The following is a 53,052-nucleotide window of genomic DNA, read 5'->3' as shown; positions in this document are numbered from 1 at the left end:
CGACGAGCGGCAGCTGTCCGCCCTGATTCTGTGGATCGGCGTGACCAACCTCTTCAACCGCCTCAACGCGACCACGCGCCAGGTCGCGGGGGAAGTGACCTGGTAGCGGACCTGGTGGCGGACCTGGTGGCGACCCCGGTGATGGACCCGGTGACGGGGGCCCGGCGGCGGGCCCGGTCGCGGAATTCCGGTTGCCCCCTCTCGTTCCGATGCGCTTGCATTGAAACGCCCGCCGCGACGCGCGCGGCGGGCCGGAACGAGCGAAAGGGCGGGGCGCCATGACGGAGACCGACGACGGACTCGCGCGCGCCAACCGGGCGTTGGAGCACTACGGGCTGTCCGAGGCCGGCTGGCGTCGCACCCCCGGTGAGAACCTCCAGGAACTGCTGGCGGATCTCCTGCGGTGGTGCGACGCCACCCAGCACGGCTTCGACCGGGCGTTGCGGGCCGCTCGGGCGTCGCATGCCGCACGGGAGCGGGGGGCCGGCGGGAGCGGTCAGGTCCCCGCCGGGTGACGCTGGGGGAAGGTGGCCTCCAGATGCGTCATGTGGGCGCGGCCCCAGGCGCCGAGCGGGGCCAACGCCTCGTTGAGGGAGGCGCCCAGGTCGGTGAGGGTGTACTCGACCTTCGGCGGGACCTGGTCGTAGACCTCGCGGTGCACGATGCCGTCGGCCTCGAGTTCGCGGAGCTGCTGGGCCAGCACCTTCTCGCTGATCTTCGGCAGCTCCCGGCGCAGTTCACCGAACCGCCGCGGGCGCTCGGCCAGGGCCCACAGCAGCAGCACCTTCCACTTGCCGCCGATCACATCCACGGCGGCGTCCAGACCGCATTCGTACGGACCCTTGCGTGCGCTCATGCGCCATGCCCCCTGCCATCGTTCCGGTCGAGGGGAAATTATCCGCCGGGCAGTTGTCCGTCGGGCGGGGGGCGGGCGTCACAGCCCCTGTGCCGCCATCCATTCCGGATCCGGGTCGATGTCCTGGAGCACCTCGATCAGGGTGCCCTCGGGGCCCCAGACGTTGAAGCGGCGCTGCCCCCAGGGCTCGTCGCGAAGCGGTTCGGCTATGGGGACGCCCTTCTCGCGCAGGGCGGCCTCCTCCGCCGCCGCGTCCTCCACCAGGAAGCCGAGGAGTACGCCGCCGGTCTCCTGGGCGCGGAACCCTTCGGGCATCGCCTCGTGGCCGCGCTGCACGAAGTCGAGGGCGTAGTCGGGGTGTTGGGGGTGCTGGAGGCTGGCGTACCAGCCGAGCTCGGCGAGCGGCCGGAAGCCGAAGTGGTCGGCGTAGAAGCGGGTGCTGGCGGCGACGTCGTCGGTGAGCAGGGCGGTGCCGATCTTGGTGAATCGCATACGGGTCTCCTCGCGTTGGTGCCGTGACGAGCGGTCGCGCGGCGCGGGGTGAGCGCGCAGAACCCACGGCCATCAACCACTCCAGTTGTAGTGATGCAGTTATAGTACTCTGACCGTAGTGGTTGCAAGAGGTTTCGAGATCCAGTTCTTTCGGGATCCAGAGGGTCCGGGGTCCGGTGGATTCCGGACCGCACGGTTTCCGGGTGCGGGCTCGAGGAGGGAGAAAGTGCAATGGTGCGTAATCCGGAGCGGCGTACGGCCCTGGTGGACGCCGCGATCGAGGTGCTGGCGCGGGACGGCGCCCGCGGGCTGACCTTCCGGGCCGTTGACGCGGCCGCGGCGGTGCCGAACGGGACCGCGTCCAACTACTTCTCCAGCCGCGACGATCTGCTGGCCCAGGTCACCGGCCAGATCCACCAGCGCATCGCCCCCGACCCGGACGAGGTCGCCAAGGTGATGGCGGCGCCGCCGAGCCGGGCGCTGGTGGCCGAGCTGATGCGCTGGATCAACCGCCGGGTGACGGAGAACCGTACGGGCTATCTGGCGATGCTGGAGCTGCGCCTGGAGGCCACCCGGCGGCCCGAGCTGCGGGCGGAGCTGACCCGGGTCATCCGCGAGACGCTGGACGAGGACATCCGCTTCCATCTGGAGGGCGGGCTGCCGGGTGACCGTACGGCCGTGACGCTGATCTATCTGGCGATGACCGGGCTGATGCTGGAGCAGCTCACGCTGCCGGGCGTGGTGCCGGCCGAGGAGACGGACGGGCTGATCTCCGAGCTCGTCGACCGGACGGTCGGCCCGGAAGGCGAGTAGGGGAGAGGCTAGGCGCCGTACGGCCGCGCCAGCCGGGCCTCCCGGAGGGCCACTGCCCACCAGGTCAGCTGCCCGAGCAGGGCGTCGGCGGCCCTCGCCACCGGGGCGGGATCGCGCAGCTCGCCCTCGTCGTCGAAGGGCTTGCCGGCGAGCGGGAAGCTGACCGTCTCGCGCACCGTGGTGGCGTGCAACTCGGCGAAGACCAGCCGGAGTTGCTCAACGGCGCGCAGGCCGCCCGAGACCCCGCCGTACGAGACGAAGCCCACCGGCTTGGCCTGCCACTGCGGGTGCAGCAGGTCGATGGCGTGCTTGAGCGGGGCCGGGAAGGAGTGGTTGTACTCCGGGGTGATCACGACGAACGCGTCCGCCTGGTCGACCCGCTTGGCGAACGACGCAAACGCCTCGGTGCCGCCGCGGAGTTCGTACGGACGGATGACGTCCAGATCGATGACGTCGATGTCGATGTGGGGGTGGGTCTCGGCGTGCCGGGTGAACCAGTTCGCGACGACGGGCGCGAACCGGCCCTCCCGGGTGCTGCCGACGATCACGGCGAGGGTGTAGCGGTGCTCGGACGGGGAGTGCTGCGCGGACATGCGGGGCCCTTCGTGGCGGGAGCGCGCGGCTGGGAGAGCGCGCGCACGGCGGTGTTGCCGTCAGGGCCCCGACGCTAAGACCTCAAGCAATGTTGAGGTCAAGGCGTTCCGTCGTACCGCTCCGTCACTCCTCGCCGAAGAGCTTCAGCAGCTCCGTCTTCTCGAACATGCGCGCGGTGTCGATCGCCGACGGCGTGCCCGCGGCCGGGTCCGCGCCGTGTGCGACCAGGATTTTGATGACCTCGTCCTCGCCCTTGAAGACCGCCCCGGCGAGCGGCGTCTGGCCCCGGTCGTTGGCGCGGTCGGCGTCGCCGCCGCGCCGCAGCAGGGCCTCCACGGTGTCCGCGTGGCCGTGGTAGGCGGCGAGCATCACGAGGGAATCGCCCTTGTCGTTCGTCAGGTTGGCGGGCACACCCGCGTCCACGTACGCGGCGACGGTGTCGGTGTCACCGTGCCGCGCCAGGTCGAACACCTTGGCCGCGAGCTGCAGCACCTCGGGGTCGTGCGCGTGCTCGATCGCCTCGGGCCCTTGCGGCTCGGAATTCGCGTCGCTCATGGTCGCCGGCCTCCTGCTGTGGTGGGTGGTGCCCCGGTGCATCGGAGGTGCACCGGGGCGCGCGTGGACTGTGGTCTGTCCTCGCCACCTTATGCAGGCCGGGGGTGCGGGGCAGCGGTCGCGGCCGCCGTTTCGGCGGGGATCGCGCGGCGCCGTCGGGCCGGCCGGAAACTCCCGGTCAGAATATGTCCGGACACCACGGCCGACGCGGCGTGTGCAGCAGCGTGTCGGCGGTGGCGAGCGCGCCGGGCCGTTCCTCCCGGACCCGGCCCAGGGCCGCCAGCCGGGCGGCCGCCGCGTCGCCCAGACAGAGCGCGCCCAACTCGCCCACGTCCAAGGTGAGTTCGGCGGAGCGGGTGGTCGGTGTGCAGCGGGCGCCCTCCGGGGCCGCGTCTAGGAGGAAGCGGCCGCCGGCCAGCCCGGCGCGGTCCTCGACCTCCAGGACGAGGCTGCCGGCCACCGGGTACGTACGGGCCTCCAGGAGGCGGGGCACGTCCAGGGGGCGCAGCCACAGGTAGTCGGAGTGCTCGTCGACGGCCGCCGCCCGCGGGTCGCCCAGGAAGTCCGGCAGCAGATCGTCGGGCGCGCGGAGGCCGGTGTGGACGTGCTGCACCCAGTCGATCGAGCACAGGAAGTGCCACAGGGCCCGCTCGGCGGCGGGCGAGGTCGCGATCAGACGGTGCACCTGCGCGGCGTTGTCCGGCCGCTTGGCCTCCCAGCGCGCCGCGTAGGCGTATTCGGCCAGGCCCTCGATCTCGCCGGCGGGGGAACGGTAGACGGCGAAGTGCCGCTCCTCCGCGGTGTCGCCGGTCAGCCGTACGGCCCCGGTGGCGCGCTGCCACCACTGCTCACTGCGGGAGACCGTGCCCGGCACGTGGACGCGGAAGCGGTCATGGAGGCCGGGCCCGAACTCGCGGACCTCCTCCGGGGTGACGAAGTCGATCCGGCCGCCGCTCTCCGGGGCGGCGTGCCGCGGGTCGAGCGCGGCGCGGGCCGTATCGATGCGCCAGCTGGTGGTCCACGTCGCCGGGCCGAAACCGAACCGCCCGTAGATCGGGTACTCGGCGGCGATCAGGCTGGCCACGACGTCGCCGCGTTCCTTGGCGGCCCGCAGGTCGTTCGCCATGATCCGGCTCAGCAGGCCGCGGCGGCGGTGGGTGGGCAGGACGGTCACGGCGGAGACGGCATCGGCGGGGACGACGGCGCCGCCCACCACCGTCAGCTCCTGCGGGAAACTGCGGAAGGTGGCCACGCAGCGACCGCCGTCATACGCGCCCCAGGTCCGCTCGGGGTCGTAGTCCGCCTTCCGGAAGGCGACGTCCTCGTCGGTGGCCGTCGGCGGGCGCAGAAAGCCCGTTGCTGCGGCCACGATCCAGCCGTGGAGGTCGTCGTCGCCGACCGTACGGATTTCTAGACTCATGGCGGCACGCTAGTCACGGGTGGGCGGGTGCGTCGCACGTTTTTTCGCTTTCGGCCCCGGCATCGGCCCGGAGGCGGACGCCGAGGCCGCGAGCGCCGCCCGCGAGGAGGCCCCGGGACCTCGGACCGGCGTCAGAACGCCGCGCGGATCTCGCCCACACGGGTCCCGCCACCCAGCAGCGGTACGTCCTCGATCTGTGCCAGCACCGGGTCGTCGATGCCCATCTGGCGCAGGACGCGGGCCAGCACGGGGCCCAGGGTCCGGGTCGCACCATCGTCGATCTTGAAGGCCAGGGCCCGGCCGTCGGGCAGGGCCAGCGCCTGGACCGCCTCGGCGCCCATCTTGGACAGGGTGCCGGGCAGGGCCCGCATCAGCCAGGTGTCAGGGCGACGGGTGCCGGCGACGTATTCGGGGTGGGCGCGCATCGCGTCCGCGACCCGGCGCTCCGGGGTGCCGGGCTCGGCCAGGACGAAGTGGCGGAAGGAGCGGGCCAGGCCGGTCAGCGACAGGGACATCAGGGGGGCGCCGCAGCCGTCCGTGCCGATGTGGGCGACGTCCTCGCCGCTGGCCTCCCGTACGCCCGCCAGGACCAGCTGCTGGAGCGGGTGGTCCTGGTCCAGGTAGGAATCGAGCGGCCAGCCGTTGAGGGCGCTGGCGGCCAGCATGGCGGTGTGCTTGCCGGAGCAGTTCATGGCGAGCGGGTCGCGGACGTTGCCCGCGGCCAGGTAGGCCTCCGCCTCCGCCGGGTCCAGGGGCAGGTCGGGCGGCGTCTGCAGCTGCGCGGCGGTCAGGCCGTGCTCGGCGAGCATGGTGCGGACGAGGTCGAGGTGGAAGGGCTCACCGGAATGGCTCGCGGCGCTCAGCGCCAGCCGCTCGTCCGAGAGCTCCAGGCCGGCCCGCAGCACGGCGGCGGCCTGCATCGGCTTGTTGGACGAGCGGGGGAAGACGGGGGCGGCGATATCGCCGAGCGACCACTCCACGGCGCCGTCGGCGGCCAGGACCACCAGGGAACCGCGGTGGCGGCCCTCGACGAAGCCGGAGCGGACCACCTCGGCGAGGACGGGGGAGACGGCGGCGTCCGAGGACTGCGCAGATACCGGTGCGGATATCGGGGTGGATATCGGTGCGGACATCGGGCTGGGCGAGGTCATCGGCGGCCTTCCGGAGGGATCGGGTGGACCCGCGCCTGGAGGCTTGTGGCCTGGTCAGGACAGCAGGTCGTCGACTTGTGCTTCTCCTTCACGGTACCTGCGGGCAATCTCCCCGCTGCAATCGTCGGCCGTCCGTTGCAGCGACTGGCGGCGCCGCGAGATCTGGCGCTCGTAGCGGATCAGCCGCGCCATCGCCGCATGCAGCTCCTCGTCCGTCCGCGCGCCCAGGTCCGACAGCTCCACCTCGCCGAGCATCTCCTCGGCCAGCTGCCGGTACTCCTCGCTGTGCGGCGTGCCCAGCGTCACATGCCGGGCCGAGGAGCGGTGCCGCGACGGGACGTCCGTGAGGATCTCGGGAAGGCGGTCCAGCAACGGCGAATGCGGCGTGGTGCGGTGGGCGATCTCCGCCCGCAGGATGTCGATCCGGCCCTGCAGCAGCCGCCGCAGATAGCTCAGGTCGGCCTCCTCCTGCTGCGAGTCCCGCCGCACCACCCGCAGCTCGGGCAGGCCCAGGCCGGACAGGTCGGGCGTGGCGACGGGGCGGAAGCGGTCTCGCTGCTGCGGCGGGCGGGGGTGCTGCGCCTGGCCTGCCTGGGGCATGGGGCCATCCTCGGTGCGGGCGGGCTCGATGCGAGCCGTTGCCGTGGTCGTCAGGGCGGTGGGGGGCGTCGGAGGGAGAGGCGTCTCCGGGGCGGTCGGTCTCGTACGGGCGGTCGACGGCACGGGCGCGGTCGGTGTCGTACGGGCGGCTGGTACGGGACCGGGTGTCTGCCCGGAGCCGGCAGTGGTCATGGATCGTTCCGTCCCCTTGTCCGGTGCGGCATCCTGGGCATGTTGTCCATGAAACGCACCACGTGCACGCATCGTGCCACTCTGGGCGGTCCGTGTGCAGGGCGAGGGCACCCGAACGGCCCCTGTAGGGGTACGGCCGTCCGAACGCCGAGAACCTCGGGGCATGATGGCGCGTATGCGAGCAGTGGTACAGAGGGTGGACGGCGCACGCGTCGAGGTGGCGGGCGAGACGGTCGGGGAGATCGTCGGGGAAGGGCTCTGCGTGCTGGTGGGAGTCACCCACGAGGACACCCGCGAGAAGGCGGCACAGCTCGCCCGCAAGCTGTGGTCGGTACGGATCCTTCAGGGCGAGAAGTCCTGTTCGGACAACGGGGCGCCGCTCCTGGTGATCAGCCAGTTCACTCTCTACGGTGACGCCCGCAAGGGTCGCCGCCCCACCTGGAACGCCGCCGCCCCCGGCCCGGTCGCCGAGCCCCTCGTCGACGAGGTCGTCGCCCAACTCCGCGCCCTGGGCGCCCGGGTGGAGACCGGCCGCTTCGGCGCGGACATGAAGGTGTCCCTGACGAACGACGGGCCGTTCACGGTGCTGGTCGAGGTCTGACCCCGGCCGCGCACCGCTACGGCTCGACCACGACCTCCTGAGCCGCCGCCGTCCCCCCGGCCATCAGCTCCGCGTCCACCGGGACGTTGCGCTTGACCAGGGCGAGGGCGATCGGGCCGAGCTCGTGGTGACGGGCCGAGGTGGTGACGAAGCCGAGCTGGCGGCCCTCCTCGCCGTCGGCGGCCAGGCGTACGGGGGCGCCGTGCGGGGGGAGGTGGACCTCGCTGCCGTCCAGGTGGAGGAAGACCAGGCGGCGCGGCGGCTTGCCCAGGTTGTGGACGCGGGCGACGGTCTCCTGGCCGCGGTAGCAGCCCTTCTGGAGGTGCACGGCGGTGCCGATCCAGCCCAGCTCGTGCGGGATGGTGCGGTGGTCGGTCTCCAGGCCCAGGCGCGGCCGGTGCGCCTCGACGCGCAGCGCTTCGAGGGCGAGGATGCCGACGGCCGGGCCGTGCGACGCCGCGAAGGACTCCAGCTCGGCGCGGGGCAGGAAGAGATCGCGGCCGTGCGGGGTCTCGCGTACGACGGCGCTCTCGGGCACCTCCGAGATGGAACCGGCCGGCAGGTGGACCACGGCGATCTCCGCCGTGCGGTCGGCGACCTCGACCCGGTAGAAGAACTTCATGCTTTCCAGGTAGGCGATCAGCGCTTCCTGGTTGCCGGGCTCGGTGTGCAGCCAGGTCGTCCCGCCGTCGTCGACGAGATACAGGGCGTGCTCGATGTGGCCGTGCGCGGACAGGACCAGCGCCTCGGTGGCCCGGCCGGGCGGCAGCTCGCTGACGTGCTGGGTGAGCAGCAGATGCAGCCAGCTCAGCCGCTCGGGGCCGGTGACGGTGATCACGCCGCGGTGGGAGAGATCCACGAAGCCGGAGCCGTCGGCGAGGGCGCGTTGCTCCCGGAAGAGATCGCCGTAGTGCGCGGCGACGCCTTCGTCGGGGGCCTCGGCGGGGACGGCACCGGGCAGCGACAGCAGAGGGCTCTTCATGGAAGCCAGCCTACGGCGCGCTCACCCGTCGCTCCGAGCGGCCTTCTCCGTGCACGCCGCACACCGCCCGAAGATCGCGAAGTGCTTCATATCGGTCTCGAAGCCGAACTGCCCCCGCAGTTGGGTCGTGAGGGGCTCGGCCACCGACAGGTCCGCCTCGATGACGTCCGTGCAGTCCCGGCACACCAGGTGGATGTGGTGGTGCCGGTCGGCCAGGTGGTACGTCGGCGAGCCGTGTCCGAGGTGCGCGTGGCTGACCAGCCCGAGTTCCTCCAGCAGCTCCAGGGTCCGGTAGACCGTGGAGATGTTCACGCTGCCCGCCGTCTTGCGCACCTCGGTGAGGATGTCGTCGGGGGTGGCGTGCTCCAGCCTGTCCACGGCCTCCAGGACGAGCTGGCGCTGTGGGGTCAGGCGGTACCCGCGCCTGCGGAGGTCGCTCTGCCAGTCGGTGGTCACCACATGCCCAGTGTAGGAGGGCGGACGGCGGGGCGTACGTGCCGAGTCAGCCGCCTGCCCGCACGCCGCGCAGATAACGGGCCAGATTGCTGATCGCGCCGGGGTTGCGGGGGCTTTCGACGAGGTCGGCGTAGTCCATCACGTAGATCCGGTCGTGCTTGACGGCGGAGACGTTGGCGAGCGGCCCGTACGACTTCAGGAAGGCCTTCTTCCGGGCGGCGGAGGTGTCGCCGTAGTTGTTGATCACGATGACGTCGGGGTTGCGGGCGACGACGGTTTCCCAGCCGACGGTCGTCCAGGAGTCCTTGAGGTCCTTCATGATGTGGTCGCCGCCGGCCTTGGTGATGATGTCGTGCGGGCCGGCGTATTTGCCCGAGGTCAGCGGCTTGTCGCGGCCGTCGTCGTAGAGGAAGACGGAGGGGCGGCGGGAGGGGGCGGGCGCCTTGGCGGCGGCCTCGGCGACCTGCTTCTTGTACCGCTCGACCAAGGCGTCGGCGCGGTCCTCCACGTCGAAGAGCTTTCCGAGGTTCCTCAGGTCCGTGTACAGCGCCTCCAGGGGCGGCATCACGCCGCGGGCGGCACCGTCCCTGCCGTGGTGGCAGGACTCGGTCAGGACGTAGCTGCCGATGCCGAGTTTCTTGAGGGAGGCGGGGGTGAGGCCGTTGTCCTCGCCGAAGCCGTAGTTCCAGCCCGCGAAGACCAGGTCGGCCTTGGCGTCGAGGGCCATTTCCCTGGTGAGGGCCTTCTTGGAGAGCCAGGGGACCTTGTCGTACGCGGCTTTCCAGGGGACGGCGTCGATGTTGTCCTTGTCATCGGGCATGACGTAACCGGCCATCCGGTCCTCCAGGCCGAGCGCGAACATGATCTCGGTGATGCCGACGTCGTTGGTGACGACGCGTCGGGGCGGGCGGGAATAGGTGGTGGGGGTACCGCAGTTGTCGATCGTGACGGGGTAGTGGGCCGAGGGGCGGTGAGCGGTGTTCTTGGTGTCGGGGGCCACGTGCGCGCCGCAGCCGGTGAGCGCGAGGGCGAGGACGGCGAGCAGGGCGGGGGCGGGGCGGCGGGGGATGGCCATGGTGGTCCTCAGGCGGGGTCGGTCAGTCGGTCGAACAGCAGCTGCGGGGCGCCCGTTTCGGGATGGCGTACGCGATGCGCGCGCACACCGAATACGTCGGCGAGCAGCTCGGCAGTGAGGACGTCGTGCGGCGGGCCGGAGGCGACGATCCGGCCGTGGGCGATGACGTAGAGCTCATCGCAGTGCACGGCGGCCAGATTGAGGTCGTGCAGGGCGGTGAGGACCGTCAGGCGGCTGTCGCGGACGAGGGCCAGCACCTCCAACTGCTGGGCGATGTCCAGGTGGTTGGTGGGCTCGTCGAGGACGAGCACCTGCGGCTCCTGGGCCAGCGCGCGGGCGATCAGTACCCGCTGCTTCTCGCCGCCGGAGAGGCTGAGGAAGCCGCGGCCGGCCAGATGGTCCGCCCGGACGCGCGCCAGCGCCCGCTCGCACACCGCGGTGTCGGTGGCGCTCGCCCGGCCCGAGCCGCGCTGGTGCGGCAGCCGGCCCATCGCGACGACCTCGGCCACGGTGAAGTCGAACTCCGTGCTCGCCTCCTGTGGCAGCGCGGCCAGCAGCCGGGCGCCCTCGCGCGCGTCCATGGCGTGCAGGTCCGCGCCGTCCAGCCGTACGGTCCCGGCGGCCGGCCGCAGCGCGCGGTAGACGCAGCGCAACAGGGTCGACTTGCCGCTGCCGTTGGGGCCGACCAGCCCGACCAGCCGCCCGCTGCCGGCCTCCAGGGCGATGTCGTGGACCAGTCGCCGCCCGGCCACGTCCACGGAAAGCTCTGCGATGTCGATCCGCATCAGGCACCGCCTCCGAAGCTGTAGCCGCGCCGCCGCAGCAGCAGCACGAAGCAGGGCACGCCGATGACGGCGGTGAGCACGCCGACCGGCAGTTCCACGGGCGCCAGCAGCACCCGGGAGAGCAGATCCACCCAGACCAGCAGCACGGCGCCCAGCAGCGGCGCGACGGCCAGCACCCGGCGGTGGTCGGCGCCGACCAGCATCCGCGTCACATGCGGCACCATCAGCCCGACGAACCCGATCGCGCCGCTGACCGCGACCACCGCCCCGGTGACCGCGGCGGCGACCACGAACAGCTCGCGGCGCAGCCGCCCCGCGTCCACTCCGAGGGCGGCGGCGGTCTCGTCGCCCATGGCCAGCGCGTTCAGCCGGCCCGCCGAGAGCAGCAGATGGGCCAGCGCGGCGGCCACCGCGGCCGCGGCGATCGGCACCGAGCCCCAGCCGGCCCCGCTCAGGCTGCCCAGCAGCCACATCATCGCCGAGCGGGCCGCCTCGCCCCGGTCGGCGGTGAACACCATCAGGGTGGTGATCGCGGAGAAGCCGTAGTACATCGCGGTGCCGGTCAGGACGAGCCGCAGCGGGGTGAGGCCGTGGGCCGTACGGGCGGCCGCGTACACCAGGGCCATGGCGATCAGCGCGGAGACGAACGCCGACACCGACAGCGCCCAGATGCCGAGCGCGCCGAGCGCCCCGAAGAGCAGGACGGCGTTGGCGCCGACGGCGGCGCCGGAGGAGATGCCGAGGACGAAGGGGTCGGCGAGCGCGTTGCGGACCAGCGCCTGGACGGCGACACCGATGGCGGAGAGCCCGCCGCCGACGACCGCCGCCAGCACGGCCCGGGGGAAGCGCAGCTCCCAGACGATGGTGTACGCGGAGACCTCGTCGGGCGCGAGGGTGCCGCCGGTGAATCCGGCGCCCAGATAGCGCAGCACCTGCGGCCAGCTCACCCCGGCGGCGCCGAGCCCGACCCCGCAGAGCAGGGAGCCGGCGAGGGCGACGGAGAGCACCGCCACCAGGGGGGCGGTACGGGCGGGGCTGGCCAAGGGGCGAACGCCTTCGGCTCGGGCCGGGTCCGTACGGGGAAGGAGCGGCGGCCCGGAGCGCGAGGCGGGGCGACGTCCCCTCGCAGTCCACGGCGAGTTGTCAGGATCGGGCGCCGCCGCGGGCGATCGGGCTTGCGGAAGGGATTCCGCACACCGTTGCGGGTCAGCGCCGGACTCTCACCGGACTTCCCCCGCGGGGCGCGTCAAGCTGGGTGGTGCTGGGTGGTGCGTTGTGGTGCGTGTGGTGGCCGGCGGTAGCCGTGCGGGGCCGGTCAGCCCTCGTAGGGCGTGCCGTCCGGGCGGAAGAAGGAGACGCCGTCGGGCATGTCGTCGGGCAGGCTCTCCGCCCATGCCTTCAGGTCGGCGACCTTCTTCAGATGCGCCGACATGTAGGGCCGCAGCGGGACGTCGGGGGTGGCCTTCTCGCCGACCCACATCAGGTCGCCGTTGACGTAGCCGTAGAGCCGCTTGCCGCCGCTGTACGGGCCGGACGAGGCGGTGCGGGCGACGGCGTCGGTGGCCAGGTCGATCTGCGGCTTCTGGTCGGCCAGCTCGCCGTACCAGACCTCCGCCACGCCCTGGTCGCGGACCATCACGATCTCGACCTTGCGGGCGGCGTCGATGCGCCAGTAGCCGCTCTCGGTCTCCAGGGGGCGGACCTTCTTGCCCTCGCCGTCGAGCACCCAGCTGTGTGAGGTGTATTCGAGGAAGTCACGGCCGTCGTGGCTGAAGGTGACCTCCTGCCCGAAGTTGCACTTTTCGGCGCCCGGGAAGTCGGCCACGCCCGCGCCCTCCCAGGTACCGAGGAGGAAAACGAGCGGCACGAGGGCCGGGTTCAGGTCGGACGGGATCTCGATCATGAGAGCTCAGGCGATCTATAGAGAGGGGAGGGGTTTGCTCGGCGGGACCGTCAGCGCTGGCCCTGGTACAGCTTCTTCCAGGTCAGGCCGGCGAACGCGATGACGCCGACGGCGACCAGGACGAGCAGGGTGGTGAAGACTGCCTCAAGCACGAGCGCGCTCCTTGGGCGGAGTGTGGTGTAACGGACCGCCTGTGAGTCTAGTCGGCGCCGGTGACCGCGGCGCTGTGAGGTCCGTCCCGGCGTTCGGGGCGGCCCATCCCCGGCCACCGGCCTACCCTGGCGGTATGGCCAAGAAGCTCGTGATCAAGGTGACGGCGGGTGCGGACGCGCCCGAACGGTGCTCACAGGCCTTCACGGTGGCGGCGGTGGCGGTGGCCGACGGCGTCGAGGTGTCGCTGTGGCTGACCGGGGAATCGGTGTGGTTCGCGCTGCCGGGGCGGGCGGCCGGGTTCGAGCTGCCGCACGCGGCGCCGCTGCCGGAGCTGATCGACGGGATCCTCGCGGGCGGCGGGGCGATCACGGTGTGCACCCAGTGCGCGGCGCGGCGCGGCATCGAGCAGAAGGATCTGATCGGCAAGGCGGGGATGGCCGGCACCCAGGTCTTCGTCAGCGAGATCATGCCGGAGGGCGTGCAGGCGCTGGTGTACTGAGCGGCCCGCACCGCCCGGCCGGCCCCGCACCGCCCTACTGGGGGTGCTGCTCGTCGTCCCGGTCGTCCAGCTCGCGCCACCAGCGGTCGGACTCCGGGTCGCCGGACTCGTCCCACCAGCGCTCGCCGGGCTCCCGGCGGTTGCCGACGATCGCCGCGACGGGCGGGATGACCATGGCGACCACGCACATCGCCACCGCGGCCGGTACGGACCACAGCCGCACCACGCTCCACGCCAGCACGAACAGCACCAGGCACACGCCCATCAGGACGAAGTACCTGCGATGGCGGCGCTGCGCTGCCGACAGCCGACGGTGCGCGTACATAAGTCCACGGTAAGTCCGCAGATGACCGGAGAGAAGCCGGTCGGCAGCGCGGAGGGCCGCACCCCGGCAAAGGCGTCCAAACCCCTGGGGTGCGGCCCTCCGGCCGTACGGAGTGCCGTGTGTCAGACGGCGATGGCGACCTCCGCCAGGCCGCCCTTCTGGGCGACGACGGTGCGGTCGGCGGTGCCGCCCGGAACGAGCGCACGCAGCGTCCAGGTGCCTTCGGCCGCGTAGAACCGGAACTGCCCGGTCGCCGAGGTGGGGACCTCGGCGGTGAACTCGCCGGTGCTGTCCAGGAGGCGGACGTAGCCGGTGACGGGCTGGCCGTCACGGGTCACGCTGCCCTGGATCGTGGTCTCACCGGGCTTGATGGTCGAGGCGTCGGGGCCGCCTGCCTGTGCTCCACACATGGGGGTACTTCCTTGAGGGGTAAGGGAGAAGCTCTGGGGATTACTTGTTGGCGCCGAGCTCGATCGGCACGCCGACCAGCGAGCCGTACTCCGTCCAGGAGCCGTCGTAGTTCTTGACGTTGGTCTGGCCGAGCAGCTCGTGCAGCACGAACCAGGTCAGCGCGGAGCGCTCACCGATCCGGCAGTAGGCGATGGTGTCCTTCGCCAGGTCGACGGACTCCTCCTCGTAGAGGGCCTTGAGCTCGTCGTCCGACTTGAAGGTGCCGTCGTCGTTGGCGTTCTTCGACCACGGGATGTTGCGGGCGCTGGGCACGTGGCCGGGGCGCTGCGACTGCTCCTGGGGGAGGTGAGCGGGCGCGAGCAGCTTGCCGCTGAACTCGTCGGGGGAGCGCACGTCGACGAGGTTGAGGTTGTCGATCGCGGCGACGACGTCGTCACGGAAGGCGCGGATGGAGGTGTCCTGGGCCTTCGCCTTGTACGCGGTGGCCGGGCGCTCGGGCACCTGCGCGCCGTCGACCAGGTCGCGCGAGTCCAGCTCCCACTTCTTGCGGCCGCCGTCGAGCAGCTTGACGCCGTCGTGGCCGTAGAGCTTGAAGTACCAGTACGCGTAGGAGGCGAACCAGTTGTTGTTGCCGCCGTAGAGGACGACGGTGTCGTCGTTGGCGATGCCCTTCGCCGAGAGGAGCTTCTCGAAGCCCTCCTGGTCGACGAAGTCGCGGCGCACCGGGTCCTGGAGGTCCTGCTTCCAGTCGATGCGGACCGCGTTCTTGATGTGGTTCTTGTCGTAGGCCGAGGTGTCCTCGTCGACCTCGACGATCACGACCTTCGGGTCCTCGAGGTGGGCCTCGACCCAGTCGGCGTCTACGAGGACGTCGCTACGGCTCATGTTCTTCTCCTCCGGGGCAGTTGCGGGGGGCAGTGGCAGGTTTGCACGCGAATACGCCATTTGTGCGCTGCGGCACCCCATGTCGGACGGGGGTCCGTACGAGGGGCTGTGCGCGGCGTTGCGCGGGGGACATGCAGGGACGGCTCGAGGGGCCGCGCCGGGTGAAGACGGGGAGCGGAAGGCCCGTCAGGCAGGGCGACAGAGCATGGCGGCGACGCGGCACAGGTCGACTGCCCGCCGCTTCGTCAGTACCGCCTGTCTCCGTGGACGGAGACCGCTCAATGCGCTCTGCATGGCACCGATCGTAGGGACGGACGACCGGGCGTGTCACCGGTGCCTCAAATGCTGAGACGTGATTGTCCGCGATATGGGATGCGCCGCCCCGGAGGAGGGGTGCGGGCGGGTCCGCGGCGGGCGGTGAGCGGGTGGGGGGTCTGGCGTACGGACGGTGGCGTCTCAGGAAGTGGACGCGGTGCGCGGGCGGGCCGGTGGGGCGGCCCGCCGCGGGAGCCCGTCCGGGTCAGCTGGGCAGCTTGACGTCCGTCCCGGAGGCGGTGAGGGAGATGCCGTCCGCCTTCGTCACGACCTTGTCCAGCTTCAGGTTGCCGGGCAGTTGGGTCAGCTGCCACTTGTGGTCCGTCTGCGAGCGCACGCTCTGCTGGCAGCGCGGGAGGGCCTGGCACATCGCCGGGATCTCGTCCGCGCGCAATGTGACGGTGTTGCCCGAGACGGTGAGGGAGCCGGTCACCTCGAGGGTGTTGAGGACCGGGACGTTCGGCGAGATCTTGACCTGGCTGCGGCCGTTCTTCTCACCGGCGTAGCTGATCTTGACCTGGCCGCCGGCGGCCTTGGTCAGATCCGCGTAGGAGATGTGGGCGTTGCCGGTGGCCGAGGCGGCGCTCTCGATGGAGGTGTAGTCGCTGCCCAGCGTCACGTCGTGGAACTGGGCGCTCAGCCTGTCCACCCGCAGGGTGTGCCCGTCGGCGTTGGCCGACATGCCGCCGAGCTCCGCGTCGACCTCCGTCAGGTTGCGGCCGACGATCTGGGTCAGGAACGGGAAGCCCTTGATCGAGACCTCCGGGGTCTTCTCCAGGCCCTGACTGCTGCGTATCTTGTCCGCGGCCATGCCCTCGGCGTAATTCACCGCGACGCGGTCGCCGATGACGAACAGCGCGCCAAGTATGACGACGATGACCAGCAGCACTCGTAGTGCACGCATCGAACCACTACCCCCACACAAGGGCCGGACCCCCGGCCATGTCTTCGGTGCAAACGGCACAGGCCCCCTGCCCGTGCACCGGGGAGCCTAGACGAGGACTCCCGGCGGGCGCGCCCGGCGGCCACCGGGAGGCACGATCTCTCCCGGTGGCGGAGCCCGTCAGCCCAGGGCGCGGCCCAGGACGTACACGGCGGGCGCGGCGAGCGCCAGCGGCAGTGCCACGCCCGCCGTCATGTGCACGAACCGCGAGGGGTAGTCGTAGCTGGCCACCCGCAGGCCGATCAGGGCGCAGCCGCCGGCCGCCAGGCCGAGCACCGCGCCGGACGTGCCGAAGCCGGTCAGCTGCCCGGCCCCGATACCGGCGCCCGCCGCCGCGATCAGGGCGACGGCCACCGAGGCGAACGAGGGCAGCCGCAGTGCGCGGGCGAGCGTCGCCACGGCGACCGCGGCGGCGCCGACCGTGACCGCGCGGGGGGCGGCGGCCAGGTGGCCGGAGGCGAGCACCGCCAGCGCGGTCGAGGTGAGACCGGCGGTCAGCGCGTACATCCGCTCGTCGGCGCTGGAGCGGTTGCGCAGCTGGAGGACGAGGACGAACAGACACCACACACCGAGCGTGCCGATGGCCACCACGGGCGCGTCCGCGCGGTCGGTGGCCAGCAGCGCGACATCGGTGGTGACTCCGGCCAGGAAGGCGAGCGCGATGCCCTGACGGGCGGGCCACATGCCGTTCAGCCGGAACCAGCCGGCCGCCGTGACCGCCTGGAGCAGCACCACCGGCACGCAGAGCGCCGGACGGGCCAGCGGCGCGGCCAGCGCGAGCAGCGCGGCGAGGACGGCCGTCAGCACGGCCGGCTGCATCCCGGGCGCGATGATCGGCGACCGGCCCTCGGCGCGGGCGCGCTGGTTGGGCGCAAGGTGCGCGGTGGACGCGGGCGCGGCGGCGGGCCGGGCCGGCTGCGGGTGCTGCCGGGCGTCCGGCTCCTGCGGCGCCAGGGTGGCCTGGTGGTGCTGGGCGGGGAAGGCGGCGGGGTCCGCGGGGGGCGGCGTGCCGTAGCCGTCCTGGCCGTACTGCTCGTAGCCGTGCCCGTACTGCTGCTGCGCATACGGGTCGTACGGCTGCTGCGGCGCCGGCTGCCGGCCGTACGGGGCCCCGTAGGGATCCTGCGGCTGGTACCCGGGGTACTGCTGCGGCTGGTTGTCGCTCATGATCGTGTGCTCACCCTCCGGCGAACGGGGGCAGGACCTCGACGGTGCCGCCCTGGGACAGTTCGACCGTCGCGTGGTCCTGGGAGCCGACGGTGGTGCCGTTCACCAGGAAGGAGCAGCGCATGAGGACGCGTGCGAACTCCGGGTTGGCGGCGTGCGCGGCGCGCGCCGCGTCCAGTGCCTCGGCGAGCGTGCTCGCTGCGTACGGCTCCTCGGCCGTACCGGCCGCGGCCTTGGCCGCCGCCCAGTAACGCACGGTGCCTGTTGTTGTCACGACGGCCCCTTCTCCTTCGTTGCCGCCACCATGATGGCGTACGCGGCGACCGGCCCGGCTCCCGGCTGGAGCCGGGCGACGGTGGGTGCCGCGCCCCCGCAAGCCCGGATATTCGATTGCCGAGGGCAATTTTTCCCTTAAGCTCGGTCCGTGTTGGTCCGACTCGCGCGGGCGCATCTGCGGCCCTACAGGCGCTCCATATCCCTGATCGTGCTGCTCCAGCTGATCCAGACGCTGGCCAACCTCTACCTCCCGACCCTCAACGCCGACATCATTGACAACGGTGTCGTCAAGGGAGACACGGGCTACATCCTGGGCCTGGGCGGCTTCATGATCGCCGTCACGGTCCTGCAGATCGTCTGCGCCATCGGTGCGGTCTACTTCGGCGCCCGTACGGCCATGGCCCTGGGCCGGGACGTCCGCGCCGCCGTCTTCGACCGCGTGCAGTCGTTCTCCGCCCGCGAAATGGGCACCTTCGGCGCGCCGTCGCTGATCACCCGGACCACCAATGACGTCCAGCAGGTCCAGATGCTGGTGCTGATGGCGTTCACGATGATGGTCTCGGCGCCGATCATGTGCATCGGCGGCGTGGTCATGGCGCTGAACCAGGACGTGACGCTGTCGGGCACGCTCCTGGTCATCGTCCCGGTCCTCGGGATCTTCCTCTCGCTGATCGTGCGCCGGATGCACCCGCTCTTCCGCGGGGTGCAGACCCGTATCGACACGGTCAACCGCGTGCTGCGCGAGCAGATCACGGGCATCCGTGTCATCCGCGCCTTCGTCCGCGACCGGCACGAGCGCGAGCGGTTCGCCGCCGCCAACACCGATCTCTTCGACATCTCGCTGCGCGCCGGCCGGCTGATGTCGATGATGTTCCCGCTGGTCATGCTGATCGTGAACCTCTCCAGCGTGGCCGTCGTCTGGTTCGGCGGGCTGCGCATCGACAGCGGCGACATGCAGATCGGCGCGCTGACGGCGTTCCTCAGCTACCTCATGTACATCCTGATGTCGATCATGATGGCGACGTTCATGGTGATGATGCTGCCGCGCGCCGAGGTCTGCGCCGAGCGCATCCAGGAGGTGCTGGGCACGGACACCAGCGTCGTCCCGCCCCGGAACCCCGTCACCGAGCTGCGCCGCCGCGGCGAACTGGAACTGCGTCACGTCGAGTTCCGCTTCCCGGGCGCCGAGGAGCCGGTCCTCAAGGACATCTCGCTGACCGTCCGCCCCGGCGAGACCACCGCCGTCATCGGCTCGACCGGCTCCGGCAAGTCGACCCTGCTCGGGCTCGTACCGCGGCTGTTCGACGCCACCGGCGGCACGGTCCTGGTGGACGGCGAGGACGTCCGCACCCTCGACCAGGAGACGCTGGCGAAGGCCATCGGCCTGGTCCCCCAGAAGCCGTACCTCTTCTCCGGCACGGTCGCCACCAACCTCCGCTACGGCAATCCGGACGCCACCGACGACGAGCTGTGGCGCGCCCTGGACACCGCCCAGGCGCGCGAGTTCGTCGAGCGGATGGACGGCGGCCTGGACGCCGCCATCGCCCAGGGCGGCTCCAACGTCTCCGGCGGCCAGCGCCAGCGGCTCGCCATCGCCCGCGCCCTGGTCCGCGGGCCCGAGATCTACCTCTTCGACGACTCCTTCTCCGCGCTCGACTACGCCACCGACGCGGCGCTGCGGGCCGCGCTGTCGCGGGAGACGGACCGGGCGACGGTGGTGATCGTCGCGCAGCGGGTGTCGACCATCCGCGGCGCCGACCGGATCGTCGTCCTCGACGGGGGCAGGGTCGTCGGCACCGGTACCCACACCGAGCTGATGGCCGGCAACGACACGTACCGGGAGATCGTGCTCTCCCAGCTCACCGAGCAGGAGGCGGCGTGACCACCGCGGACAAGAAGGCGGCCGCCCCCGAGCCCACGGCGGCGCCCAGACGCGGGCCCGCCCCGATCCACGGGCCCGGCCGGATGATGAGCGGGCCCACCGAGAAGTCGATGGACTTCAAGGGCTCCGGCAAACGGCTGCTGTCCCAGATGCGACCCGAGCGCGCCGTCATCGCCGTCGGACTGCTGCTCGGCGTGCTGGGCGTCGCGCTGACCGTGACGGCGCCCAAGATCCTCGGGCACGCCACCGACCTGATCGTGGCCGGCATCGTCGGCCGTCCGCTGTCCGAGGGACTCACCAAGGCGCAGGCCGCGGCGGAGCTGCGCGCGCACGGCCAGGGCGGGCTCGCCGACATGGTCAATGCGCTGCCGGTCGTCCCCGGCCACGGCATCGACTTCGGCGCGGTGGGCGTCGTCCTCCTGTGGACGACGCTGATCTACGCCGGAGGCTCCCTCTTCGGCTTCGTCCAGGCGCGGATCGCCACCCGCGTCGTCCAGCGGACCGTCTTCCGGATGCGCGAGCAGGTCGAGGAGAAGCTGGCCCGGCTGCCGCTGAGCTACTTCGACAAGCAGCAGCGCGGCGAGGTGCTCTCCCGTGCGACGAACGACATCGACAACATCCAGCAGACGCTGCAGCAGACCCTCAGCCAGATAGTGACGTCGCTGCTGACCATCTTCGGCGTCCTCGCCATGATGTTCTGGATCTCGCCGCTGCTGGCGCTGGTCGCCCTGCTGACCGTCCCGCTCTCGGTCCTGGTGGCCACCAAGGTCGGCAAGCGCGCCCAGCCGCAGTTCGTCCAGCAGTGGAAGACGACCGGCAAGCTCAACGCGCACATCGAGGAGATGTACACCGGGCACTCCCTGGTCAAGGTCTTCGGCCGCCAGCGGGAGTCCGCCGAGCTCTTCCGCGAGCAGAACGACGCGCTCTTCGCCGCCGGGTTCAAGGCCCAGTTCATATCCGGGATGATCCAGCCCGCGATGATGTTCATCGGGAATCTCAACTACGTCCTGGTGGCCGTCGTCGGCGGGCTCCGGGTGGCCTCCGGCGCCCTGTCCATCGGCGACGTCCAGGCCTTCATCCAGTACTCCCGCCAGTTCAGTCAGCCGCTCACCCAGGTCGCCTCGATGGCCAACCTCGTCCAGTCCGGCGTCGCCTCCGCCGAGCGGGTCTTCGAACTCCTCGACGCCAAGGAGCAGGACCCCGATGCCGAGCGCCCGACCCGCCCCGATCACGTCACCGGCCGGGTCGCCTTCGAGGACGTCTCCTTCCGCTACGACGACGACAAGCCCCTCATCGACGGCCTCTCGCTGAGCGTCCACCCCGGCCAGACCGTCGCCATCGTCGGCCCGACCGGCGCCGGCAAGACCACCCTGGTCAACCTCCTGATGCGGTTCTACGAGGTCCGCGGCGGCCGGATCACCCTCGACGGCGTCGACATCGCCGCCATGTCCCGCGAGGAACTGCGCGGCCACATCGGCATGGTCCTCCAGGACACCTGGCTCTTCGGCGGCACCATCGCCGAGAACATCTCCTACGGCGCCCCCGAGGGCACCTCCCTCGACAAGGTCATCGAGGCCGCCAGGGCCACCCACGTCGATCGCTTCGTCCGCACCCTCCCCGAGGGCTACGACACGGTCATCGACGAGGAAGGCGGCAATGTCTCGGTCGGCGAGAAGCAGCTGATCACCATCGCCCGCGCCTTCCTCGCCGAGCCCGCCATCCTGGTACTGGACGAGGCCACCAGCTCGGTCGACACCCGCACCGAAGTCCTCATCCAGCACGCCATGGCCCAGCTCCGCACCGGCCGCACCAGCTTCGTCATCGCCCACCGGCTGTCCACGATCCGCGACGCGGACCTCATCCTCGTCATGGAATCCGGCGCCATCGTCGAGCAGGGCAGCCACGACGAGCTGTTGGCGGCCGGTGGCGCCTACGCCCGGCTGTACGCGGCGCAGTTCGCGGAGGCGGTGGCGGAGCCGGAGTGAGGCACCGAGGCGGCCCGGGGCGCCGGTCGGGACGACGGTGTCGGAGCGCGCACCCGTGCGCCCCTCATGCTCCCCCTGGCCGTATGGGGCGGCGTGGCGCGGCACGGCCGGGCCGCCCGGGGAGAAGCGGGGGCCGGGGACGCTTCGAAGCCCCCTGATCCGGGCCCTGCGCGAGGTGTCCGCGGCCTCGATCCGGACGCCTTCTTCCGTCAACGGTGTCGCCCGATGACCACTCGAAGTGATCGACGGAACACAAGAACGTGCAAAATCGGCCGTGGGTCCAGAACCCGGGTGAGCTATTCTGCTGGGCAAGAAGGATCCGGGCAGCGTAGCCCCCGGGTCCTTTTGTGCTTTCACACCCGCGGAGCGGGCAAGCGCAACGTGTACGCGAGGCGTGACCGAGAGCACCCGTACGAAGCAGTGCCGCAGACTGCCCCCGGCCCCGGCCGGGTGGTGCCCCCGTCGCAGGGACCGAGGAGGAACCAGACGTCATGGGCAAACGAAGCGAGCAGGACCGTGAGCAGCCGCACAGGATGAAGAACGCCGAAAACCGGGTAGGTGGTAGGAAGTGAGTTCGCTTCTGCTGCTGACCAACGCACTCCAGCCGTCGACGGAGGTGCTCCCGGCGCTCGGCCTGCTGCTGCACAGCGTGCGGGTGGCCCCCGCCGAGGGACCGGCCCTCATCGACACCCCCGGGGCCGACGTCATACTGATCGACGGCCGTCGTGATCTTCCGCATGTCCGGTCCCTGTGCCAGCTGCTGCGGTCCACCGGACCCGGCTGCCCGCTGGTGCTGGTGGTGACGGAGGGCGGGCTGGCCGCCGTCACCGCCGACTGGGGCATCGACGACGTTCTGCTCGACACGGCGGGGCCCGCCGAGGTGGAGGCGCGGCTGCGGCTGGCGATGGGCCGCCAGCAGATCACCACCGACGACGTCCCTACCGAGATCCGCAACGGTGATCTCTCGGTGGACGAGGCGACCTACAGCGCGAAGCTCAAGGGCCGGATACTGGATCTGACCTTCAAGGAGTTCGAGCTGCTGAAGTACCTGGCGCAGCACCCGGGCCGGGTCTTCACCCGCGCCCAGCTCCTCCAGGAGGTATGGGGCTACGACTACTTCGGCGGTACGCGGACGGTCGATGTGCACGTGCGGCGGCTGCGCGCCAAGCTCGGCCCCGAGCACGAGTCGCTGATCGGCACGGTCCGTAACGTCGGCTACCGCTTCGTGACGCCGGAGAAGCCCGAGCGGACGGCCGAGGCCCAGGCGAAGCCGCAGGCCACGGTCGACGGGGATGCCGTGAAGGGGAACTCCCGGGACGGTGACGGCGGCGGGAAGGCCGTTGGGACCCGTGCCGAATCGGGTGCCGGACGCCCTGCCCCCCGGTAGAACCACCCGCGTAGACTGCCGCGCGTGGCCAAGGTGACGCGGGATGATGTGGCAAGGCTGGCGGGTACCTCCACCGCCGTCGTCAGTTACGTCATCAACAACGGACCAAGGCCGGTCGCCCCGGCCACGCGCGAGCGGGTACTCGCCGCGATCAAGGAGCTCGGCTACCGGCCGGACCGGGTCGCGCAGGCGATGGCGTCCCGCCGCACCGACCTCATAGGCCTGATCGTGCCGGACACCCGGCAGCCGTTCTTCGCGGAGATGGCACACGCCGTGGAGCAGGCCGCCGCCGAGCGCGGGAAGATGGTGCTGGTCGGGAACGCCAACTATCTCGATGAGCGCGAGGTGCACTACCTGCGCGCCTTTCTCGGGATGCGGGTGTCCGGGCTGATCCTGATCAGCCAGGGGCCCAGTGAGCATGCCGCCGCCGAGATCGATGCGTGGGACGCGCGCGTGGTGCTGCTGCACCGGCGGCCGGACGCCATAGACGACGTCGCCGTGATGACGGACGACGTCTGGGGCGCCCAGCTGGCGACCCGGCATCTGCTCGAACACGGCCATCCGTACGTCGCCTTCCTCGGCGGTACGGAGGAGACCCCGAAGTCCGGCGACCCGGTCACCGACCACGTCGAGGGCTGGCGGCGGGCCATGCTGGAGTCCGGCAAGACGCCGGAGGGGCGCTATTTCCAGGCGCCGTACAACCGCTACGACGCCTACCAGGCCGCGCTGACGCTGCTGGCGGGCCCGGACCGGCCGCCGGCCATCATGTGCGCCACCGACGACCAGGCGATCGGGGTGCTGCGGGCCGCCCGTGAGCTGCGGATCGATGTGCCGGGCGAGCTGGCCGTCGCGGGCTTCGACGATGTGAAGGAAGCGGGGCTGACGGATCCGCCGCTGACGACCGTGGCCTCGGACCGCCAGGCGATGGCGCGGGCCGCGGTGGACCTCGTCCTGGACGACGGGCTGCGGGTGGTCGGATCGCGCCGGGAGCGGCTGCGGCAGTTCCCGTCGCGGCTGGTGGTACGGCGCTCGTGCGGCTGCGGGGGCTGACGGCCGCAGCGGAAACGCGGCCGTTCCGGGGTCGTGCCGGGGGGCCGTCCTTATACCGGGCATACCCACTTCTGTCGGGTCTCTCAGGGCGTTCTCAGACCGTTCTCATGGACGCACAGCACAGTCGATGCCATGACCGACAGCTACCGCCGAAGCGGCGATGAGATGCCACAGGACCGGCCGTACGCATACGGCGACGACCACGGGCAGGCGATTCCGCCGCAGCCCGCGTACACACCGGGCATGCCGGGTCCCGCGCCCCGCGAGCCGCGGCGCAAGGTACGGGGGCCGGTCGCGCTGATCGCGGCGGTGGCGCTCGCCTCCGGTCTCATCGGCGGAGGCAGCGCGGCGCTGCTGGCCGGCGCCACCGGGCACGCGCAGCAGGACAACGTCGGCACGCCGCTCGTCAACGCGGGCAAGAGCAGCGGCAGCGGCGTATCGGGGGTGGCCAGGGCGGTCAGCCCGGCGATAGTGGAGATCAAGGCCCGGACAGCGAGCGGGGAGTCCACCGGATCCGGCGTGGTGATCACCAGTGGCGGCGAGATCGTCACCAACAACCATGTGGTGGCCGGGGCGCGCACGGTCGATGTCACCTTCAGCGACGGCAGCAGGAAGACCGCCCGGGTCGTCGGGACCGACCCCGACAAGGACCTGGCGCTGATCAAGATCCGCGGCGCCAAGGGGCTGACGCGCGCCACCCTCGGCGACTCCGACAAGATCGCGGTCGGCGACGGAGTGGTGGCGATCGGCTCGCCCGAGGGCCTCACCGGGTCCGTGACCAGCGGCATCGTCTCCGCCCTGAACCGGGACGTCACCGTTCCCAAGGACGAGGAGCAGGGGCAGCAGCGAAACCCGGGCGACGGCGGCGGCTGGCCGTTCGAGTTCGGCGGCAACCAGTACAACGGCGACACCGGGTCCTCGAAGACCTCCTACAAGGCCATCCAGACCGACGCCTCGCTCAACCCGGGCAACTCCGGCGGCGCGCTGATCAATATGCAGGGCCAGATCGTCGGCATCAACTCCGCGATGTACTCGCCGAGTTCGGCATCGAGCAGCACCGCGGGCAGCGTCGGCCTCGGCTTCGCCATCCCGATCAACACCGTCAAGGCGGACCTCGACTCGCTGCGGAACGGCGGGAGCGGGGGCAGCAACGGCCGGGTCTGACGCCCACGCCCTTCAGGGCGCGGGGATACCCCCACCCCGGTCCGCCGCCGTGCAAGGCTGAGGACCGGCCGTTCGTTCCTCCCCCGTGCCGTAAGGGCAGGGGAGGTACCCCCATCCACCCGAGGTAACCACGCACATGAGCCCCGCCGAGCACGGTGATCAGCCCGCCCGCATCCTGATCGTCGACGACGAGCCGGCCGTCCGCGAGGCGCTGCAACGCTCGCTCGCCTTTGAAGGCTATGGGACGGAGCAGGCGGTCGACGGTCTGGACGCGGTCGAGAAGGTCGCGTCGTACGACCCCGAGCTGATCGTGCTGGACGTCCTGATGCCCCGGATGGACGGGCTGACCGCCGCCCGGCGGCTGCGGGCGAGCGGGGTGACCGTACCGATCCTGATGCTGACCGCACGGGACACGGTCGGCGACCGGGTCACCGGGCTGGACGCCGGTGCCGACGACTACCTGGTCAAGCCGTTCGAGCTGGATGAGCTGCTGGCCCGGATCCGCGCACTGCTGCGCCGCAGCTCGTACGCGGCGGCGGCCGGCGCACCGCCCGAGGACGGCGAGACGCTGTCGTTCGCCGATCTGCGGATGGACCTGACGACCCGCGAGGTGACCCGCGGCGGCCGGCCGGTCGAGCTGACCCGTACCGAATTCACGCTGCTGGAGATGTTCCTGGCGCACCCGCGGCAGGTCCTGACCCGCGAGCAGATCCTCAAGGCCGTCTGGGGCTTCGACTTCGAGCCCACCTCCAACTCCCTCGATGTGTATGTGATGTATCTGCGCCGCAAGACGGAGGCGGGCGGCGAGCCGCGGATGGTGCACACGGTGCGCGGGGTGGGCTATGTCCTGCGGTCGGAGGGCGGCGCGGAATGACGCGCTGGTACGGCAGGCTGCCGCTGCGCTCCCGGTTGGCGATGCTGGTGGGGCTGGCGGTGGCGGTGGCGGTCGCCGTGTCGGCCGCGGCGTGCTGGCTGATCACCCGCGACCGGCTCACCCATCAGCTGGACGAGACGCTGAGCTCGGTCAAGCTGGACGACAAATCCGTAGCGGACCTGTACGCGGCCTGCACCGGCCGGCCCCAGCCCGGTCTGAGCTCCCAGGCCACTCCGTACACCATCCGTCTGATCTGGGCGAGCGGCGAGGTCTGCACCTTCCCGGGCAAGTCCAAGATCCCGGTGCAGCAAGCGGATCTGCAGGTGGCCCAGCGGCAGCTGGCCAGTGACCTGCGCACCACGAAGGACCGGAGCGGCGCCGAGATGCGGGTCTACGACCGGGCGGCCGTCGACCCCTCCTCGGGCAACCAGCTGGCCGTTTCCGTCGCCGCCCCCCTGGACCAGGTCACCCGGCCCCTCAACCAGCTCGCCCTGGTGCTGCTGTTCGTCGCCGGAGCCGGGGTGCTCGGCGCCGCGACCGCCGGGCTCGCGGTCGCCCGGGCCGGTCTCAAACCCGTCGACCGGCTCACCGACGCCGTCGAACACGTCGCCCGCACCGAAGACCTCGCCGTGCGGATCCCGGTGGAGGGCGAGGACGAGATCGCCCGTCTCTCCCGCTCCTTCAACTCCATGACCTCCGCGCTGGCCGCCTCCCGCGACCTCCAGCAGCAGCTGATCGCCGACGCGGGTCACGAGCTGCGTACGCCGCTGACCTCGCTCCGTACCAATATCGACCTGCTGGTGCGCAGCGAGCAGTCCGGCCGGCCGATCCCGGCCGCGGACAAGGCGGCGCTGCTGGAGTCGGTGAAGGCGCAGATGGGGGAGCTGGCGGCGCTGATCGGCGACCTCCAGGAGCTGTCCCGGCCGGCACGCGGGCAGGCCGCCGTCGAGGTCGTCGCCCTGCACGACATCGTCGACTCCGCGCTGGCCCGCGCGCGGCTGCGCGGCCCGTCCCTGACCATCACCGCGGACCTCGACCCCTGGTACGTCCGCGCCGAGCCCGCCGGGCTGGAGCGCGCGGTGGTCAACCTCCTCGACAACGCCGTGAAGTTCAGCCCGACCGGCGGCTCCGTCGAGGTCCGGCTGACGGGCGGCGAGCTGGCCGTCCGGGACCACGGCCCCGGTATTCCGCAGGACGAGCTGCCGCATGTCTTCGAGCGGTTCTGGCGCTCGCCGTCCGCCCGCAGTCTGCCCGGCAGCGGGCTGGGCCTGTCGATCGTGGCCCGTACGGCGGAACAGGCGGGCGGCGCCGTACGGCTGCGGTCCGCGGACCTCGGCGGGACGGAGGCGGTGCTGACCCTGCCGGGCGCGTCGACGCCGCCACCGGAGATGCCGGAGCCGCCGCAGGGGCCGTAGCCCCGCCGCCCGCTCTCCTCCGGCCGCCGCTCCGGCTACTTCTTCGCGGCATCCCCGAACGGCAGGTTCCGCCCGGCCATCTCGGCCCGGATGCCGTCCCGCTCGACGGAGATGTCGAGGAGCCGGATGTCGCCGGGCGTCTTCGGCAGCCGGAAGGACAGCGACAGCTGGTCGGCGAGCTGGGGCTTGGTCAGGCCGGTCAGCGCGCCGAGGATCTTCGGGTCGATGCCGACCTTCTCCAGCAGCCAGGGGTGATCGGTCACCACGTCCACCAGATTGACCTTCATCAGCTTCTCGATGAAGCGCGGCGAACCGGTCAGCTCATGCAGCTTTTCCTCGCTGCGCAGCGCGTCGTCGATGTACTGCTGGGGAATGCCGATGCGCTGGGCGATCGCCGGAATGCTCAGCATCGCCTTCACCTTGGCGGCCTCCCGGCTGAGCTGGGCGGCCGCCTTGCGGGTCAGCCGGAGGCCTTCTTCCTTGCCGGTGCCGGGGCGGTAGACGGCGACATCGCCGATGTCGAGACGCATGCGGCTGATGTTGGTGGAGATTCCGCGGTCGCCGGCCCGCTGAATGTGCGCCTCGGCCCGTACGCGCAATTGGTGACCGGCGATCGGCAGCCGGCCGACGGCGCGGACCGCATTGGGGCCCATTTCGCTGAATTTCACCTGGGAGGCGCCCAGTTCGCGATTCATGTCGTCGAAGGCGAGCAGCACGCTGCCGTTCATGTTGCCGATCGTGGCGCCCTTGATGGAGGTGGGCAGATCGCCGTCGATACGGATGTCGTTCGCGGTCGCCGAGAACTTCGCCAGCGAGACCCGGTCGGCGGCCAGGTCGGGAATGGTGACGTCCACGCGGTCGAGGCGCTTGTCCAGGACCTGGGTGAGGAAGGGGAAGCCCTGGATCTCGACTTCGGGATTGGCCGTCAGATGCAGCGAATCCTTGAGCTTTTCCTCGGTCTTGTTCTGCGCGTAGAGCACGGCGAACCGGTCGAAGAGGGCGAGGAATGCCGTACAGACCAGGACGGCCACGAGCAGTTTCGCGGTGAGCGGGACGGCGGCGAAGCGGCTGACCCCCCGCTTCGTCCGGCGGTGGTTCGGCGGCGTCCACTCCTCTTCGTCCTCGTCCGACCGCAGTCCCAGGCCCAGCGGATCGTCGCTGTCGTCGCGCTCGTTGAGGTACGTGCGGCGGGCGAGCCGGTATTCCGACTCGGGCTCCGGCTCGGGCTCCGGTTCCGGTTCGGGGTCGGCGAGGGCGGCCAGATCCGCGTAAGGATTGACCTTTTCCAGCTTCCGGGTGTCGCCGCGGGTGTCGTCCGGAGCGCCCGGCGCCGGGGAATGCGCGGGCGGCTGAGCGGCGGACGACGGTGAGGGTGAAGATATGCGTATGGGGGTTCGCATCCGCACATCCCACCATGAGCGGGACCCTTGAGTGCAACTCCTACCGGCAGTATGTGACGTACGCGAAAGATGCTCGGTCGGCTTGGCGAAAATTTGTCGCGTCCGTGGTGCGCGCTGAACCGGCGTCAGATGTCTTGATGACCTGAGCGAGCGTCACCCGCCTTGCCTGCCTCTTCGCGGCTTTCCCCGACTCCGCCCTGGCCTGCCCGGCGCTTCCCGCCCCTCCGCACCCGCCCTTCGGACGAGGGAAGGCGCCGCCGGAACAAGCGGCCCGGCAAAGGCGTTCTCGTGACGACCGCCACATGCAGACATCTCTCGCAAAGGTGTATTCCATGATCGTTGTGACCGGAGCGACCGGCAATATCGGCCGCAGCCTTGTCGGCCGGCTTCTCGAGGACGGCGTGGCCGTCCGCGCGCTGACCCGCGACCCCGCGCGCGCCGGCCTGCCGGCCGAGGCAGAGACGGTCCGCGCGGACCTCACCGATGCCGCCGCCCTCGAACCTCTGCTGGCCGGCGCCGACGGCCTGTTCCTCAATCTCGCCGCGGGCGGCGAGACCGCCGCCGCCGCGCTGCTGGCCGCCGCGGTGAAGGCCGGCGTACGGCGCGTCGTCCTCAACTCCTCCATGGCGGTGACGGATACGCCCGCCGACGAGTCCAACTTCGTCTCCCGGACGCACGCCGCCCTGGAGCGCGCGGTGCGCGACTCCGGCCTGGAGTGGACCTTCGTGCGCGGCGGCAACTACGCCACCAACGCCCTCGCCTGGGCCCCGGCGATCCGGGAGTCCGGCGTGGTGCGCGATGCGCATCCGGGCGCGCAGGGCGTGCCCGTCCATGAGGCCGATCTCGCGGATGTCGCCGCCGTCGCCCTGCTGGACCGCACCGGCGCCCACCTCGGCCAGGCCCATGTCGTCACCGGCCCGGAGTCGAAGACCGTGGCGGAGCAGGTCGCCGAGATCGGGCGGGCGATCGGGCGCGACCTCCGCGTCGAGCAGATCTCCGAGGACGAGGCCGTCGAGGCGATCGTCGGAGGGCACCTCTCCAAGGAGGCCGCGCGGGAACTCGTCAGGCTCTACGGCCAGTCGGTCGGTCAGCCGCCGTATCCCGTCTCGGACGCGGTCGAGCGGGTCACCGGCCGTCCCGCCCGTTCGTTCGCCCAGTGGGCGCGGGACCACGCCGCCGACTTCTCCTGACCGGCCAGGGAACGCTAAGGGAGCGATCCGGGAGCCGTAGGGAGCCGTCCGGGGGGCCCGTAGGGGGCGCGCCCGGTGACCGCCGCGACACGGTCGGCGGTCACCGGGACGCGCCCCGCGGCCGCCCGAAAACCCTTTGCCGGCGCGGTCTCCGCCGCTCTACGGTCCGCGCATGCTGGTGCGCGCGGACACGGACGACGGGGACGACGGGGACGACGAGGGGAACGCGGCCGTCCTTGAGGAACGGGCGGATGCCGCCGCCCTCTGCGCCCGGCTCGGCCTCCGGGAGGCCACCCTGCACCGCTTTCCGGCCGGCTCCCTGCCGGTCTACGCCGTGGGCGAGCGGTACGTCCTCAAGCTCTTCCCGGCCGCGAGCGCCGCCGAGGGCGTGGCCGAGGCCCGGGTCCTGGCCCATCTCCAGGGGCGGCTGCCCGTCCCCACCCCGTACGTCCACGACGCCGGGGAGTACGGCAACGGCCGGCGCTACCTCCTGATGTCGCGGCTGCGCGGCGACGATCTGGCCGTGGCCTGGCCCCGCGTCCCCCGCGCCGACCGGGACCGGATCGCGACCGAGGTCGGCGAGACGCTCGCCGCGCTGCACGCCCTGGACCCGGCGCCGCTCGCCGATGTCCTGGGTCCTGGTGACTGGTCCGCGTTCCTCGACGCGCAGCGCGCCACGGCCGTCAGCCGACAGCGCGCCCGCGGCCTGCCCGACCCCTGGCTGGAGCGGATCCCCGACTTCCTCGACTCCGTACGCCCGCCCGCCGCACGGCCCGACATGGACGGGAAGGCCGCCGGGGTGCTCCTGCACACGGAGTTCATGCGGCAGCACCTGCTGATCGACGCCCATGACGACTGGCGGCTGACCGGCCTCGTCGACTTCGAACCCGCCATGATCGGCGACCGCGCCTACGACTTCGTCGCCGTCGGCCTCTTCGTCTCCCGCGGTGACCCCCGCCTCCTGGGGCGCGTGCTGCGCGCCTACGGCGCGGCCTTCGACCCGCGTACTCTCCTCGCCCACGCCCTGCTGCACGTCCACAGCAACTTTCCCTGGTACCTGCGGGAGCTGCCCGCCCCGCCGCGGCCGACGCTGGAGGCGCTGGCGGAGCGGTGGTTCGCAGCGGACCGGACCCGGTGGGGGGAGTAGGCGCCGGGTTCCCGGGCAGGGGGCGGGGGATCCGGCGCCCGGCGTCACCAAGGGCCCACAGGCCGGGTGGCTACGCTGGGCGGTCCACTGTCACGGGAATTGAGGAACAGCCGCAATGGCGATGCGCAAGGGCACGATGAAGGAACAGGTCAGCGCGGCGATAGCCCAGCAGGCGCCCGGCGACCGGGCGTTGGTGACGTTCATGACGATCACCGGCCCCACTCCGTGGCTGACGACGGGCGTGCTCGGGCTGATCGGGCAGCTGCTGGTGAAGTACTACTTCGTCACGCTGACGGACCAGGCGGTCGTGCTGCACCGGGTGCACCGCTTCAGCCAGCGGCCGCAGGAGATCAGCTACGCGATTCCGCGTGAGCAGGCCCAGCAGGCGTTCTCGGACGTCACTTTCAACCCGCTGTGGAGCTCGGTCAAGCTGGCGCTGCCGGGCGAGTCGGTGCCGACCCGGATGAACGTCCACCGACTCTGGCGGGGCGAGCTGGAGCAGCTGCTGGGCATGCTGGGCGGCGCCCCGCAGCAGGGGTTCGCGGGGCAGCAGCCCGGTATGCCGCCGGTCCAGCAGCAGGGGTACGCGCCGCAGGGCGTCCCGCAGCAGCACCCGCAGCAGCACCCGCAGGGGGTACCGCCGCAGCCGCAGCACGGCTACCAGCAGCAGGCCCCGCAGCCGGGCTATCCGCAGGGCGCACCCGCCCCCGGCCAGCCGCAGCCCGGCTATCAGCAGGCGCCGCAGCAGCCGGCCCCGCAGCAGAACCAGTACGGCTACCCGCCGGCCCACCCCCAGCAGCAGCCCGGCCAGTACGGCTACCCGGCCGCACCCGCCCCCGGCCAGCCGCAGCAGCCCGGTTACCCGCAGCAGCCCGGCTACCAGCAGGCCCCGCCGCAGCAGGGCAACCCGTACGGCGGCTGACCCCCCGACATACCGGCGCCCCTTGCGCGGCCCGTGCGGGCCGGACAAGGGGCGGTCGGGTGGCTGGGGCGGCCCTGCGGGCTACTTCACCACGGTGATCCGGTCCGCCTTCGGCGGGTCCAGCGGGGCGGACGCCGAGGAGTGGGCGGTGAGATAGGCGGTGAAGGCGTCCAGGTCGGAGGGGCCGACGTACTTGTTCTTGCCGTCCTTGAAGACGGGGAAGCCGTCGCCGCCGCCGGCCAGGAACTCGTTCATCGCGACGCGGTAGGTCTTGGCCGGGTCGAGGGGCGCGCCGTTGAGCTTGACCGAGTCCTTGACGATGCGGTCGGCGCCGGTCTTGGTCAGGTCCAGGGTGTAGGTCAGGCCCTTGGAGACCTGGAGGATCTTGGGAGAGGCCTGGTTCGGGCCGCTGACCTGCTGCTGAAGGCCGGTCAGAAGCTGGGCGCCGGTGAGGTCGATGACGTTCGTCATGTTGGTGAAGGGCTGGACGGTGAAGGCTTCGCCGTAGGTGACGACGCCGTCGCCCTCCGGGCCGGAGGCCTTGTAGGCGAGGTCGGAGCGGATACCGCCGGGGTTCATCAGGGCGAGCTGGGCGCCGCCCTTGTCGGCGGCCTGGGCGGCCTCCAGTTGGGCGTCGGAGATCACGTCGCCCAGGGGCGATTCGAGGGTGCCGGAGCCGCGGCCCGCGATGTCGGCGGCGACATGGCCGACCGGACGGTTCGCGACCGGCGCGGCGAGCTTGTTCCAGCGGGCGAGCAGGGACGTCATGTCCGCGGCCTTGGGCTGGTTGCGGTTCACGACGTGGTTGGCCGCGCCCGGTGCCTTGACCTTGGTGCGCACGATGTCATGGGTGCGGCGGTCGTAGGTGAGGGTCGTGTCCGTGTAGAGCTTGCCGAAGGAGGCCGCGGAGGTGACCGTACGGGGCATGCCGGACGGGTCCGGGATGGTGCAGGCGTAGGCCTGGTGGGTGTGGCCGGTCACCAGGGCGTCGACCTTCGGGGTCACCTGCTTGGCGATGTCCGTGATCGGGCCGGAGATACCGTCGCCCGGCCCGGGGCTGTCGCAGTCGTAGTTGTACGAGGTGGAGGCGGTCAGGCCGCCTTCGTGGATGAGGGCGACGATCGCCTTGACGCCCTGCCGGTTGAGCACCTTGGCGTACTTGTTGATCGTCTCGACCTCGTCGTGGAACTTCAGGCCCTTGACGCCGTCAGCGGTGACGACGTCCGGGGTGCCTTCCAGCGTCACGCCGATGAAGCCGATCTTGACGCCCTTGTGCTGCCAGACGGTGTACGGCTTGAGCAGCGGCTTGCCGGTCCGGTCGTCGGTGACGTTCGCGGCGAGGTAGGGGAAGTCGGCCCCGGCGAACTTCTTGCCGTCCTCGTAGCAGCCGTCCTTCGGGTGGCAGCCGCCCTTCTGCAGCCGCGTCAACTCGGCCCGGCCCTCGTCGAATTCATGGTTGCCGACCGAGGTGACGTCCAGGCCCAGCTTGTTCATGGCCTCGATGGTCGGCTCGTCGTGGAAGAGGCCGGACAGCAGCGGGCTGGCACCGACCATGTCGCCGGCCGCGGCGGTGATGGAGTACGGGTGTCCCTTACGGGCCGTGCGGAGGGACTGCGCCAGGTACTCGACGCCGCCGGCCGGGACGCTCTTCTTGGTGCCGTCGGGCTGGAGCTCCTCGACGGCGCCGGAGGAGCCCTGCGGCGGTTCGAGGTTGCCGTGGAAGTCGTTGAAGGAGAGGAGCTGTACGTCGACCGTGCGGCCGGGCCGCGGGTGCGCGCTCTGGGCGCCGGCCGGCAATGCCGTCGCGGTGACCCCGATGGCGGCGGCCAGTACGGCGGCCCCGGCTGACAGTCCGACCGTCAGTCTGCTGCTCGGTCGGCGCCGTTGAGGTGTGGATGGCATGGGTTCCCCTCCTGGATGGTCTGAGCGGTCGGCAGCTTAAGGTCGACGCGCGTAGCGCAACAGGGGGGAAAGGTGACGAGTGAGCGAATCCCTTGACCTCAAGCAAAGTTGAGGGCCGAGGCTGACGCCATGAAGACGACAGTGAGCCAGGAGATCCCGCGCTGGATCGGGCGGCACGCACACCCGCTCACCACCCTCGACCCGGCGGCCCCGCTGACCGATCTGCTGCCCCTGCGCGACGCCGTGGGCGAGGCCCGCGTCGTGGCCATCGGGTCCGCGACACGCCAGGCCCATGAACTGGCCGCGCTCTCGCACCGGCTCCTCCGGCTGCTGGTCGAGCGCCTGGGGTTCCGCTCGGTGGCCCTGGAGGGCGATGACGCGGAACGGCTCGGGCTCGGCACGTACATCAGGACGGGGGAGGGCGATCCCCGGGCGCTGCTGGCCGGGGCCCGGTCGTTCTGGCGGCTGGAGGAAACCGCCGAGGCCGTGCGCTGGATCCGCGCGTACAACCGCGCGCACCCGCAGGACCCGGTGCGTTTCGTGCCGGCGCCCTCCCACTCGCCGCAGGACCGCCCCGCCATGGAACGGGGCATGGCGGACGAGGTGATCCGGTGGCACCGGCGCACCGGGGACAGGACCGTCTACTGGGGCGGCCTCGCGCACACCGCCGTCGGCGGTGCGCGGACGACCTACCCCACGAACCCGCCCGTGGCCCACCGCAATGTGGGCGGCCATCTGCGGGAGCACTTCGGGCCCGCTCTGGTATCCGTCGCGCTGACCTTTCACCACGGGCGCGCCCCCTACCCCGTCCCCGCCCCGCCGCCCGACTTCGCCGACGCGGTGCTGGGCAGCGCCGGGCCGGCCGCGTACCTCCTGGACCTGCGCACCGAGGGACCGGACGCGGTACGGGACTGGCTCGGCTCGCCCACGGCCCGGACGCGCGTCATCGGGCCCGCCTTCGACCCGGCGGACAACGCCGCCTTCCGCCTCTCCGGCGGGTCGCTCGCGGAGTGGTTCGACGTCGTCGGACACGTCCGGGAGGTCACCCCGGTGCGTTTTCTCGCGCCCGACCGCCCGGCCCCCGAGCGGGAGAGCCGTACGCTTCAGGCATGACTGACGCTGCACAGGAGATGGGCCGGTCCGGCCGCAGGATTCAGGTGGTCGAGGAGCTGGCGCCGGATGCGGCCGCGGCCGTGCTGGAACTGATCGAGCGGGCCTCGCGGACGGACGGGCAGCCGGCCGTGTCCGAGCAGGGACGGCTGCAGCTGCGCGGCGGGCGGCGCGCGGGGGTGCGGCATGTGCTCGTGCATACGCTGGTGGACGACGAGGAGAAGCTGGTCGGGTACGGGCAGCTGGAGGACACCGACCCGGTGGAGGCGCCGGCCGCCGAGTTGGTCGTGCACCCCGCCTACCGCGGCCGCGGGCACGGCCGGGCGCTGGGTACCGAACTGCTGGTGCAGTCCGGCCGCCGGCTGCGGGTGTGGGCGCACGGCGGGCATCCGGCCGCCCGGCACCTCGCCCAGACCCTCGGCCTGACCATGTTCCGGGAGCTGCGGCAGATGCGGCGCTCGCTGGGCGATCTGACGCTGCCGGAGCCGGAGCTCGCCGAGGGCGTCTCCGTACGGACCTTCCAGCCGGGCAACGACGACGCGGCCTGGCTGGAGGTGAACGCGGCGGCCTTCGCGCACCACCCCGAGCAGGGCTCGCTGACCCAGCGGGACCTGGACGACCGCAAGGCCGAGCCGTGGTTCGATCCGAAGGGCTTCTTCCTCGCCGAGCGGGACGGACGGCTGGTCGGCTTCCACTGGACCAAGGTGCATGCCGAGGAGGGCCTCGGCGAGGTCTATGTGCTGGGGGTGCGGCCGGGCGCGCAGGGCGGCGGGCTGGGCAAGGCGCTGACCGCGATCGGGCTGCGGCATCTGGCGGCGCAGGGACTGCCGACCGCGATGCTGTACGTCGACGCGGACAATGTCGCGGCGGTGAGCGTGTACGAGCGGCTGGGCTTCGTCACGCACGAGACGGATCTGATGTACCGGTCGGAGACCTGAGGGACCCGGCCCTATGGCGACGGCCCCGCGCGTTCGCTTCGGCGATCGCGGGGCCGTTGTCCGGTGCGCTGCGGGTCAGGCGGCGGGGAAGACGAGCGCCGGGGCGACGGAGCTTGTATGAACTCCCGCGCCGCCCGGTCGCTCAGGCGGCCGGCCGCTGCGCCTGCCACTCCCGCGCCGGCATCGCGTAGATGACCTCGTCGCTCCCTTCCCCGCCGAGGGACCCGTTCTCCCGCAGATGGCTCTCGCGGCGCATCCCCAGACGCTCCAGCAGGCGGGCCGACGCGTTGTTCCGGCCGTCCAACTCGGCCTGGATGCGGTGTAGTTGAAGATCTTCGAAGCCCAGCTTCAGCAGGGCTCGGCTCGCCTCGGTGGCGTAGCCGTGGCCGCTGTGATCGGGGTGGACGACATAGCCGATGCCGCCCTGGCGGTGTTCGGCGCTGGTCCAGCAGGGGTAGCGGCAGACCTCGGGCAGCCGCTGGTAGGCGTAGATCGCCTCGAAGTCGTCGGTACGGACCGGACGGTCAGCGTACGCAGGGGGTCGGCGGCCGCAGCCGACCTTTCCGGCACCCCGCTGCTCCGCTGAGCGGCGCCGTGAAGGAATGTCTACGTTCGGTTCGCCTTCTTCACGGCTGTCACCGGAAGCGTGGAGCCGTCCTGTGGATGCGGGGCCGCCGTCGCCTGTCCGGTGAGACCGAGCAGCACGGTGGCGGCCAGCCCCGACAGCAGGATCATCCGCCAGTTGCGTTTCATGTAAGCCGGTTCTTCCTCTGCGAGTCATGTGCGATTCCCACCGGCGGAGTCAATGCGAGGTGAGACGGCAGGCGGACAGCCTCCGCCGATGCCTCCCTAACGGCTTCCGGCGTTCGCGCAAGTGGTCACGTTCCAGGGCTTCGCCGATGCGCTCTCCCGTTGCGCATCGGCGAAGGTTCCTCCAGGTTGCCGGAAGGCGGCGGGGAAGTCGTGAGCGCTGAGTGCACAGCTGTGTTGGCAATGCGTTCACGCGTGGCGCTGGAGGGCCTGGTGCCGGTGGTCGGTGGGTGTGGTGCCGTAGGCGGAGCGATAGGCGCGGCTGAAGTCGTTGGCGCGGGGGTAGCCCCAGCGGGTGGCGATCCCCGTCTGCTTGAACTCGGATGAGTACGCTCATGACCCGGCCGCCGGCCGGGCCGTGTGGCCGTGGAGGCGGGCGTAGGTGCCGGAGCGGCCCAGCAGTTCCTCGTGGCGGCCGGACTCCACCAGCCGGCCGTGGTCGAGGACGAGGATTCGGTCGGCGTCCGGGGCCAGCCGCAGGTCGTGGGTGATCAGGAGGGTCGTACGGCCGGACATCAGCCGACGCAGCGGCGCGATCACTTGGCGGGCGGAGAGCGCGTCGAGGCCGGCGGTCGGTTCGTCCAGGACGAGCACCGGCGCGTTGCGCAGAACGGCGCGGGCGAGGGCGATGCGCTGGAGCTGGCCGCCGGACAACTGGGCGGTGCCCGGGGCGATATGGGTGGCGTAGCCGTCGGGGAGCGCGCTGATGAACGCGTGGGCGGCGGCGTCCCGCGCCGCCCGGACGACCTCGTCGTCGGTGGCGCCGGGGCGGCCGCAGGCGATGTTCTCCCGGATGGTGCCGTGCAGGACGAGCGTCTTCTGCGGGAGCAGGGTGATGTGTTCGCGGAGGTTTTCCAGGGGGAGGGCGTCGAGGCGGGTGCCGTCGAGCCGGATGTGGCCGGCGGCCGGGTCGTAGAAGCGGGGCAGGAGCCTGGCGATCGTCGACTTGCCGGCTCCGCTGGGGCCGGTGATCAGGATCAGTTCTCCCGGGCGGGCGGTGAAGGACACGTCGCGGAGGGCGTACGGGGCGGCGGCCGATGCGGTGTCCGCGGCGTCCGGCCCGGGGTAGCGGAACCAGACGTGGTCGACGTCGAGGACGCCGCGGACCTGCCGGGGCGGCCGGGGTACCGGAGGGTCGGAGACGGCGGGCCGGGCGGCGAGGATCTCCAGCAGCCGCTCGGCGCCGGCGGTGGCGGCGGTGACGGTCAGCCCGAGCTGGCCCAGCGCCCGGATCGGCGGGTAGAGGTAGCCGAGGAAGGCGGCGAAGGCGAGCAGCTGCCCGAGGGTCATCCGGTCCTGGGAGATCTCCCAGGCGCCGAGACCGATGACGGCGAGTACGCACACCGTCTCGATGACCTCGACGAGTTGGGTGTACATCTCGCTGAGCCGGGCCCCGCGCACCGACGCGCGCATCCAGGCGCGGGCCTCGGTGTCCAGCCGCTTCTCCTCGGCCCGCCGCCGGTTGTACGCCTGGGTCAGCACGATGGTGCCCAGCGACTCCTCGACGACCGAGGTGATGGCCCCGTCGGCGACCCGTTCCTGCCGGGCCGCGGTCCTGATACGGCTGGCGAACTGCCGGGCGGCCAGCCAGAACAGCGGCGCGAGCACGAACGTCGCCAGCGCCAGGTCCCAGCGCAGAATGAGCGCGGCGGTGAAGAAGAAGACCGTGCTGAACAGCGCCGATACGGTGCGGACCACCCCGGAGACCACCAGCTGCTCGATGGCCTCGACGTCTCCGGTGAGGCGTTCGACGAGATCGCCCTGCCGGTGCCGCTGGAAGAAGTGCGGCGGCAGGTCCTGGACGTGGGCGAAGATCCGGGCCCGCAGCCGCATCACGAACCGCTCCGCCACCCATACGGCCGTGGAGTTGCCGACGTATCCGACGACGGCCGCGAAGGCCGCCACCCCCAGCCACTGGGCGGCCGGCGCCCAGAACGCGTCGAGCGACCCCTTTTGCAGGGCGTGGTCGGTCAATTCGCCGAAGAGGAGAATCGCGGCGGTCTCCGCGAGGGCGGCGATCACGACGCAGCCGCAGATCAGCGCCAGCCACCGTCGGTCGCCTTTTACGAGTGGCCAGAAGCTACGGAAAGCCAGCCGGGCGGTGGTATTTACCGGCCGCACCCGCATTCCGTCGGCCGTACCTCCGCCGTCCCGGCTCCCCTTTTCCTTTTCCTCTCTCCCGGTGAATTCCGTTACCGGGGGATGCGGTGCGGGCGCCGGGGCCCGCAGTCGTAGGGTCGCCTGCTCGTCGTACGGGGACATCCGCCGCCGCTCCTCTTCCGCGCTCCGTGCGTCGTGCCCGTGCGTCCGTCCGCCCGTGTGTCCGTATGGGGCCCGGAGGCGGGTCCCGGCCCCACACCGGGACCCGCCTCCGGAGGGTGCGGGCGTCAGCCGCCGATCACCCGGCGGGCGGCGCGCTTGACGACGACGACCTTGCCCGGGCGGTGGGAGGTGGTGACCCGGCCGCAGTGCTCGGCGGGAATGCCCCGGTGGGCGGGCTCGCCGCGGTGGGCCGGAATGGCGGGAATGATCTCACGGAAGCTCATGGTTTTCTCCGTCGTTCGAGACTTCTCAAGGAAATGGCCGGTATTTCTCGCCGCCGCCGGATGTCCCTCCCGGCGGCGACAGAGAAAACGCTACGCCAGGAAATCGAGTGGGTGCGGCCATTTTCCGTGAGGTCTTTCTTAAATAAGGATGAGGGTGTTTCTCATGCGTAATGCAGGTTTACCCGGGCCTTATCACGGACATCCGCACGAGGGGCGGCGGCGGACCGCTCCCCGCGGTCCCGGGCGGGCGCCACGCCCTGGCCCGGACCCCTGGGGGTAGCGCCCCGCTTGCCTGTCCGCCATATCCGCGTTACCGGCGATTCAATGTCGCTTGCGAGCATCGCTGAATGCAGCCCGCTGTGCCGAACGCACCGAAACCGAGGCTCCGAGTGGCGCCGCCGCTGTCCGACGCGCCTGGAATCCCCGGAGCGCGGAAGAATGAAGGCATGAACCAGCAGTCGCGCGCTCAGGGCCAGGTCCAGCCCGAGTCGCAGTCGCCGAAGCCGTCACCGGCCCCGCCCGAGGCCGCCGGGCCCGCGGTCCAGCCGTCGGTGGGCTCCATCGCCGCGCACCGCCCCAACGCGGTCCGCAGCACGCTCCCCGAGCTGGAGCCCGAGATGGACGCCGACCTCGACTCGTACGAGGAGACGGGTGTGCCCGGCGCCGACGGCGAGGAGCTGCCCAGCGGCCGCTTCCTGGACCGCGAGCGCAGCTGGCTGGCGTTCAACGAGAGGGTCCTGGAGCTGGCCGAGGACCCGGCGACCCCGCTGCTCGAACGGGCGAACTTCCTGGCGATCTTCGCCAGCAACCTGGACGAGTTCTTCATGGTCCGGGTGGCCGGCCTCAAGCGGCGGATAGCCACCGGAGTGGCCACCCGCTCGGCATCCGGCCTCCAGCCCCGCGACGTGCTCGACCTGATCTGGACGCGCTCGCGCGAGCTCATGGCCCGGCACGCCGCCTGCTTCCAGCAGGACATCGCCCCCGAGCTGGCCGACCACGGCATCCATCTCATCCGCTGGCCCGAGCTGGCCGAGAAGGAGCAGGCCCGGCTGTTCACCCTCTTCCGCCAGCAGATCTTCCCGGTGCTCACTCCACTGGCGGTGGACCCGGCGCACCCCTTCCCGTACATCTCGGGACTGTCGCTGAACCTGGCCGTCGTCGTACGCAACCCCGTCAGCGGCCACGACCACTTCGCGCGGGTCAAGGTGCCGCCGCTGCTCTCCCGGTTCCTGGAGGCCTCCCCGCAGCGCTACGTCCCCATCGAGGACGTCATCGCCGCCCACCTGGAGGAGCTGTTCCCGGGCATGGAGGTGCGGGCGCACCACATGTTCCGGGTCACCCGCAACGAAGACCTCGAGGTCGAGGAGGACGACGCCGAGAACCTCCTCCAGGCCCTGGAGAAGGAGCTGATGCGGCGCCGCTTCGGGCCGCCGGTCCGCCTCGAGGTCGAGGAGTCCATGGACCCGGGCGTGCTCGATCTCCTCGTACAGGAGCTGAAGGTCTCGGACGCCGAGGTCTATCCGCTGCCCGGCCCGCTCGACCTGACCGGCCTCTTCGGCATCGGGGCCCTGGACCGCCCCGAGCTCAAGTACCCGAAGTTCGTGGCCGGCACCCACCGTGACCTCGCGGAGGTGGAGTCGGCGACCGCCCCCGACATCTTCGCCGCCCTCCGCGCCCGCGACGTCCTGCTCCACCACCCGTACGACTCCTTCTCCACCTCCGTACAGGCCTTCCTGGAGCAGGCCGCCGCCGACCCCGACGTCCTCGCCATCAAGCAGACCCTCTACCGCACCTCCGGCGAGGACTCCCCGATCGTCGACGCCCTGATAGACGCCGCGGAATCCGGCAAACAGGTCCTCGTCCTCGTCGAGATCAAGGCGCGCTTCGACGAGCAGGCCAACATCAAGTGGGCGCGCAAGCTGGAGGAGTCCGGCTGCCACGTCGTCTACGGCCTCGTCGGCCTCAAGACGCACTGCAAGCTGTCGCTCGTCGTCCGTCAGGAAGGCGAGATGCTGCGGCGCTACTCCCATGTGGGGACCGGCAACTACCACCCCAAGACGGCCCGGCTGTACGAGGACCTGGGGCTGCTGACCGCCGACCCGCAGGTCGGAGCCGACCTTTCCGACCTCTTCAACCGGCTCTCGGGCTACTCGCGCCGCGAGACCTACCGCCGACTGCTGGTCGCCCCCAAGTCCCTCAGGGACGGGCTGGTCCAGCGCATCACCAAGGAGATCGCGCACCAGCGGGCGGGCCGGCCCGCCTACGTCCGCATCAAGGTCAACTCCATGGTCGACGAGGCCGTCATCGACGCCCTCTACCGCGCCTCCCAGGCAGGCGTGGCGGTCGACATCTGGGTGCGCGGCATCTGCGCGCTGCGCCCGGGAGTGCCCGGCCTGAGCGAGAACATCCGCGTCCGCAGCATCCTCGGCCGCTTCCTGGAGCACTCGCGGGTGTTCGCCTTCGGCAACGGCGGCGAGCCCGAGGTCTGGCTGGGCAGCGCGGACATGATGCACCGGAATCTGGACCGGCGGATCGAGGCGCTGGTGCGGGTCACCGACCCGGCGCACCGCGCGTCCCTCAACCGGATGCTGGAGACCGGCGTTTCGGACACCACGTCCTCCTGGCACCTGGGCCCGGACGGCGACTGGACCCGGCATGCGGTGGACGCGGACGGCGCGCCGCTGCGCAACGTACAGGAAATGCTCATTGACGCCCGGAGGCGCCGGCGTGGCCCAGCGACATGACCAGCCGACCGGAGGGCCGGCGGGTCTTATCGGTATCGGATACGAGCCCGGCGGGGCACCCGGCGCCCGTGCCGCGGTGGTGGACGGGCCGGAGGGAGAGCTGTACGGCCCGTACCGGGCCGGGAACGCGGGGGAGTTGGGGGACATGGGGGGCTCGGCCGGGAGCGGTTCGGGGGAGCCGGAGGGGTCCGAGGGCCTGGGAGCCGACGCCCGTACGGCCGGCGAGGTGCTCGCCGGATACCTCCACCGCCAGTCCGCCGACTTCCTGCGCAGCCTGCGGCTGCACCGCGAGAGCGGTTCGGACGCCCAGGGCGCGGGCGAGGCCGCCGGGCTGCTGCGCAGCTCCGCCCGCCGGATCAGCGCCACCCTCTTCACCTTCCAGCCGCTGACGGACGAGAACTGGGCCGACCAACTCCGCGCCGAACTCGGCTGGTTGGCCGGTTCCCTGGCCCGCGAACACGCCTGCGGGGCCCGCCGCGACCGCCTCATGGCCGCCCTGCAACGCCTCACGACCCCCGCCGTCAACGCCCCTTCCCCCGACCCGGACGCCGAGAGCGCCCTGTCGGCCGGGGCCGCGCGGGCCGGGGCGCTGCTCGACCGGCAGCTCACCCTCGCCCGCACCCGCGCGCACTCCGCCGCGCTCCAGGCGCTGGGCTCCTCCCGCTTCCACGCCGTCGCCGACTCCGTTGCGGTGCTCGCCTCCGAGGCCCCGTTGCACCGCGCCGCCGCCGACGCACCGGCGGCCGAGGCGCTGCCCCAGCTCGCCGAGCAGGCCCACCGGCGCCTCGCGGAGGCCGTCACCGCCCTCCCGCTCTCCCGCGCCGGCCACCCGTACAACGCCGATGCGCTGGCCGCCGACCACCGCCAGGACGCGCCCTGGCACCAGGTGCGGATGCTGGTCCGGCTGAGCCGCTACGCCCAGGAAGTGATCGCACCGGGGCACGCCGACCTCCGCCTGACCGACGCCGGCCGCGCCCTGGAGCGCCACCGCGACGCCGCGGAGGCCGCCGCCGCCGCGGCCGCCGCCGCGCGCACCCCCCGGATCGCCCCCGCCACCGCCTACGCCCTGGGCGTCCTGCACGCCGATCAGCGCCACGAGGTGGAGGCGGCCCGCTTCGCCTTCGGCCGGGTGTGGCTGACGTGGGCCAAGGGGGGCGGATCGCATGGCTGAAGGATCGCTCGTCCGGGCGGCGGGATGCGTGCTGTGGCGCCGTGCCGCGTCCGGTGAGGGCCTGGAGATCGCCCTCGTGCACCGCCCCAAGTACGACGACTGGTCGCACCCCAAGGGCAAGCTGAAGCGCGGCGAGGACGCCCGGACCGGGGCGCTGCGCGAGGTGCTGGAGGAGACCGGCATGACGTGCGACCTCGGCCCCGAACTGCCGACCGCCCGCTACCTGGTCGACGGCCGCCCCAAAGAGGTCCGTTACTGGGCGGCCGAGGCCCTTGCCGGCGTTTTCGTGGCGAACAAGGAGGTGGACCGGCTGCGGTGGCTGCCGCCCGCCGCCGCCCGCGGAGACCTCACGCAGGACAGGGACCGGGAGTTGATCGCTGCATTTCTCAGTGCCCTGCACATGAGCGGGGAGGGAACCCGGCGGCCGGATTGATCCCGCCCCGGTCCGGGCCCGGGGCCCGGTGACGGACACGGCCGAAGACGGCGCGGACTCCACATCGTCCGCGCCGTCTTCCGTGTGCCGTGACCGCTCAATTACCGGCGCTTATCTGAAATTCGGGTCAATTGATAAGCGGAGTGACGCCAGTTCGCGACGGCCGGGGGCCTCGGCGCGTCACTGACCGGGGTGTACGGCATTTTGTATTAACCTCCATTAACTGTATGAAGTCGATCAATTACTGATCGCATCCGCTCGAGCTATCGGAGATGACATGCGCAAGGTTCGCAAGGCTGCCCTCGTGGTTGCCGTGCTCGGCAGCGTCGGCCTCCTCGGCGCCGGCACGGCCTACGCCGGCGGCGGGACGGGCGAGGGCAACTACAGTCGCAGCCAGTCGAGCTACGAGAACTCCTACCAGCAGCAGTCGAGTGGCGGCCACCATCACGGCAAGTCGCACGGCCGCAAGGTCATCATTCGGCAGGGCGTCTCGTGCAAGCTGTTCGACGAGAACGTCGACGTACTCGGCGAGGTCGCGATCGGGCACGGCCTGTGGGGAAAGTACGGGCACAAGGGCAGGCCGGGCGTGCAGTCCACCAGGATGGGCGCGTCCTTGGGCTGCAACAACGTCATCCGCCTGTAAAAGGCCGCACCCAGGCCGCATCCGACGGGGCATGGCGCCTCCCTGCCGACCGACGCAGCCGCGCGGTCCGGGGCCCAGGTCGCCGGGCCCGGTGCGGTGCCCCGGCTCAGGGCGTGTCCGGTGGGTCGTCGGCGACTCACCGGACACGCGCTGGGCCGGCTCCTAGGCGTTTCCGTCCTTGTCCGGCCTGAGCATGGTGTTCACGGTGAGCGCGGCCGCGATGACCAGGGTGCGCAGGGGTTCCGGCAGTGGACGCAGGACCTGAAGGTGGTAGAAGTCCGAGCCGCCGATGATGTCCAGGACGAGGTCCAGCACCCCGCGGCCGATGCGGGCCACCTCGGCGCCGGTGTGGTCGGTGATCGTGAAGGTGAAGGCGTACCAGCCCTCCGCCTTGATCTGCCCGAGGGTCCGGCCTCCCGCGATCAGGTCGAAGCTGACGTGGCCGATCACCGTGTCCTGGACGATCTCGCCGACCGGAGTGCCGTCCGGCCGCTCGACCGCCACCCGGGATTTAACCACCTTGACGCCTCGGCTCAGCACCAGAAAAGGCACGCCGGCGCCGTCCCGGATCTCGAATTTCCGGGAGAGGTAGCGGTCCATGGTGCTGACGAACCGCAGCGCCTTGCGCGCGGCGTTCTGGCCGGTCTCGGCGACCGAGCCGATTTCGGCGCCGTTGCGGTCCCGCACCCCATAACTGGTGGTGATGTCCACCCACTTGAAGTCCTGCTCGACCAGCAGCAGATCGGCCGAGAGCAGCGCCTCGGGCCCGCCGCCCTTCTGCGAGTGGGGCTGCTGGAACTGGGGGTGGGGCTGTTGCTGCTGCGGGACCTGTTGTGGATAAGCCTGTTGAGCCGGGGCGGCCTGCGCGTACGGCTGCTGGGCCGGAGCCTGTTGATACGGCTGCTGGGGCTGCGCGTATGCCTGCTGCGGGTACGCCTGCTGGCCCTGTGCGTACGGCTGCTGAGTCTGTGGGTAGGCCTGCTGCGGGGGCACCGCTGCCCGGTCGGGCGCGGGGGCAGGCGTGGGGGTGGGGGGCGGCTGGGTGTGTTCGGTCCAGCGGTAGCCGTCCCACCAGCGCAAAACCGGTGCACCGTAGGGGTCCTGGTACCAACCTTGGGGAACCGCGTTCTGCGTCACGGCGCAAACCCTAAGGGCTGTCCCGTAATGCCTGGCGGGCGCACGACGACAGCTACGGCGCCTCGCCGCGTTGTCGGAACATCCGGATACGCCCAGTATCCGGAAGTCCCTCCGCCTTGCGATGCACCGCATCTGACGCCGTGCGCTGATCCACCAGGCATTACGGGACAGCCCTTAGCCACCCTGACTCTCGAACATCGAGGCGAGGGGCAACGCCGACGCCGGACCTATGCCGGTCGCGTCCCGGAGACCGTGGCGGCGTACGCCTCCAGGGCGGACTGCGGGGCCCGGCCGAGCAGTTCGCGCAGCGCGTTGTGGCCGACGCCCGTGCCGTCCAGGAAGCCGGCGGCGATCGCCGAGTACGTTCCCACCAGCATCGGCACCTGGAAGGGCAGGGCCGCCCCGGCCGCGATGATCGCTTCCCGGGTCCGGGCGAGCGAGCCGGGCGCGTACGTGCCGTCGACCGCGGCCGCCAGTTCGGCGCCGCCCAGGGGCTCCTCGCCGACGAGTTCGTAGCTGCGGCCCGTGTGGTGCTCCGGGGCGGCCGCCACGCGGGCCGCCACCTCCGCGAGATCCTCCCTGGCGACGGCGGCCAGACGTCCGTCGCCCAGCGGCGCGGAGACGGTGCCGTCGGGGCCCGGAGCGGCGATGGCGGCGAGGAATTCGGCGTACAGGCCGTTGCGCAGGATCGTCCATTGCAGAGAGCTCCGCTGGATCCTGCGCTCGGTCCAGCGGTGGGCGAGCGCGTATGCCAGGTGGTCGCCGTCGCCGCTGAGGCTGGTGTAGACGAGGTGCCGTACGTGCGCCTTCTCGGCGGCGGAGACGGCCGCTTCGTGGCGGGCGATGACGGCGTCGTCCTCGCCGTATCCGGCGGAGATCAGCAGCAGCGTGTCCACGCCGGTGAAATCGAGCGACGCCGGGTCGTCGAAGTCGACGCGGCGCTCGGCCGCGGAGCGGGGCGTGCGGGTGCCGAGCACGACGTCGTCGCGCGCCGCCAGCTTCTCGGCGACGAGCTGTCCGAGTGCGCCTGCGGCGCCGGTTACCAGAATCATGGGAAGCCCTCCTGAGCTGTGTGGTTCCATCCTCCGCAGAGGAGCTCGCGCGCATAAGGAGGCACTTTCATGTCAGCAGGGCACACCGCGGTAACCACTCCGGCGGCTGCCGGGCCGGTGATCTCCTGCGACACGCCGCAGGACGAGTGCGGTGTCCGTGACGTGCTGGACCGGCTCGGCGACAAATGGTCCGTCTACGTCGTGGTCGAACTCGCCGCCGGCGTCCGCCGTTTCAAGGAGCTCCAGCGCGCCATCCCGGGCGCCATCTCGCAGCGCATGCTCACCCTCACCGTCCGCCGCCTGGAGCGCGACGGACTGGTGAAACGCACCGTGTACGCCACCGTCCCGCCCCAGGTGGAGTACGAGCTGACCGAGACGGGCCACAGCCTCACCCACCTCGTCAAGGCCCTCGCCGACTGGTCGATCGCCCACCGGCCCGTGGTGACCGCCGCACGCGAGGCGTGGGACGCGGAGCATCCGGACCCGGTGTGAGTGGGTGGAGAGCCGGGCCCCTGACCGGCCGGGGCGGGCCGATCAGGGGTTGGGCGCTCAGCGCCGCCGCAGCGACGCGTCCGCCACGGCCGGCGGGACGTAGTAGCTGTCCGCCCGGTTGAGGTCGGTACCCGGCGGGACGATGGCGTCGATGCGGTCGAGTACGTCCGCGCTCAGGGTGACCTCGGAACCGTCCAGCAGGCTGTCGAGCTGGTCGAGGGTGCGCGGGCCGATGATGACGGAGGTGACCGCGGGGTGCGAGCGGACGAAGGCGGTCGCGAGGTGCGGGAGGGTGAGGCCGGCCTCGGCCGCGACCTTCGACAGGGCGTTGACCGCCTCGGCCTTGCGGGCGTTCTCGGGGACCGAGAGGTCGAACTTCTGCGATTCGAGGCCGGCCCGGGAGCTGGCCGTGAGGTCGCGGCCGGAGAGCCAGCCCGCGCTGAGCGGCCCCCAGGTCAGCACGCCCATGCCGTGGCGCTGCGCGGTCGGCAGCACCGCGTTCTCCACGCCCCGCGCCAGCATCGAGTACGGCGGCTGCTCGCTGCGGAAGCGCACATGGCCGCGGCGTTCGGCGGTCCAGTGGGCCTCGACGATCTGCTCGGCGGGGAAGGTCGAGCAGCCGACGGCCCGTACCTTGCCGGACCGTACGAGGTCGGAGAGCGCGCCGAGCGTCTCGTCGATGTCGGTGGTGGGGTCGGGCCGGTGCATCTGGTAGAGATCGATGTAGTCGGTGTCCAGCCGGCGCAGGCTGTCCTCCACCGCGCGGACCAGCCAACGCCGGGAGCTGCCGCTGTGGTTGGGCTCGTCGCCCATCGAGCTGACGGCCTTCGTGGCCAGGACGACGTCCTCGCGGCGTCCCTTGAGCGCCTTGCCGACGATTTCCTCGGACTCGCCCGCGGCGTACACGTCCGCGGTGTCGACGAAGTTGATGCCGGCGTCCAGCGCGCGGTGCACGATCCGTACGCAGGCGTCGTGGTCGGTGTTGCCCCAGGCGCCGAGCATCATCGTGCCCAGCGCGTACTCGCTGACCGAGATGCCGGTGCCGCCGAGGATCCTGCGCTTCATGAGCTGCTCCTTCTGCGAGTTCTCGGGGGCCGGTGCGGTGCGTGGCGTCCCCGAGGCGTGTGGGGACCACCTTGCTGGCCGTGCACGGAGCGGGCCAGGCCCGTTACAGCCTGGGTCCGGCGGAACCACCCTTCCGGCGGTGCGTCGCATACTGGGGGGATGCTGCATGCGGAAGTGGAGATCAGCTCGTTCCTCAAGGCGCGCCGCGCGGCGCTCGACCCGGCCGGGCTCGGCCTGCCCGGCGGGGTCAACCGCCGCCGGGTGCGTGGGCTGCGGCGCGAGGAGGTCGCCCAGCTCGCCGGCATCAGCGTCGATTACTACACCCGTATCGAGCAGGGGCGGGCGCCGGCGATCTCGGATTCCGTGCTGGAGGCGATTGCGCGGGCGCTGCGGCTGACCGGCGGCGAGATCACGTATCTGCGGAATGTGGCCGTGCCGCGGCGGCGGGGCGGTGCGGCGGGCGGCGGGTGTGCGCCGGGGGCGGTGCCGCCCGGTCGGACGGTACGGCCCGAGATCCGGCAGCTGCTGGACGCGATGGCGGACACGGTCCCTGCCATGATCGTCGGACGTGGCATGGACATTCTCGCCTGGAACGCGCTCGGCAGCCGGGTCGCCTTCGACCTGGAGGCGCTGGAGCCCGACCGGCGCAATTCGGCGCTGCTGGTCTTCCTGCACCCCGCGGCGCGCGAGCTGCACCCGGACTGGCAGCGGATCGCCGACGAGGTCGTCGGCAATCTGCGGGCCGAGAGCGGCCGCAATCCCGACGACCTCCGGACCTGCGAGGTCGTCACGGAACTCCTCGAGCGCAGCGCGGACTTCCGGCGGGTGTGGGAGGCGCAGGCGGTCAGCGAGTGCCTGCGCGGGACGAAGCGGATCGTGAACCCGCTGGTCGGCGAGCTCATGGTGTCGTTCGAGAGCTTCCGGCTGAGCACGGACGCGGACCAGGCGCTGGTGACGTACAGCGCGCCGCGGGGGTCGGTCACCGAGGAGCGGCTGCGGGAGCTGGCGGGCGTGGTGGCGCGGGGCACGCAGACGGTGGGCGCGGCGTAGCGGAGGGCCCGCGGGGCTCAGGCCCGCGGCGCCAGCGCCTCCCACCGGACGCTGACCTCTCCCTGGCGGCGGCGCCGCGGGTCCCCGGTCAGCGGCCAGTCCGTCGCCAGGGCGCGTACGGCGGCGAGCCAGCGCTGCCGGGCGCCCAGTGCGCCCAGCGGGGCGGCGGCCGCCCAGGCGCGGTCGAAGTCACGCAGGAAGGCGTGCACCGGCTCGCCCGGCACATTGCGGTGGATCAGCGCCTTCGGCAGGCGTTCGGCCAGGTCGGAAGGGGTGTGCAGGGAGCCGAGCCGGGTGGCGAAGGTGACCGTACGGGGGCCTTCGGGGCCCAGCGCGACCCACACATGCCGGCGCCCGATCTCGTCGCAGGTGCCCTCGACCAGCAGCCCGCCGGGCGCCAGTCGCGCGCACAGCCGCTGCCAAACGGCGGCGACCGCGTCCTCGTCGTACTGCCGCAGGACGTTCGCGGCCCGGATCAGCACCGGCGCACGCCCCGGCCCGCCGGGCAGCGGCACCTCGAAGCCGCCATGGACGAAGTCCAGCCCCGGCCGCTCGTAGGGCTGGGCGGCCGCGACCCGTGCCGGTTCGATCTCGATGCCGACCACCTGGGCGTCCGGCCGGACCGTACGCAGCCTGGCCAGCAGCTCCACCGCGGTCCAGGGGGCGGCGCCGTAGCCGAGGTCGACGGCGACGGGGTCGGTGGTGCGGCGCAGCTCGGCGCCGTGTTCGGCGGCTATCCAGCGGTCCATGCGGCGCAGGCGGTTGGGGTTGGTGGTGCCGCGGGTGACCGTTCCGACGGGACGGGGCGGTGCGGGGGCGGAGGGGCGGCGGGCCATGGCATCGAGAGTACGGGCCGAGGGGCCGCCGTCCGACCGAAGGTCACGCTTTGGCAAAGTGGCCGGAGAGTGCGTCGGACGGAAATGGATGGGCGGGCTCCGTTGTTGGAGGGGTGCGGAGGCGCACAGACCGCCCGGCCTAGGAGGTAGCTCGCAGTGAGCCAATACGTATCCCGGCTCCGCAGCCGTTCCCACGGCCCGTTCCCGGGGCAGCCGCGGTTGCGGCTCCCCGGCGTACCGCGCCGTCCGCGCCGCGTGGCGATGCTCAGCGTGCACACCTCCCCCCTGCATCAGCCCGGCACCGGCGACGCCGGCGGGATGAACGTCTACATCGTCGAGCTGGCCAAGAAGCTCGCCGCGATCAACATCGAGGTCGAGATCTTCACGCGCGCCACGACGGGCACGCTCCCGCCCGCCGTCGAGCTGGCGCCCGGCGTGCTCGTACGGCATGTGGACGCAGGTCCGTACGAGGGCCTCGCCAAGGAGGAGCTGCCCGCCCAGCTCTGCGCCTTCACGCACGGCGTGATGCAGGCCTGGGCCGGCCACCGCCCCGGGTACTACGACCTGGTCCACTCCCACTACTGGCTCTCCGGCCACGTCGGCTGGCTGGCCGCCGAGCGCTGGGGCGTCCCGCTGGTGCACGCCATGCACACCATGGCCAAGGTCAAGAACGCCGCCCTCGCCGTCGGTGACACCCCCGAGCCCGCGGCCCGGGTGATCGGCGAGACCCAGGTCGTGCGCGCCGCGGACCGCCTGATAGCGAACACCGCCGAGGAGGCGGATGAGCTGGTACGGCATTACGAGGCGGCGCCCGGCCAGGTTGCGGTGGTGCATCCGGGGGTGAACCTGGAGCGCTTCCGGCCGCTGGCCGGCGGCGGGACCGGCGCCGGCGGCGGCTCCGACGTCGCCGCGAGCCGGGCCGCCGCCCGCGCCCGCCTCGGCCTGCCGCAGGACGCGATCATCCCCCTCTTCGCCGGCCGGATACAGCCGCTGAAGGCCCCCGACATCCTGCTGCGCGCCACCGCCGCCCTGCTGGACGAGGACCCCGCGCTGCGGTCCCGTCTGGTCGTCCCCGTCGTCGGCGGCCCCAGCGGCAGCGGTCTGGCCAAGCCGGAGGGCCTGCAGAAGCTGGCCGCCCGGCTCGGTATCGCGGACCTCGTCCAGTTCCGCCCGCCGGTCGGCCAGGAGCAGCTCGCCGACTGGTACCGCGCGGCATCGGTGCTGGTCATGCCCTCGTACAACGAGTCGTTCGGGCTGGTGGCGATAGAGGCCCAGGCGTGCGGCACGCCGGTCGTCGCGGCCGCGGTCGGCGGCCTCCCGGTGGCGGTACGCGACGGCGTCAGCGGCTTCCTCGTCGCCGGACACGACCCGGCCGACTACGCCCGCGCGCTCGGCCGCTTCGTGGCGGACCCGGCGCTGTCCGTCCGGATGGGCACCGACGCCGCCCGGCACGCCCAGTCCTTCGGCTGGGACACCGCCGCCGCGGCGACCGGGGACGTCTACACCGCCGCCATGCAGGAGCACCGCCGTCACCTACGATCCCTGCATGGGTGAGATGACGGGTGATGCGGGTGCTGTCGGTGGGGACCATGAGGCGGCCGGTCGGCCCGCCGGTGGGGCGATGACCCCTATCGAGGCCATCGAGAGCACTCTCCGGGACGCCGAGCTGGAGTGGGAGTCCCCGTCCGACGGCACCTACGTCATCAAGCTCCCCGGCACCCGCAAGCTCTCCACGACCTGCTCGCTGATCGTCGGCAAGCACTCCCTTTCCATCAACGCTTTCGTCGTCCGCCACCCGGACGAGAACCACGAGGCCGTCCACCGCTGGCTCCTCGAACGCAACACCCGCCTCTACGGCGTCAGCTACGCCATCGACAAGCTGGGCGACATCTACCTCGTCGGCAAACTCCCGCTCGCCGCCGTCACCCCCGACGAACTCGACCGCATCCTCGGCACGGTCCTGGAGAACGCCGACGGCAGCTTCAACACCCTGCTGGAGATGGGCTTCGCCACGGCGATCCGCAAGGAATACGCATGGCGGGTGGCGCGCGGGGAGTCGACCCGCAATCTGGACGCGTTCGCGCATCTGACGGGACGGCCCTCCGCGTAGCATCAACTCCCCGCTGATACACCCCAGTTGGCGTTGCCCGCACCCTCCGGGAAGCGGCGCACGGGATAGCGGAAAACGGGGACGGGGGACCGGGCATGCCTGCTTCGGACGCGGTGACAAGGGCGCACGCCCCGATCGGGGAGGGGCGGAACGGCGAGGCCACGGAGGAGATCATCGCCGCCGACCCGGTCGACCTGCTCCGGGCCGTCCCCGCTACGACCATGGTGGACGCCGCATTCGACTGCGAGCCCGCGTGCCCGGAGGTCTATCGGGCGGGGCGGTGCGTGGCGACGCACGAGCAGCCCGAGGGGACCGACGTCCTCGACTGGCTACGGGAGACCGCGCCCCAACAGGACCTGCCCGGGCCCCGGTTGCCGCACGGCCACCCCGTATGCCTCTCCTCGGCGATCCACCGCTACGGCTACCGTTCGAGCGGTACGGACCGCTGATCGCGGACGGGTGCCCGGTCTCCCGTCCCGTCGCCCTCCACCTGGGCGAACCCCGCGACCAGTGCCTCGACCGCGAAGCGGAACCGCTCTTGGTCGTCCACCCCGGCACCGGTCCGTGCCGCCTCGGTGAGCAGCGGATAGCGCGTGGCGTCCAGCCGGGCCAGCCAGCCGGGCGAACCGGGGGTCCGCCCCTCCGGGTCGGCATCGTCCCCGACGCCGACCTCGCCGGCCGTGTGTCCGACGACGAACAGCGACAGCGCGTTGAGCGCGTCGACCGCCCGGCCGAGCGGAAAGCCCGCGCCGGTCAGCGCGTCCAGGCCGCGTTCCACCGCGTCCAGGCCCGCCGGGGTCACCATGGGGCGGGTCACCACCAGCGGCAGTACGCCGGGATGCCGTAGCAGCGCCGCCCGCAACGAGTCCGCGTAGCCGATCAGTTGCTCGCGCCAGGGCGTGCCCTCGGTCGCCGGTGGCAGCGCCTCGGCGAAGACCCGTTCCACCAGGCCGTCGAGGAGCGCCTCCTTGTTGGGCACGTAGTGGTAGAGCGTCATGGCCTCCACTCCCAGTGCGGCCCCGAGGCGCCTCATCGACAGGCCCCGCAGCCCCTCGCGGTCCACCAGGTCCAGCGCGGTGTCCAGCACCAACGGCCGTGACAGCCCGGCCCGTTCCCCGCGCGTCCGCTTGCCCGCCCTGCCCGTCATG

General features: G+C 71.8%; 58 protein-coding genes, 1 pseudogene and 1 riboswitch (1 of these 60 running past the window's edge). Of the genes and pseudogenes, 27 read left to right on the top strand and 32 right to left on the bottom strand.

Features of this window, described 5'->3' with window-relative positions; translation table 11 throughout:
* Both ACIGWZ_RS14765 and ACIGWZ_RS14760 read left to right on the top strand, forming a co-directional pair.
* Positions 1-106, top strand: partial view of a carboxymuconolactone decarboxylase family protein gene (locus tag ACIGWZ_RS14765; RefSeq protein WP_400064334.1) — the final stretch only. The gene continues 353 nt to the left of window position 1, outside the view; the window shows 106 of its 459 coding nt (coding positions 354-459); its start codon lies off the left edge, out of view; the stop codon is at positions 104-106.
* A gap of 172 nt (positions 107-278) precedes the next feature.
* Positions 279-515, top strand: a complete 237-nt coding sequence (locus ACIGWZ_RS14760; protein ID WP_400064332.1) for a hypothetical protein — start codon at positions 279-281, stop codon at positions 513-515.
* Here the strand turns inward: ACIGWZ_RS14760 and ACIGWZ_RS14755 are convergent.
* Positions 497-856 carry a winged helix-turn-helix transcriptional regulator gene (locus ACIGWZ_RS14755; protein ID WP_400064330.1) on the bottom strand — a complete coding sequence of 120 codons (360 nt, stop codon included), beginning with the start codon at positions 854-856 and terminating at the stop codon, positions 497-499. The two genes, ACIGWZ_RS14760 and ACIGWZ_RS14755, sit on opposite strands and share 19 nt — an antisense overlap.
* A 78-nt stretch (positions 857-934) precedes the next feature.
* Positions 935-1,348, bottom strand: coding sequence for a VOC family protein (locus ACIGWZ_RS14750; protein WP_400064328.1), 414 nt, complete (start codon positions 1,346-1,348; stop codon positions 935-937).
* Positions 1,349-1,579: 231 nt separating this feature from the next.
* Here ACIGWZ_RS14750 and ACIGWZ_RS14745 point away from each other — a divergent pair, with 231 nt between their 5' ends.
* Entirely contained in the window at positions 1,580-2,161 is a 582-nt protein-coding gene (locus tag ACIGWZ_RS14745; protein ID WP_400064326.1) for a TetR/AcrR family transcriptional regulator, read from the top strand.
* Positions 2,162-2,169: 8 nt separating this feature from the next.
* Here ACIGWZ_RS14745 and ACIGWZ_RS14740 read toward each other — a convergent pair whose 3' ends face one another.
* The 5 genes from ACIGWZ_RS14740 to ACIGWZ_RS14720 all read right to left on the bottom strand — a co-directional run bounded on the left by ACIGWZ_RS14740 (position 2,170) and on the right by ACIGWZ_RS14720 (position 6,481).
* Positions 2,170-2,754 carry an NADPH-dependent FMN reductase gene (locus ACIGWZ_RS14740; protein ID WP_400064324.1) on the bottom strand — a complete coding sequence of 195 codons (585 nt, stop codon included), beginning with the start codon at positions 2,752-2,754 and terminating at the stop codon, positions 2,170-2,172.
* A gap of 124 nt (positions 2,755-2,878) precedes the next feature.
* Entirely contained in the window at positions 2,879-3,310 is a 432-nt protein-coding gene (locus ACIGWZ_RS14735) for an ankyrin repeat domain-containing protein (protein ID WP_400064322.1), read from the bottom strand.
* 178 nt (positions 3,311-3,488) lie between these two features.
* Positions 3,489-4,730 (bottom strand): GNAT family N-acetyltransferase, encoded by a 1,242-nt coding sequence (locus ACIGWZ_RS14730; protein WP_400064320.1) that lies wholly within the window; start codon positions 4,728-4,730, stop codon positions 3,489-3,491.
* Between the two features lie 131 nt (positions 4,731-4,861).
* Complete coding sequence (locus tag ACIGWZ_RS14725) at positions 4,862-5,881, bottom strand: asparaginase (RefSeq protein ID WP_400064318.1); 1,020 nt, start codon at positions 5,879-5,881, stop codon at positions 4,862-4,864.
* Between the two features lie 54 nt (positions 5,882-5,935).
* Complete coding sequence (locus tag ACIGWZ_RS14720) at positions 5,936-6,481, bottom strand: ABC transporter substrate-binding protein (protein ID WP_400064316.1); 546 nt, start codon at positions 6,479-6,481, stop codon at positions 5,936-5,938.
* A gap of 367 nt (positions 6,482-6,848) precedes the next feature.
* Between ACIGWZ_RS14720 and dtd the strand changes: the two genes are divergently transcribed.
* The gene (dtd, locus tag ACIGWZ_RS14715) at positions 6,849-7,274 is read left to right on the top strand and encodes a D-aminoacyl-tRNA deacylase (RefSeq protein WP_046926656.1); all 426 of its coding nucleotides are present in this window, start codon (positions 6,849-6,851) and stop codon (positions 7,272-7,274) included.
* 16 nt (positions 7,275-7,290) lie between these two features.
* Here dtd and ACIGWZ_RS14710 read toward each other — a convergent pair whose 3' ends face one another.
* From ACIGWZ_RS14710 to ACIGWZ_RS14685, 6 genes are all read right to left on the bottom strand, one after another.
* Positions 7,291-8,256: a YgfZ/GcvT domain-containing protein gene (locus ACIGWZ_RS14710; RefSeq protein WP_400064314.1), complete on the bottom strand. Its 966-nt coding sequence runs from the start codon at positions 8,254-8,256 to the stop codon at positions 7,291-7,293.
* A gap of 21 nt (positions 8,257-8,277) precedes the next feature.
* Positions 8,278-8,715, bottom strand: a complete 438-nt coding sequence (locus tag ACIGWZ_RS14705) for a Fur family transcriptional regulator (protein ID WP_400064312.1) — start codon at positions 8,713-8,715, stop codon at positions 8,278-8,280.
* 43 nt (positions 8,716-8,758) lie between these two features.
* On the bottom strand, positions 8,759-9,787 hold the full coding sequence (locus ACIGWZ_RS14700) for an ABC transporter substrate-binding protein (RefSeq protein WP_400064310.1): 1,029 nt from the start codon (positions 9,785-9,787) through the stop codon (positions 8,759-8,761).
* Between the two features lie 8 nt (positions 9,788-9,795).
* Positions 9,796-10,572, bottom strand: coding sequence for an ABC transporter ATP-binding protein (locus ACIGWZ_RS14695; RefSeq protein ID WP_400064308.1), 777 nt, complete (start codon positions 10,570-10,572; stop codon positions 9,796-9,798).
* Positions 10,572-11,615: a FecCD family ABC transporter permease gene (locus tag ACIGWZ_RS14690; RefSeq protein ID WP_400064307.1), complete on the bottom strand. Its 1,044-nt coding sequence runs from the start codon at positions 11,613-11,615 to the stop codon at positions 10,572-10,574. The genes ACIGWZ_RS14695 and ACIGWZ_RS14690 overlap by 1 nt, the downstream gene beginning before the upstream one ends.
* Positions 11,616-11,735: 120 nt before the next feature.
* Positions 11,736-11,807, bottom strand: a riboswitch (cobalamin riboswitch).
* An 80-nt stretch (positions 11,808-11,887) separates the two neighbouring features.
* On the bottom strand, positions 11,888-12,475 hold the full coding sequence (locus tag ACIGWZ_RS14685) for an FABP family protein (RefSeq protein WP_400064305.1): 588 nt from the start codon (positions 12,473-12,475) through the stop codon (positions 11,888-11,890).
* 286 nt (positions 12,476-12,761) lie between these two features.
* On the opposite strand from ACIGWZ_RS14685, the gene ACIGWZ_RS14680 reads away from it, so the two are divergent.
* Positions 12,762-13,127, top strand: a complete 366-nt coding sequence (locus tag ACIGWZ_RS14680) for a DsrE family protein (protein WP_400064303.1) — start codon at positions 12,762-12,764, stop codon at positions 13,125-13,127.
* A gap of 34 nt (positions 13,128-13,161) precedes the next feature.
* On the opposite strand, the gene ACIGWZ_RS14675 is transcribed toward ACIGWZ_RS14680, so the two are convergent.
* The 7 genes from ACIGWZ_RS14675 to ACIGWZ_RS14645 form a co-directional block, all read right to left on the bottom strand.
* Complete coding sequence (locus ACIGWZ_RS14675) at positions 13,162-13,452, bottom strand: DUF3099 domain-containing protein (RefSeq protein WP_400064301.1); 291 nt, start codon at positions 13,450-13,452, stop codon at positions 13,162-13,164.
* Positions 13,453-13,574: 122 nt separating this feature from the next.
* Positions 13,575-13,862, bottom strand: coding sequence for a DUF1416 domain-containing protein (locus ACIGWZ_RS14670; RefSeq protein ID WP_030660503.1), 288 nt, complete (start codon positions 13,860-13,862; stop codon positions 13,575-13,577).
* A 40-nt stretch (positions 13,863-13,902) separates the two neighbouring features.
* Positions 13,903-14,748, bottom strand: coding sequence for a sulfurtransferase (locus ACIGWZ_RS14665; RefSeq protein WP_400064299.1), 846 nt, complete (start codon positions 14,746-14,748; stop codon positions 13,903-13,905).
* Between the two features lie 186 nt (positions 14,749-14,934).
* The gene (locus ACIGWZ_RS14660; protein WP_393538362.1) at positions 14,935-15,042 is read right to left on the bottom strand and encodes a putative leader peptide; all 108 of its coding nucleotides are present in this window, start codon (positions 15,040-15,042) and stop codon (positions 14,935-14,937) included.
* Between the two features lie 226 nt (positions 15,043-15,268).
* Positions 15,269-15,967, bottom strand: a complete 699-nt coding sequence (locus tag ACIGWZ_RS14655; RefSeq protein ID WP_400064296.1) for a DUF2993 domain-containing protein — start codon at positions 15,965-15,967, stop codon at positions 15,269-15,271.
* 159 nt (positions 15,968-16,126) lie between these two features.
* Positions 16,127-17,173, bottom strand: a complete 1,047-nt coding sequence (locus ACIGWZ_RS14650; RefSeq protein ID WP_400064294.1) for a hypothetical protein — start codon at positions 17,171-17,173, stop codon at positions 16,127-16,129.
* Between the two features lie 10 nt (positions 17,174-17,183).
* Positions 17,184-17,447, bottom strand: a complete 264-nt coding sequence (locus ACIGWZ_RS14645; protein WP_400064292.1) for a MoaD/ThiS family protein — start codon at positions 17,445-17,447, stop codon at positions 17,184-17,186.
* 150 nt (positions 17,448-17,597) lie between these two features.
* Between ACIGWZ_RS14645 and ACIGWZ_RS14640 the strand changes: the two genes are divergently transcribed.
* From ACIGWZ_RS14640 to ACIGWZ_RS14610, 7 genes are all read left to right on the top strand, one after another.
* Complete coding sequence (locus tag ACIGWZ_RS14640) at positions 17,598-19,331, top strand: ABC transporter ATP-binding protein (RefSeq protein WP_400064291.1); 1,734 nt, start codon at positions 17,598-17,600, stop codon at positions 19,329-19,331.
* 83 nt (positions 19,332-19,414) lie between these two features.
* A complete protein-coding gene (locus ACIGWZ_RS14635) occupies positions 19,415-21,316 on the top strand; it encodes an ABC transporter ATP-binding protein (protein WP_400064469.1) in 1,902 nt (633 codons plus the stop codon).
* A gap of 568 nt (positions 21,317-21,884) precedes the next feature.
* On the top strand, positions 21,885-22,703 hold the full coding sequence (locus ACIGWZ_RS14630; RefSeq protein ID WP_400064290.1) for a response regulator transcription factor: 819 nt from the start codon (positions 21,885-21,887) through the stop codon (positions 22,701-22,703).
* 24 nt (positions 22,704-22,727) lie between these two features.
* Positions 22,728-23,753, top strand: a complete 1,026-nt coding sequence (locus ACIGWZ_RS14625; protein ID WP_400064289.1) for a LacI family DNA-binding transcriptional regulator — start codon at positions 22,728-22,730, stop codon at positions 23,751-23,753.
* 132 nt (positions 23,754-23,885) lie between these two features.
* Entirely contained in the window at positions 23,886-24,917 is a 1,032-nt protein-coding gene (locus ACIGWZ_RS14620) for a S1C family serine protease (protein ID WP_400064288.1), read from the top strand.
* A 136-nt stretch (positions 24,918-25,053) separates the two neighbouring features.
* Positions 25,054-25,791 (top strand): response regulator transcription factor, encoded by a 738-nt coding sequence (locus ACIGWZ_RS14615; RefSeq protein ID WP_400064287.1) that lies wholly within the window; start codon positions 25,054-25,056, stop codon positions 25,789-25,791.
* Positions 25,788-27,206 (top strand): sensor histidine kinase, encoded by a 1,419-nt coding sequence (locus ACIGWZ_RS14610; RefSeq protein WP_400064285.1) that lies wholly within the window; start codon positions 25,788-25,790, stop codon positions 27,204-27,206. Before ACIGWZ_RS14615 ends, ACIGWZ_RS14610 begins: the two co-directional genes overlap by 4 nt.
* Before the next feature lie 35 nt (positions 27,207-27,241).
* Here the strand turns inward: ACIGWZ_RS14610 and ACIGWZ_RS14605 are convergent, their stop codons facing one another.
* Positions 27,242-28,606, bottom strand: a complete 1,365-nt coding sequence (locus ACIGWZ_RS14605) for a DUF2993 domain-containing protein (RefSeq protein ID WP_400064283.1) — start codon at positions 28,604-28,606, stop codon at positions 27,242-27,244.
* Positions 28,607-28,938: 332 nt separating this feature from the next.
* Between ACIGWZ_RS14605 and ACIGWZ_RS14600 the strand changes: the two genes are divergently transcribed.
* From ACIGWZ_RS14600 to ACIGWZ_RS14590, 3 genes are all read left to right on the top strand, one after another.
* Positions 28,939-29,796: an SDR family oxidoreductase gene (locus ACIGWZ_RS14600; RefSeq protein WP_400064281.1), complete on the top strand. Its 858-nt coding sequence runs from the start codon at positions 28,939-28,941 to the stop codon at positions 29,794-29,796.
* Between the two features lie 172 nt (positions 29,797-29,968).
* Positions 29,969-30,943: an aminoglycoside phosphotransferase family protein gene (locus ACIGWZ_RS14595; RefSeq protein ID WP_400064279.1), complete on the top strand. Its 975-nt coding sequence runs from the start codon at positions 29,969-29,971 to the stop codon at positions 30,941-30,943.
* Between the two features lie 115 nt (positions 30,944-31,058).
* The gene (locus tag ACIGWZ_RS14590) at positions 31,059-31,865 is read left to right on the top strand and encodes a hypothetical protein (protein WP_400064277.1); all 807 of its coding nucleotides are present in this window, start codon (positions 31,059-31,061) and stop codon (positions 31,863-31,865) included.
* An 81-nt stretch (positions 31,866-31,946) separates the two neighbouring features.
* On the opposite strand, the gene ACIGWZ_RS14585 is transcribed toward ACIGWZ_RS14590, so the two are convergent.
* Entirely contained in the window at positions 31,947-33,767 is a 1,821-nt protein-coding gene (locus ACIGWZ_RS14585; protein ID WP_400064276.1) for a bifunctional metallophosphatase/5'-nucleotidase, read from the bottom strand.
* 129 nt (positions 33,768-33,896) lie between these two features.
* On the opposite strand from ACIGWZ_RS14585, the gene ACIGWZ_RS14580 reads away from it, so the two are divergent.
* Both ACIGWZ_RS14580 and mshD read left to right on the top strand, forming a co-directional pair.
* Positions 33,897-34,880, top strand: a complete 984-nt coding sequence (locus tag ACIGWZ_RS14580) for an erythromycin esterase family protein (RefSeq protein WP_400064275.1) — start codon at positions 33,897-33,899, stop codon at positions 34,878-34,880.
* Between the two features lie 17 nt (positions 34,881-34,897).
* Positions 34,898-35,815 (top strand): mycothiol synthase, encoded by a 918-nt coding sequence (gene mshD / locus ACIGWZ_RS14575; RefSeq protein ID WP_400064467.1) that lies wholly within the window; start codon positions 34,898-34,900, stop codon positions 35,813-35,815.
* Positions 35,816-35,957: 142 nt separating this feature from the next.
* Here the strand turns inward: mshD and ACIGWZ_RS14570 are convergent, their stop codons facing one another.
* Entirely contained in the window at positions 35,958-36,233 is a 276-nt protein-coding gene (locus tag ACIGWZ_RS14570) for a GNAT family N-acetyltransferase (RefSeq protein ID WP_400064465.1), read from the bottom strand.
* Between ACIGWZ_RS14570 and ACIGWZ_RS14565 the strand changes: the two genes are divergently transcribed.
* Positions 36,141-36,401 (top strand): hypothetical protein, encoded by a 261-nt coding sequence (locus ACIGWZ_RS14565; RefSeq protein ID WP_400064485.1) that lies wholly within the window; start codon positions 36,141-36,143, stop codon positions 36,399-36,401. The genes ACIGWZ_RS14570 and ACIGWZ_RS14565 overlap by 93 nt on opposite strands.
* Before the next feature lie 20 nt (positions 36,402-36,421).
* Here ACIGWZ_RS14565 and ACIGWZ_RS14560 read toward each other — a convergent pair whose 3' ends face one another.
* From ACIGWZ_RS14560 to ACIGWZ_RS14545, 4 genes and pseudogenes are all read right to left on the bottom strand, one after another.
* The gene (locus ACIGWZ_RS14560; RefSeq protein WP_400064483.1) at positions 36,422-36,568 is read right to left on the bottom strand and encodes a hypothetical protein; all 147 of its coding nucleotides are present in this window, start codon (positions 36,566-36,568) and stop codon (positions 36,422-36,424) included.
* 246 nt (positions 36,569-36,814) lie between these two features.
* Positions 36,815-36,928, bottom strand: a pseudogene (locus ACIGWZ_RS14555) (AraC family transcriptional regulator); the annotation flags it as partial.
* 30 nt (positions 36,929-36,958) lie between these two features.
* Entirely contained in the window at positions 36,959-38,752 is a 1,794-nt protein-coding gene (locus ACIGWZ_RS14550; protein WP_400064463.1) for an ABC transporter ATP-binding protein, read from the bottom strand.
* A 260-nt stretch (positions 38,753-39,012) separates the two neighbouring features.
* Positions 39,013-39,171 carry a hypothetical protein gene (locus tag ACIGWZ_RS14545; RefSeq protein ID WP_400064273.1) on the bottom strand — a complete coding sequence of 53 codons (159 nt, stop codon included), beginning with the start codon at positions 39,169-39,171 and terminating at the stop codon, positions 39,013-39,015.
* Positions 39,172-39,617: 446 nt separating this feature from the next.
* On the opposite strand from ACIGWZ_RS14545, the gene ACIGWZ_RS14540 reads away from it, so the two are divergent.
* The 4 genes from ACIGWZ_RS14540 (at position 39,618) to ACIGWZ_RS14525 (ending at position 44,162) form a co-directional block, all read left to right on the top strand.
* Entirely contained in the window at positions 39,618-41,915 is a 2,298-nt protein-coding gene (locus ACIGWZ_RS14540) for an RNA degradosome polyphosphate kinase (RefSeq protein WP_400064271.1), read from the top strand.
* Entirely contained in the window at positions 41,878-43,086 is a 1,209-nt protein-coding gene (locus ACIGWZ_RS14535; protein ID WP_400064269.1) for a CHAD domain-containing protein, read from the top strand. The genes ACIGWZ_RS14540 and ACIGWZ_RS14535 overlap by 38 nt, the downstream gene beginning before the upstream one ends.
* Positions 43,079-43,519 (top strand): NUDIX hydrolase, encoded by a 441-nt coding sequence (locus ACIGWZ_RS14530; RefSeq protein WP_400064268.1) that lies wholly within the window; start codon positions 43,079-43,081, stop codon positions 43,517-43,519. The genes ACIGWZ_RS14535 and ACIGWZ_RS14530 overlap by 8 nt, the downstream gene beginning before the upstream one ends.
* Before the next feature lie 277 nt (positions 43,520-43,796).
* On the top strand, positions 43,797-44,162 hold the full coding sequence (locus ACIGWZ_RS14525) for a hypothetical protein (protein WP_400064266.1): 366 nt from the start codon (positions 43,797-43,799) through the stop codon (positions 44,160-44,162).
* Positions 44,163-44,324: 162 nt separating this feature from the next.
* Here ACIGWZ_RS14525 and ACIGWZ_RS14520 read toward each other — a convergent pair whose 3' ends face one another.
* Together ACIGWZ_RS14520 and ACIGWZ_RS14515 are read right to left on the bottom strand one after the other, a co-directional pair.
* The gene (locus ACIGWZ_RS14520) at positions 44,325-45,299 is read right to left on the bottom strand and encodes a phospholipid scramblase-related protein (RefSeq protein WP_400064264.1); all 975 of its coding nucleotides are present in this window, start codon (positions 45,297-45,299) and stop codon (positions 44,325-44,327) included.
* Between the two features lie 227 nt (positions 45,300-45,526).
* Positions 45,527-46,351, bottom strand: a complete 825-nt coding sequence (locus tag ACIGWZ_RS14515; protein WP_400064262.1) for an NAD(P)H-binding protein — start codon at positions 46,349-46,351, stop codon at positions 45,527-45,529.
* Positions 46,352-46,420: 69 nt separating this feature from the next.
* Between ACIGWZ_RS14515 and ACIGWZ_RS14510 the strand changes: the two genes are divergently transcribed.
* A complete protein-coding gene (locus ACIGWZ_RS14510; RefSeq protein ID WP_400064260.1) occupies positions 46,421-46,843 on the top strand; it encodes a winged helix-turn-helix transcriptional regulator in 423 nt (140 codons plus the stop codon).
* A 57-nt stretch (positions 46,844-46,900) separates the two neighbouring features.
* Here the strand turns inward: ACIGWZ_RS14510 and ACIGWZ_RS14505 are convergent, their stop codons facing one another.
* Positions 46,901-47,908 (bottom strand): aldo/keto reductase, encoded by a 1,008-nt coding sequence (locus ACIGWZ_RS14505; RefSeq protein WP_400064258.1) that lies wholly within the window; start codon positions 47,906-47,908, stop codon positions 46,901-46,903.
* 159 nt (positions 47,909-48,067) lie between these two features.
* On the opposite strand from ACIGWZ_RS14505, the gene ACIGWZ_RS14500 reads away from it, so the two are divergent.
* Entirely contained in the window at positions 48,068-48,958 is an 891-nt protein-coding gene (locus ACIGWZ_RS14500) for a helix-turn-helix transcriptional regulator (RefSeq protein WP_400064256.1), read from the top strand.
* 17 nt (positions 48,959-48,975) lie between these two features.
* Here the strand turns inward: ACIGWZ_RS14500 and ACIGWZ_RS14495 are convergent, their stop codons facing one another.
* Positions 48,976-49,794 carry a class I SAM-dependent methyltransferase gene (locus ACIGWZ_RS14495; RefSeq protein ID WP_400064255.1) on the bottom strand — a complete coding sequence of 273 codons (819 nt, stop codon included), beginning with the start codon at positions 49,792-49,794 and terminating at the stop codon, positions 48,976-48,978.
* A 156-nt stretch (positions 49,795-49,950) separates the two neighbouring features.
* Between ACIGWZ_RS14495 and mshA the strand changes: the two genes are divergently transcribed.
* From mshA to ACIGWZ_RS14480, 3 genes are all read left to right on the top strand, one after another.
* The gene (mshA, locus tag ACIGWZ_RS14490) at positions 49,951-51,348 is read left to right on the top strand and encodes a D-inositol-3-phosphate glycosyltransferase (RefSeq protein WP_400064253.1); all 1,398 of its coding nucleotides are present in this window, start codon (positions 49,951-49,953) and stop codon (positions 51,346-51,348) included.
* A gap of 67 nt (positions 51,349-51,415) precedes the next feature.
* The gene (locus ACIGWZ_RS14485) at positions 51,416-51,904 is read left to right on the top strand and encodes a YbjN domain-containing protein (protein ID WP_400064461.1); all 489 of its coding nucleotides are present in this window, start codon (positions 51,416-51,418) and stop codon (positions 51,902-51,904) included.
* A gap of 95 nt (positions 51,905-51,999) precedes the next feature.
* Positions 52,000-52,353, top strand: coding sequence for a hypothetical protein (locus ACIGWZ_RS14480; protein WP_400064251.1), 354 nt, complete (start codon positions 52,000-52,002; stop codon positions 52,351-52,353).
* Here the strand turns inward: ACIGWZ_RS14480 and ACIGWZ_RS14475 are convergent.
* Positions 52,326-53,051, bottom strand: coding sequence for a TetR/AcrR family transcriptional regulator C-terminal domain-containing protein (locus ACIGWZ_RS14475; protein ID WP_400064249.1), 726 nt, complete (start codon positions 53,049-53,051; stop codon positions 52,326-52,328). The genes ACIGWZ_RS14480 and ACIGWZ_RS14475 overlap by 28 nt on opposite strands.
* Position 53,052 lies beyond the last annotated feature (1 nt).

The organism is Streptomyces sp. NPDC053427 (assembly GCF_044544985.1).
GTDB lineage: Bacteria > Actinomycetota > Actinomycetes > Streptomycetales > Streptomycetaceae > Streptomyces.
The sequence above is the reverse complement of the archived record's forward strand: the minus strand, read 5'-3'. Positions and strand labels throughout refer to the sequence as shown.

What these genes read in the sequence shown, in the direction of transcription:
- ACIGWZ_RS14590 (WP_400064277.1), top strand. Translation starts at nt 31,059, where the DNA reads ATGGCGATGCGCAAGGGCACGATGAAGGAACAGGTCAGCGCGGCGATA.
- ACIGWZ_RS14655 (WP_400064296.1), bottom strand. Translation starts at nt 15,967, where the DNA reads ATGCGTGCACTACGAGTGCTGCTGGTCATCGTCGTCATACTTGGCGCG.
- ACIGWZ_RS14475 (WP_400064249.1), bottom strand. Translation starts at nt 53,051, where the DNA reads ATGACGGGCAGGGCGGGCAAGCGGACGCGCGGGGAACGGGCCGGGCTG.
- ACIGWZ_RS14675 (WP_400064301.1), bottom strand. Translation starts at nt 13,452, where the DNA reads ATGTACGCGCACCGTCGGCTGTCGGCAGCGCAGCGCCGCCATCGCAGG.
- ACIGWZ_RS14485 (WP_400064461.1), top strand. Translation starts at nt 51,416, where the DNA reads ATGACCCCTATCGAGGCCATCGAGAGCACTCTCCGGGACGCCGAGCTG.
- ACIGWZ_RS14665 (WP_400064299.1), bottom strand. Translation starts at nt 14,748, where the DNA reads ATGAGCCGTAGCGACGTCCTCGTAGACGCCGACTGGGTCGAGGCCCAC.
- ACIGWZ_RS14505 (WP_400064258.1), bottom strand. Translation starts at nt 47,908, where the DNA reads ATGAAGCGCAGGATCCTCGGCGGCACCGGCATCTCGGTCAGCGAGTAC.
- ACIGWZ_RS14720 (WP_400064316.1), bottom strand. Translation starts at nt 6,481, where the DNA reads ATGCCCCAGGCAGGCCAGGCGCAGCACCCCCGCCCGCCGCAGCAGCGA.
- ACIGWZ_RS14600 (WP_400064281.1), top strand. Translation starts at nt 28,939, where the DNA reads ATGATCGTTGTGACCGGAGCGACCGGCAATATCGGCCGCAGCCTTGTC.
- ACIGWZ_RS14670 (WP_030660503.1), bottom strand. Translation starts at nt 13,862, where the DNA reads ATGTGTGGAGCACAGGCAGGCGGCCCCGACGCCTCGACCATCAAGCCC.
- ACIGWZ_RS14755 (WP_400064330.1), bottom strand. Translation starts at nt 856, where the DNA reads ATGAGCGCACGCAAGGGTCCGTACGAATGCGGTCTGGACGCCGCCGTG.
- ACIGWZ_RS14735 (WP_400064322.1), bottom strand. Translation starts at nt 3,310, where the DNA reads ATGAGCGACGCGAATTCCGAGCCGCAAGGGCCCGAGGCGATCGAGCAC.
- ACIGWZ_RS14750 (WP_400064328.1), bottom strand. Translation starts at nt 1,348, where the DNA reads ATGCGATTCACCAAGATCGGCACCGCCCTGCTCACCGACGACGTCGCC.
- dtd (WP_046926656.1), top strand. Translation starts at nt 6,849, where the DNA reads ATGCGAGCAGTGGTACAGAGGGTGGACGGCGCACGCGTCGAGGTGGCG.
- ACIGWZ_RS14650 (WP_400064294.1), bottom strand. Translation starts at nt 17,173, where the DNA reads ATGAGCGACAACCAGCCGCAGCAGTACCCCGGGTACCAGCCGCAGGAT.
- ACIGWZ_RS14610 (WP_400064285.1), top strand. Translation starts at nt 25,788, where the DNA reads ATGACGCGCTGGTACGGCAGGCTGCCGCTGCGCTCCCGGTTGGCGATG.
- ACIGWZ_RS14500 (WP_400064256.1), top strand. Translation starts at nt 48,068, where the DNA reads ATGCTGCATGCGGAAGTGGAGATCAGCTCGTTCCTCAAGGCGCGCCGC.
- ACIGWZ_RS14540 (WP_400064271.1), top strand. Translation starts at nt 39,618, where the DNA reads ATGAACCAGCAGTCGCGCGCTCAGGGCCAGGTCCAGCCCGAGTCGCAG.
- ACIGWZ_RS14495 (WP_400064255.1), bottom strand. Translation starts at nt 49,794, where the DNA reads ATGGCCCGCCGCCCCTCCGCCCCCGCACCGCCCCGTCCCGTCGGAACG.
- mshD (WP_400064467.1), top strand. Translation starts at nt 34,898, where the DNA reads ATGGGCCGGTCCGGCCGCAGGATTCAGGTGGTCGAGGAGCTGGCGCCG.
- ACIGWZ_RS14615 (WP_400064287.1), top strand. Translation starts at nt 25,054, where the DNA reads ATGAGCCCCGCCGAGCACGGTGATCAGCCCGCCCGCATCCTGATCGTC.
- ACIGWZ_RS14700 (WP_400064310.1), bottom strand. Translation starts at nt 9,787, where the DNA reads ATGGCCATCCCCCGCCGCCCCGCCCCCGCCCTGCTCGCCGTCCTCGCC.
- ACIGWZ_RS14620 (WP_400064288.1), top strand. Translation starts at nt 23,886, where the DNA reads ATGACCGACAGCTACCGCCGAAGCGGCGATGAGATGCCACAGGACCGG.
- ACIGWZ_RS14595 (WP_400064279.1), top strand. Translation starts at nt 29,969, where the DNA reads ATGCTGGTGCGCGCGGACACGGACGACGGGGACGACGGGGACGACGAG.
- ACIGWZ_RS14725 (WP_400064318.1), bottom strand. Translation starts at nt 5,881, where the DNA reads ATGACCTCGCCCAGCCCGATGTCCGCACCGATATCCACCCCGATATCC.
- ACIGWZ_RS14550 (WP_400064463.1), bottom strand. Translation starts at nt 38,752, where the DNA reads ATGCGGGTGCGGCCGGTAAATACCACCGCCCGGCTGGCTTTCCGTAGC.
- ACIGWZ_RS14710 (WP_400064314.1), bottom strand. Translation starts at nt 8,256, where the DNA reads ATGAAGAGCCCTCTGCTGTCGCTGCCCGGTGCCGTCCCCGCCGAGGCC.
- ACIGWZ_RS14730 (WP_400064320.1), bottom strand. Translation starts at nt 4,730, where the DNA reads ATGAGTCTAGAAATCCGTACGGTCGGCGACGACGACCTCCACGGCTGG.
- ACIGWZ_RS14685 (WP_400064305.1), bottom strand. Translation starts at nt 12,475, where the DNA reads ATGATCGAGATCCCGTCCGACCTGAACCCGGCCCTCGTGCCGCTCGTT.
- ACIGWZ_RS14760 (WP_400064332.1), top strand. Translation starts at nt 279, where the DNA reads ATGACGGAGACCGACGACGGACTCGCGCGCGCCAACCGGGCGTTGGAG.
- ACIGWZ_RS14680 (WP_400064303.1), top strand. Translation starts at nt 12,762, where the DNA reads ATGGCCAAGAAGCTCGTGATCAAGGTGACGGCGGGTGCGGACGCGCCC.
- ACIGWZ_RS14580 (WP_400064275.1), top strand. Translation starts at nt 33,897, where the DNA reads ATGAAGACGACAGTGAGCCAGGAGATCCCGCGCTGGATCGGGCGGCAC.
- ACIGWZ_RS14585 (WP_400064276.1), bottom strand. Translation starts at nt 33,767, where the DNA reads ATGCCATCCACACCTCAACGGCGCCGACCGAGCAGCAGACTGACGGTC.
- ACIGWZ_RS14740 (WP_400064324.1), bottom strand. Translation starts at nt 2,754, where the DNA reads ATGTCCGCGCAGCACTCCCCGTCCGAGCACCGCTACACCCTCGCCGTG.
- ACIGWZ_RS14695 (WP_400064308.1), bottom strand. Translation starts at nt 10,572, where the DNA reads ATGCGGATCGACATCGCAGAGCTTTCCGTGGACGTGGCCGGGCGGCGA.
- ACIGWZ_RS14530 (WP_400064268.1), top strand. Translation starts at nt 43,079, where the DNA reads ATGGCTGAAGGATCGCTCGTCCGGGCGGCGGGATGCGTGCTGTGGCGC.
- ACIGWZ_RS14545 (WP_400064273.1), bottom strand. Translation starts at nt 39,171, where the DNA reads ATGAGCTTCCGTGAGATCATTCCCGCCATTCCGGCCCACCGCGGCGAG.
- ACIGWZ_RS14560 (WP_400064483.1), bottom strand. Translation starts at nt 36,568, where the DNA reads ATGAAACGCAACTGGCGGATGATCCTGCTGTCGGGGCTGGCCGCCACC.
- ACIGWZ_RS14515 (WP_400064262.1), bottom strand. Translation starts at nt 46,351, where the DNA reads ATGATTCTGGTAACCGGCGCCGCAGGCGCACTCGGACAGCTCGTCGCC.
- ACIGWZ_RS14635 (WP_400064469.1), top strand. Translation starts at nt 19,415, where the DNA reads ATGATGAGCGGGCCCACCGAGAAGTCGATGGACTTCAAGGGCTCCGGC.
- ACIGWZ_RS14525 (WP_400064266.1), top strand. Translation starts at nt 43,797, where the DNA reads ATGCGCAAGGTTCGCAAGGCTGCCCTCGTGGTTGCCGTGCTCGGCAGC.
- ACIGWZ_RS14605 (WP_400064283.1), bottom strand. Translation starts at nt 28,606, where the DNA reads ATGCGAACCCCCATACGCATATCTTCACCCTCACCGTCGTCCGCCGCT.
- ACIGWZ_RS14745 (WP_400064326.1), top strand. Translation starts at nt 1,580, where the DNA reads ATGGTGCGTAATCCGGAGCGGCGTACGGCCCTGGTGGACGCCGCGATC.
- ACIGWZ_RS14510 (WP_400064260.1), top strand. Translation starts at nt 46,421, where the DNA reads ATGTCAGCAGGGCACACCGCGGTAACCACTCCGGCGGCTGCCGGGCCG.
- ACIGWZ_RS14480 (WP_400064251.1), top strand. Translation starts at nt 52,000, where the DNA reads ATGCCTGCTTCGGACGCGGTGACAAGGGCGCACGCCCCGATCGGGGAG.
- ACIGWZ_RS14660 (WP_393538362.1), bottom strand. Translation starts at nt 15,042, where the DNA reads ATGCAGAGCGCATTGAGCGGTCTCCGTCCACGGAGACAGGCGGTACTG.